This window comes from Phyllobacterium endophyticum (assembly GCF_003010935.1).
In the GTDB taxonomy this organism is placed as follows: Bacteria; Pseudomonadota; Alphaproteobacteria; order Rhizobiales; family Rhizobiaceae; genus Phyllobacterium; species Phyllobacterium endophyticum.
On the sequence record NZ_PGGN01000007.1, the window covers coordinates 170,389 to 228,059 of the forward strand.

Consider the following 57,671-nt stretch of genomic DNA (forward strand, 5'->3'; position numbering starts at 1 on the left):
GATAGTGAGATTCCATGAACCCTTCCCAAAAGCGTGCCATCAAGAATTATCGTGACCGGTTGAGTGAACGGGGCCTTTCGCGCTTCGAAGTGCTGGGCCGGGATGCCGACCGCGACCTCATTCGATCCTTGGCCCGGAAATTGGCTGACGAGGGTCCTGATGCCGTTCGAATTCGAGCGGCCTTGAGCGAAACTGCCGCTGACGATCTGCCCAAGCGAGGAAATATTCTGGCGGCTCTACGCCGTTCGCCGCTTGTCGACGCGGAACTGGATCTGGTTCGGATAAAGGAAGCCGGTCGAAAGCTGGATCTGTGGCGCGCTATCTATTGGACACGAATATCATCAGCAATGCTACGAGGCCAGTTCCGTCGGAGTCATTCATGGTCTGGATGGCCGATCAGCTCGATGAGAACTTGTTTATATCCTCTTTGACAATCGCCGAGCTTCAGCGCGGGATACTTGAAAAACCAGCCGGCCGAAAGCGTGATGAACTTGAAGCCTGGTTCCACGGATTAGATGGGCCCTCCGCCCTTTTTGCTGGAAGAGTTCTTCCTTTCGACGAGACAGCGGCATTGGCTTGGGCACAGCTGATGGCAGACGGGACACGCAAAGGGAAACCCCGCAGTGCTCTGGATACAATCATCGCAGCGACTGCCTTAGTCCATAATTGTATTGTCGCTACCGACAACGAAAAAGATTTCGACGATGTAGCTATCATCAACCCGCTTTAACGCGGGTCGATACCATCTTGGCTTAAGACCCGTGCGTCGGATTGAACTTTGCGATCTGCAGGAACGTCACTGCCTTGCCGGTGAACTTGTTGGCGTTGGCGACTGGCAGGCTCTGCTGGAAACCAGCCGTGTAGACTGTGGTCGGTGCGGTGCGCATTTCTGCGTTGCGCAGGACTGCCGGCGTCACGGCTGGTGCGGTCTGCGCGACCTGCTCGGTCGAAAGCGCGCGATCGGGCACGTCCGAGGAGACCTGGATCGCCTTCGGAGCCTGGTCCTGCGCCGCCTGTTTGCGCGGCTTGGAGCCTTTGGCCGTCGTAATCACGCCACTGTTGAGCGCTGCAACAGGATCACCCGTAGCCTGGGCATCAAGCATGGTCCGGCGCAGTGAAGGCTGCTTTTCGATTGATGCGACCTGCGTGTTCTGCTGCGCAGCGGGTTTGACACGCCCGCCGGTCGTCGCCGGCAATGTCGGCATATCCGGTGTGGGCTGCGGGTCGGACAGGGCAGTTTCGTTCTCTCCGTCCGCCTGCTTGATAATGGCCCGCAGATCATCATCCGGAACAGGAATGACCTCTTCTTCGGCAGCGGCAGCCGCCGTGGAAGCCGTTATTGCTTCTGCAATCGGACGTTGGTCCGGCACCAGGGACGCAACCATCATGTCGTTGCGCTTTGGCTTGTCGAATGGAACAGGCACCAGCGCATTGACCATTTCCGGCGAGGGCGTGTCGGTGCCCGCGTCACTCGGATTGGCAGCGATCATTTCGCGGATCGCACTGGCGCTGTCGGTCGGACGCGGCGTCGGCAAGGCAGCTATCAGAGTCGACTTGTCCTCGGCCAGCGCATTGAGCGTCGATGCATCAGCCGGCGCCGGCGTCGGCGAATAGTCCGGACGGCGCAGCGGCACGGGGACGGCGAAGGCCAAGGCCTGGTTGTCCTCCGGTGAAGCTTCAAGTGGCGCATCGGGGCGCGGCGCTGTCAAAGGCGCAGGCGCATCCCGCACCGGCAGTTCGGGCGCGATCGGCTGCTGGGGTTGAGGCTGGGCACGCGTTGCGACAGCAGGAGCGGCATTCTCCCCGCCGTCCGCGTCCTCGGCTATGGCGGCCGGCCTGGACGATAGCGTCTTCGAAGGCTTCGAAGCGGAAGCAACGGCAACCGCGCTTTCGCCGGTATCCTCTTCCTCGTCGGCGCCTCCGCCAAAAATCATGCCAAATAGCGTCTTGCCGCGGCCGGTCCTCGAAGAAGAGCTTGCCACCTGGATCGAACCGCCACCACGCTTGCGGGATTCATAGGCGGCGACTGCCTGGTCGTAGCCAGGTAACGGCTTGCCGTCCGATGGAATGTGCATCGTCTTGCCGTCGGGGAACACGGCCAGCAGTTCCCTGCGGCTCATGCGCGGCCAGTGACGGACATTGCCGACGTCCGTGTGAATGAACGGAGAACCGGAGGTCGGATAATAGCCGACGCCGCCGACCTGGTATTTCATCGCCGTAACGCGAAGTGTGGAAAGCTTCACGCCCGGCAGATACCAGTCCATGGCTTTCCCCAGCATATGCTGGCTTGTTTTCGCCACGCCGCGCGAACGGGAGCGAAGCATCGAATTCGTGGTCGGGGAGCGATAGGCGGATACGACGTTGATATAGTCCCTGCCGCCGACGTTCTGATAAATCTGCCAAACCAGGTCGAAGAGACGGGGATCCATCTTCGTTGGCTCGTTGCGGCGCCAGTCACGCAGGAACTTGTTCAGCTTGTTCAGGCCATCCTGCTGGTAACGGCCATTTTTCTTGAATGTGATCTCGGCACGTTCTTTAGTGTGGATGAAATAGAGCTTGAGAGTTCTCGTTTCGGCGGAAGCCTGCGCGGACGCGAACAACATCGGCGCGAAGACCATGAGGAACAAAAACCAGCTGGCACGCAACATGGAGCGAGCCGCAGGTCTGTTGTTCTTTGCATGAATCATATTTGACAAACTCGTCCCCAACCTTGACCGTTTTTCCAGCCCCCGAATAGCTGGAGTATCCGATTTAATGGTTAATGGTCGCTTTACTGACGAACAATTACGTTGAGAGCATGGCGAAAACGCATTTCGAATCCAGTGTTTTGTGCCATGGTCAACGGGTTGTTAACAGCAGGATTAAGGCTTTTTATCAAATGAATCCACCCCTCAAAAGTCTAAAAGTCACTGCATAGTTCAATAAGCAAGACGGAACTGGAACAATTGCCAACCGACTCTTAAGGTTTAGCTCCCCTGTTTGCTGCCTGTGATTCGCCTCTCGAACCTTGATATTGTGGTGCTGAAATGAGTTTTGAAATCGTTAGATACGCCCTTGCTACTGTTGCCAGGATTGCGCCCAAAACCGGCGGCGCGACCGCCCTGAAGGGCGAGCAGGTAGCGCTTGGCCTGTTGCCGGAATGGAATCTCGGAGACCTTTATCCGTCGGTTGAAAGCAGTGAGCTCAAGGCAGATGTAAAGTTGGCCGAAGAACTTGCCGTCAAATTCGAGCAGCGCTGGAAGGGAAATCTGGCTGCTGAAGCCGGCAGGCCGAAGGGCGGCAGCTTCGCGGAGTCCATCCGGGAATTCGAGGCGCTCGAGGAACTGATGGGGAGGATCGTATCCTTCGCCGGTCTTGTCTACGCCGGCGATACGTCAGATCCCAAGCGCGCCAAGTTTTACGGCGATATCCAGCAAAAGATTACCGATGCCAGCACCCGTCTGATCTTCTACGGCCTTGAGCTCAACCGGATCGATGATGCTGTCATCGAACAGGCGATGGCTGAAAACCCGGCAATCGCTCATTACCGTCCGTGGCTCGTCGATCTGCGCAAGGACAGGCCTTATCAGCTTGATGACAGGATAGAACAGCTTTTCCATGAAAAGTCGCTCACGGGACGCGGCGCCTGGAACCGTCTGTTCGATGAGACCGTGACGGCGCTGCGCTTTGAAGTAAATGGCGAAGAACTGCCGCTTGAGCCGACGCTCAATCTGCTGCAGGACGCGGATCCGTCTTTGCGCAAGGCAGGTTTCGAGGCTTTGGCCAAGACCTTCAAGGAAAACCTGCGCGTTTTCACGCTCATCACCAATACGCTGGCGAAGGACAAGGAAATCTCCGATCGCTGGCGCGGCTTCGAGGATATAGCGGATAGCCGACACTTGGCCAATCGCGTGGAGCGCGAGGTGGTCGATGCGCTTTCCGAAGCTGTGCAGGCGGCCTATCCGCGCCTCTCGCATCGTTATTATGCGCTCAAGGCGAAATGGCTCGGCCTTGATTATCTGAACAATTGGGACCGCAACGCGCCGCTTCCGGAAACACCGCAGGCGATCATCCCATGGCCGGACGCGCGGGAAACCGTCCTTGCAGCCTATGATGGTTTTGCGCCGGAGATGGCGGATATCGCCCGCCAGTTCTTCGACAAGAACTGGATCGATGCACCGACGCGTCCGGGCAAATCGCCAGGCGCGTTCGCTCATCCGACGGTACCCTCGGCCCATCCTTACGTGCTTCTCAACTACATGGGCAAACCGCGGGATGTGATGACGCTGGCGCACGAACTCGGTCACGGTGTCCATCAGGTTCTTGCCGGCGCGCAAGGCGCTCTCATGGCGTCGACGCCGCTCACCCTTGCCGAAACTGCCTCGGTGTTCGGCGAAATGCTGACATTCCGCTCATTGCTGGAGAAGACTCGCGACCGGCGTGAGCGCAAGGCGATGCTGGCGCAAAAGGCCGAGGACATGATCAATACCGTTGTCAGGCAGATCGCTTTCTACCAATTCGAGCGGCGGGTTCACACCGAGCGCAACAATGGCGAGCTGACCTCCGACCGGATCGGCGAGATCTGGCTGGATGTGCAAAAGGAAAGTCTCGGCCCCGCAGTCCACTTTGGTGCTGGATATGAAACGTTCTGGACATATATTCCCCACTTCATCCACTCGCCCTTCTATGTCTACGCCTACGCCTTCGGCGATTGCCTGGTGAATTCTCTTTATGCGGTTTATCAGAACGCCGAGGCCGGGTTTCAGCAGAAATATTTCGACATGCTCAAGGCCGGCGGCACCAAGCATCATTCCGAATTGCTTGCGCCATTCGGTCTTGATGCGACGGACCCCGCCTTCTGGCAGAAAGGTCTGTCTGTCATCGAAGGCATTATCGATGAGCTGGAGGCGATGGACGCCGCAGAATGACCACCCGTATGCCCGTACACACGCCCTACGATGGGTCGGCGCAACCCTTCACCATAGGGTTGCTTCAACTCGACCTGAAGGACTGGATCGAAATCGACGGCAATCTGCTCGCCTATCTCGCCGAGAAGCAGCGGCTATTCGCCCTCTATGGCGACAAGATTTTCGTCGAGGAGCCGGGCACGGAGGGTGCGCAAAAGGAAGTACTCGATCTTCTCGCCGCCCATTTGATTGAACGCTATCCTGAAACCTATGGCCGCGAAGGCGATCTAATCACTATCGCCGGGTGGGGCGAGCCCGTGCCACTTGGCGCTGCGGACACTCCATTCCTGCATCGCGCCGCCAGCCTCGTCCAGGAAGATCTCGTCCTGATGCGCAAGGATGAACGCCGCGGCTGGCATCTTGCCGCCGCCTCGCTCTCCTTTCCCTCGTCATGGACATTGCTGGAAAAGTTTGGCCGCTCCATGGACGACATCCATGCGCCGGTGCCGGATTTCGGCGCAGGCACCCGCAATGCCGGGCTGATCACCCGCATGTTCGACAATCTGCGGCTGGATCGCCCGGTTCAGCGCATGAACTGGTCGCTGCAGCCCGATGGCGATCTCTATCACCCGCTCGCAAGCCACCAGAAAGGCGCCCGCTACACTGAAGAGGATATTGCCGCGCAGAGTTATGTTCGCGTCGAGCGGCAGACATTGCGCAAATTGCCCGCCTCCGGCGATATTCTTTTCACCATCCGCATATATCTCGATCCGATAAGTGCCTTGAAGAAACACCCTGAGTGCAGCGCCGTGGCGGAAGCTTTTGCGCGCCAGCTCGAAGCGCTAAATCCTGCCCAGCTGCATTATAAAGGTATTATGACCATCCGCGACCGGCTTATCGAGGCGCTAAAACGGCTATGAACGCACTTTGATTAAAAGTAGACCGAAATTTCGCCAGAAAAGCGCAATGGGTTGTTTGCGCTTTGTCAACTCTATGCTCTATGGTTTCTTTGAAGCGGACGTTTAGTCCGTCGCCCTCATTGATGGAGATCAAAATTAGGAGCAACAAAAAAATGGCGAAGGCTAAATGGCCTGTACATGGAGAAATCGCCGGTCCGATCGTGATGATCGGTTTCGGGTCCATCGGACGGGGTACCCTGCCCCTCATCGAACGCCACTTCAAATACGACAAATCCCGTTTCATCGTTGTCGATCCCAGCGACGCCAACAAGAAACTCCTCGATGAACGGGGCATTCGCTTCATCCAGGAAGCGGTCACAAAAGAAAATTACAAGACGCTGCTCAAGCCGCTTTTGACCGAAGGCGGCGGACAAGGCTTCTGCGTCAATCTCTCAGTCGATACGTCGTCGGTCGATATTTTGCGCCTGTGCCGCAAGGTCGGCGCGCTCTACATCGATACGGTGATCGAGCCGTGGCCGGGCTTCTACTACGCCAGCAACCTCGATAATGCCGACCGCACCAATTATGCGCTGCGCCAGACCCTCCTTGCCGAAAAGAAGAAGAATCCCGGCGGGCCCACCGCGGTTTCCTGTTGCGGCGCCAATCCGGGCATGGTCTCCTGGTTCGTCAAGCAGGCCGTTCTCGACCTGGCGCGCGATCTTGGCGTCGAACATACGGAGCCCGCCCGCACGGATCGCGACAGCTGGGCCCGGCTGATGGACAAGGTCGGCGTCAAGGGCATCCATATTGCCGAGCGCGATACGCAGCGCGCCCACGAGCCAAAACCCTTCGGCGCCTTCTGGAATACGTGGTCTGTGGAAGGCTTTATTTCCGAGGGGCTTCAACCCGCCGAACTCGGCTGGGGAACGCACGAAAAGTGGATGCCCAAGAATGCCCGCAAGCAGAAGAAGGGCAACAAGGCGGCGATCTTTCTCGAACAGCCCGGTGCCGACACCCGCATCCGCACCTGGTGCCCGACGGAGGGCGCACAGTTCGGTCTGCTGGTCACGCATAATGAGGCGATCTCGATCGCGGATTTCTTCACCGTGCTCGACAAGAAGGGCAAGGTCGCCTACCGGCCCACGTGCCACTACGCCTACCACCCCGCCAATGTCGCCACGCTTTCGCTCGACGAGATGTTCGGTGCAGCAGGCAAGCCCCAGTCGATCCAGCACGTGCTCGACGAATCGGAGATCGTCGATGGCGCCGATGAGTTGGGCGTGTTGCTCTATGGCCACGGCAAGAATGCCTATTGGTATGGCTCGCAGTTGACCATCGAGGAAGCCCGCAAGCTTGCTCCCTACCAAAACGCGACGGGACTGCAGGTTTCGTCGGCGGTCATGTCTGGCATGGTATGGGCGTTGGAGAATCCCGACGCCGGCATCGTCGAAACCGACGAGATGGATTTCCGCCGGTGCCTTGAGGTTCAAAAACCCTATCTGGGCCCGCTCAAGGGTCACTACACCGACTGGACGCCTCTCGAAAACCGCCCGGGCCTATTCAAGGAGAACCTCGACCTTGATGATCCCTGGCAGTTCCGCAACATCCTGGTGCGGTAAATCGATCAAGTCCCTCCTTCTCATCGTGGGAGGGACTTCAGCCAAGACAGGATATGTTTGGAGGGCTATTCCGCAGGCGTAAGACGTGCGGTACGCCGTTTTTCCAGTTCCGCCTGCAGGAACTTCAACCTGGCACGGCGTGGCAATGATCTTCTATAATCCCACTCACTGTAAGCCCATGATCCAACGCCGACAGTTAGGCATATGACAAAGGAGAAAATGGCGTAGGTCAGCATTACTCCAGTTCCTTTCTCAATATCAATCTGCCCAGATTATGGAGTGCCGAAAATAGCACGAACCAAATGCACGTTGCAAATATCAGCAACAGGCTGCGACCAACGTCGATATTTATCATTATATCCGGGTTGAGGACTATCGCGGCACTCGGACCAAAAAAACCGACAGCGATTGCCGCCGTGGACATACGGTCGGCGGCGGCAGCTTTATACTTGGCCAGTTCGTTGGCATGCGTCTTTTCCCGCTTGATCTCTTCTTTGATACGCTCTTCTGACATTTTCCGCAGTTGCTCGACAAGTTCATCGTCATTGAACTCATCACTCATGCCCTCTCTCCCGCGTAGCTTGACCGTAATCACACGACAAACCACTGATCCTTCGAATTTACAATTAAACTTAGGTCTTGTTTTTGCTTGATTTTCGCGGCATTTAAGAACCATGTTCCATTGGGAGATTGTCTGGATGAAACGCTTTTCGGTTGCCACCGGCACAGCCACACTGGCCCTGATCCTCTCCGGCTGCATGAGCGGCGGTGTCCAGGAGGGCGGACCTGTACAGACGACGCGTCCAACCGACGCCGTGCAGGGCCAATGGTTCGATACGTCGGGAGTTGCTTTCTCCAATTTCAACGCTGGCGTCTTTGAAACGCGTGCGAATGACACCAAGGAGAAGTTGGCCGAGGGGAACTATCGTTTTGCCTCTGCCAATCTGATCGAGATCAACCTGCGCTCGCTCGCGCGCGGCACCCAGTCCAAGGTCAATTGTGCCCTCGTCAACGCCGCTCAGCTCAATTGCACCTCGTCATCCGGTCAGCAATTCTCACTCACACGCCGCTCCCCGCAAGTGGGCTAATCCAAGACTGAACAAAACTGTCTTAAGAATGACAAGGTAATGCGGCAGATGGTGTCCGAAACAGGATCGTAGCCATGAGACCATCCATCGCTCTTGCCTTAAAGCGAACTGCAGTCCGTGAAACTGCCGGGCGATTTGATAAGCTTGCCAATCTTCGCGTCTTCGGTTCGGTCTTGCACGGCACTGACAAGGACGGCAGCGATCTCGATCTGTTGGTAGATACTTTGCCTGGAACAACATTGTTTGATCTTGGTGGATTACAGGACGAACTCGAGGAATTGCTTGGCGTACCCGTCGACCTCCTGACGCCAGGCGATCTACCACCAAAATTCCGCATCCAGGTCCTGTCCGAGGCGCAGCTTATATGAAAACCAAACGCCTTGCGGAGTATCTTGATCACATCAGGCAGGCAGCCATCGACGCAGAAGCATTTGTTGAGGGCATGAGCAAGTCTGACTTCCTTGCGGATAGACGCACTCAGCAAGCAGTCGTTATGAGCATCATCATTGTGGGCGAAGCCGCGACGAAAGTTCTCGAGCGGCATGGCGACTTCGCGAAGCACCAACACCGTGCAGTCGGCGTTTCCACTCCTGATCGCTCGATTGCAACAGATCCACGTCCATGACAAAGGCAATGATCATCCGGCGTCGCAGACATAAGGAGCGCGTAATGCGCAAAATCTTGAGAACGCTCATAGTTGCCACCTCAGCCCTCGGTATGGCCGCAAGCGCCGCCATGGCCGACTACACGCTCAATATCCTGCATATCAACGACCAGCATTCCCGCATCGAGCCAATCAACAAATATGATTCCACGTGCTCGGCTGAAGAAGAGAGCAAGAACGAATGTTTCGGCGGCATCGCCCGCGTCAAGGCCAAGATAGATGAACGCCGCAACGCCCTGTCCAGGGATGGCGGCAATGTCATCGTTCTCGATGCGGGCGACGAATTTCAGGGCTCGCTGTTCTACACGACGTACAAGGGCGAGGACACGGCCGAATTCATGAACGGCATCGGCTTCGATGTCATGGCGCTCGGCAACCACGAATTCGATGACACGCCCGTCACGCTCGCGAAATTCCTCGACAAGATGAAGGTGCCGGTCATTTCCTCCAATACGGAGGCGGCAGCAGGCTCGCTCATCGCCGGCAAGATCAAGCCCTATGTCATCGAGGAGATCGGCGGCCAGAAGATCGGCGTCATCTCCGCCCTCACCACCGACACGGCAGAAATCTCCAGCCCCGGCCCGAGCGTCAAATTCGCCGATGAGATCGAAGCGTTGAAGCGGCAGGTCGATGCGCTGAAGGCAGAGGGCGTCAACAAGATCATTGCCCTCAACCATGCCGGCTATTCCAAGGACAAGGAGATCGCCGCCAATGTCGATGGCATCGATGTGATCGTTGGCGGCCACAGCCACACGCTTCTTTCCAATACCGACCCCGAAGCGGCGGGGCCTTACCCGACCCTCGTCAAGAATCCTTCGGGCCGCGACGTGCCGATCGTCCAGGCGAAGTCCTACTCGAAATATCTTGGCGAGTTGAAGGTCACGTTCGACGACGAGGGCAATGTGACGAAAAGCGAGGGCGCCCCCATCCTGCTCGATTCCTCCGTCACGCCAGACCCGGCTTTCGTCGCCCGCGTCCAGGAACTGGCCAAGCCCTTGGAAGAGCTGAAGGCACGCAAGGTCGGCGAATCCACCGGCGTCATCGAGGCGGCGCGTGAAGTATGCCGCTTCAAGGAGTGCAGCATGGGCGATCTCGTTGCCGATGCCATGCTCGACCGCGTCAAGGGACAGGGCGTCACCATCGCCATCATCAATGGCGGCGGCCTGCGCGCTTCCATAGATGCGGGTGACGTCACCATGGGCGAAGTGCTGACCGTGCTGCCCTTCCAGAACACCCTGGCGACATTCCAGCTGCGAGGCTCAGACGTCGTCGCAGCGCTCGAGAATGGCGTCAGTCAGATCGACCAGGGCGCCGGACGCTTTCCGCAGGTCGCCGGGTTGAAATATGCCTTCGACGTGACGAAGCCGGCAGGAAGCCGCATATCGGATGTTCAGGTGATGCAGGGAGAAAGCTGGCGGCCGATCGATATCGCAGCAACTTATGGCGTGGTCTCCAACAACTACATGCGGGCGGGCGGCGATGGTTACAAGATCTTTTCGACGAATGCCGTGAACGCCTACGACTATGGTCCGGGACTGGAGCTGGTTCTGGCCGATTATCTTGCCAAACATACACCATACAAGCCCTATACGGACGGGCGCATCACCGCAACATTGGCCGGAGCGCCTGCCCAAGCCCCGACGCCTCCCGCACCGGAAGCCCCCAAGACTGCCACAACGTCAACCACCGCAAACCATCATCCGAAAACATACACGATCAAGCGCGGTGATAATTTCTGGGACATTGCACAAGAGGTCTACGGCAAGGGCGCCGAATGGAGAAAACTTGCCGGAGCAAATCCGGACATGAAGGTCATGAAACTGCCCGTCGGCGCCGAGATGAAAGTCCCGGCGATCTAGTACTTTTTCGCGTCGCAACAACGCGAATTTCATCCCGGCGTTGAATATCTTGCATAAGGATCGCAGTTCTTTTGGTTCAGGACTTCTTCCCGCAGAATTGTTCTGATGGTTTGAATTACCCTCGTATTCACCTCACCCGCAGCTCCGCAGCGACCTCCCCTGTCCAGGGGGAGGTGGGAGCCCCACCCTCCCGCAGCGGGGAGGGTGAAGAAAATCAGGCGATTTGTATCAGGCCCGCATGGTCATGCGAATTGAGAGGCCGCCGCGAGGGTAAGATCCACTCCCCCGAACTTGTCGGCGGTCTGGGTAAACCTTCCCGATGGATCATTTGTCATGGCCAAATGATAGGAACTCGACTTATCGCCAAAGGTTAGAAGCTTTCCGAGATCGGCGAAATGGAATGACGACGGGGCAGCATCGGTAAAGTGAATTTTGTCGCCGATGTTCAAATCCGCGATGGTCGATCCGTCAAATCCCTTGAGCGTGCTTTCAAACGTATCGTTACCGCCACCGCCCTTCATCACGGTCTTCAGATCGACATTCTTTATGATCGTATCGTTACCCTGCGTGCCGACGACATGATCGATCTTGGTGCCGAAGGCAATACCGATATTATCGATCATATTACCTTTCGGACTGGCACTGATGAAGGTTCCAGGGGTGAGATCGATTTTCGCTCCGTGCGTGTAGCCTGAAAGATCAACCGTATTGTCAGTACCGGAATCATAAATTGTCACCCGTGGATCGTGATTGATCTTGAAGTCCAGAACATCGCTTTCCGGACCCTTTACATTGCTGTTGAAACCGAACGTCTGCCCGCCGGTCAGCGCGCCACCAACGGGCTTGCCATAAAGCCGTTGCACCGCGGCAACATCCGCGATCATCGGCGTGTAAGGGGTCCAGGCATTTCTCTCTGACATGGCCGGATCACCATAATATCGGGCTTTTGGGTCGTCCGCATTCAAGTAAGACATGATCGACCACTGGTGGGAATCATAGGGGCCATTTTGTGCAGTCATACCATCTGCGGTGCCATTATATTTCCCGCTATGTGATAGGCCTATGGCATGACCGATCTCGTGTGCTATGACACCTATTGCATAATGATTGCTGGTATCGATGGGGCCTACGGCTTTATCCTTGATGGTGATTTCAGCATCAGTGATAGTCGAAGCAATGGAACCGTCGCCTGCAATATCGGCGTTACCAATCGTAGACCAGTGCGTGTTACCTGGATGAGCATTCTTATCCACAGGGCGGATAAACGTGATACCCTTACCCTGCAACGCCGCTGTTTCCTTGAACTGGATGTTGGCCACGTTCGACCAATCTGCCAAGGCAACCCTGAAGGCAGCCTTTTCGGTTTCCGTGTAGTGAGATGCCTTGTCAAAATTATAGTTGACGACGCCTCCTTTTGTACCGATCTTTGGAGACCCGAATTTTCGGGTTTCGGCCTCCGTCGGATATTCGGTTGGATGGTAGTCCGCGGGAACCGCGTGATGGTTGACGGCGTCTGTGATTCTGACATCGGCTTTGCCGGATCTATCGACGTGTGACACATAGGTGATGACATCATCCAATGTCGGGGTATGCGTTTGTGGCGATTTTACAGGTGAGATCGCCGCAAGAGCGTTGGTGCGTGTGTATTGATTGACGAACTCATCGAAATCCTTGGCTGAAAAATCCAATTGGTCCAAAATGACCTCCAGAAGTAAGCCGGAACTGAGCCAGCTAATGCATTGGCATTAATACCAACGGCTTATCTTGGATCGCCGATTGTGGCGAAACAGCGAATAATAATATTTAGCCGGTTCACGTTTATTTGACGTACTCGGTAAGCGTTCACCAATGGCTGCGGCCTTTCGCACCCTTGCTTTCACGCCGGCGCCCACTACGTTCCCAGCACAGAAGTGGAGCAGCAAATGGCAATCTCGGGAGGTGATCTGTCCGCGGTGAAAAAGCCGGGAGATCATCCGCGCATCGAAACATCGAAAGTCGGTGTGCTTCTTGTCAATCTTGGCACGCCGGATGGCACCGACAAGACGTCGATGCGGCGCTATCTCAGGGAATTCCTCTCGGACAAACGGGTTATAGAATGGCCGCGCGCCATATGGCTGCCCGTCCTTTACGGCATTGTCCTCAATACGCGGCCGAAAAAATCCGGCGCCTTGTATGACAAGATCTGGAATCGCGAGCTTAACGAATCCCCCTTGCGCACTTACACCCGTTCGCAGGGCGACAAGCTGGGCGCGGCACTCGCCTCGCATCCGCAGATCGTGGTCGACTGGGCGATGCGCTATGGCAGGCCTTCGATCGAGGAGGCGCTGGATCGGCTGGACAAACAGGGCTGCAAGCGCATCCTCATGTTCCCGCTCTACCCGCAATATTCGGCAACGACGACAGCGACCGTAAACGACAAGTTCTTCGAAGCGCTCATCAAGATGCGCTTCATGCCGGCAACGCGCACGGTGCCATCTTACCAGGACGAGGCGGTCTATATCGACGCGTTGGCGACCTCTATCGAAAAGCATTATGCGACGCTCGATTTTGAGCCGGAAGTCCTCATCGCTTCCTATCACGGCATTCCGCAGAGTTACTTCAAGCGCGGCGATCCCTATCCCTGCCATTGCTGGAAGACGACGCGCTTGCTGCGCGAGCGCCTCGGCTGGGGTGAGGACAGGCTGGTCACCTGCTTCCAGTCCCGTTTTGGCCCGGAAGAGTGGATGCAGCCCTATACGGACAAGACATTGGAAAAACTCGCCCGCGAAGGCGTGAAATCCGTCGCCGTGTTCAATCCGGGGTTCGTCTCCGATTGCCTCGAAACCCTCGAGGAGATCGCCGGCGAAGGTGCGGAGATTTTCCGGCACAATGGCGGCGTCAACTTCACCCATGTTCCCTGTCTTAACGATAGCGACGAAGGCATGAAAGTCATCGAGACGCTCGTCCGCCGCGAATTGCAGGGCTGGGTCTGATACGAGACCGAACCTGCCAAGCAATGAGTCCGTCAACAGCTAGATCAACTTTACGCAAGGCATCGACCTCTCAAAAAAACCCGATGCATTTGGCGACATCGCTGATATGCGTGATGGCGGTTGCAGTGCAACGCCGGCCAAAACCGACCTCCTAAAACAATGCGTTCGCGAGAATCACAACTATCGTCTATCGTGCACCCGCCGGCGAGTTGTGATTATTGACGCTGCCCATAAGGTCAGCCAGGGGAGGCCATGAATGAGCGGTTTTGACTTCACGATACCAGTACTTGTCGTTCTCGTGCTTGTGGTTCTGTTTGCGGGGGTCAAGACCGTGCCGCAGGGCTACAATTATACGATCGAACGCTTCGGCAGATATACCCGCACCCTTGCGCCCGGCCTCAATCTCATCGTGCCGTTCTTTGACCGCATTGGCGCCAAGCTGAACATGATGGAGCAGGTGCTGAACGTTCCGACGCAGGAAGTCATCACCAAGGACAATGCCAACATCGCCGTCGATGGCATCGCTTTCTATCAGATCCTCAATGCGCCGCAGGCAGCCTATCAGGTCAGCGGCCTGCAAAACGCTATTCTCAACCTGACCATGACCAATATCCGTACCGTCATGGGTTCGATGGTTCTCGATGAACTCCTGTCCAATCGCGATACGATAAACGACCGGCTGCTCAGGGTCGTCGACGAAGCGGCGCACTCATGGGGCATCAAGATGACCCGCGTCGAGATCAAGGATATCAATCCGCCACAAGACCTCCTCGACTCCATGGGCCGCCAGATGAAGGCGGAGCGCGACAAACGTGCTGTCGTTCTTGAAGCCGAAGGCACGAGGGCGGCGCAGATCCTGCGTGCCGAAGGTCTCAAGCAGGCTCAGATCCTCGAGGCCGAAGGCAAGCGCGAAGCGTCCTATCGCGAAGCAGAAGGCCGCGAGCGCCTGGCGGAGGCTGAAGCCAAGGCAACCGAGCTCGTTTCAGCCGCCATCACGGCAGGCAACGTGCAGGCGCTCAACTATTTCGTTGCGCAGAAATATACGGAAGCATTTGGCAAGTTCGCGACCAGCCCCAATCAGAAGGTCATACTCATGCCGATGGAAGCGTCCTCTCTCATCGGTTCGCTCGGCGGTATCGGCGCGATTGCCCGCGAAGTTTTTGGTGACAACGCACCCGCCAGCCCCACTGCCCCGACAACGCCGCCTACCCGCGGCCGCACGGTTCCGGGCACTGGCTCGACAAATTCGTGATCGTTAAAGGTCTGGTCCTGCTGAGATTCAGGTCAGGGCGAGCCGAGAATGGCGGTATTCGAGAACCGAAGCGCAGTGTACATTTGGGTACATGAGCATCGGAAGCGCAGAAGACAGCCATTTGCAGGCCGCGATGGCGTGAATATCAACAGGACCAAACATGCTTGAACGTCTCTTCGCTGAGCTCGGACCATGGAACTGGATAGTGCTCGGTTTAATCCTGATGATTTTCGAAGTGGCGGCGCCGGGGATATTCTTTCTCTGGTTCGGCATTGCCGCGCTCATCGTCGGGAGCCTCGCCATTCTTTTTGGCGAATTTTCGTGGATGAACTGGCAAATCCAGGTCATTCTGTTCCTTGTCCTCTCCGTCATAGCTGTGTTCATCGGCCGCAGGCTGATCGGCGCAACGGATGTGGAATCGGACGAACCCTTGCTCAACCGGCGCGGCGAACAATTGATCGGTCAGGTCGTGACCCTTGAGGAGGCGACGATCAACGGCCGTGGCCGTGCCCGCATCGGCGATAGCCTGTGGCGCGTCACGGGTCCCGACCTTGCCGCGGGAACGCGCGTGCGCATCACCGGTATCGATCGTGGAACGCTCGTGGTTGAGGCGGCTTAGGGTCGCTGTAAGACTATTGTCGTGTTTGCGATGCTGATCGCGCCTGTGATATGATTTAAGAATGAAGAAACATACGCCCAGCTTTGTTGTCTCTGTTTTCGAGGAAGACGGCCAATGGATTGCCGTCAACGATGATTTGCCCATTGCTACAGAAGCGCCAAGCTATAGCGAGTTGCTTGAAAGAGTTTGGGAGATTGCGCCGGAGATGGCGGTTCTGAATGGCTGGGTAAGCGATCCAAAGAAGCTTCGTCTCCGCTTCTACATAGAAACAGATAATTCCACAGCAAAAGCACTCTAATACGTGGTTGCCGTTCTCTATCGGGAACTCACCGATCTTCTAAGCAAAGCCGGATGCAAATTCGTGCGCCAAGCTAAGGGTAGCCACGAATATTGGAGCAGTCCGATCACCAACCGGTTCTTTGTCGTTCCCTCAAACATCGAAAAACGCCACACCGCCAACGCTGTTCTAAAACAAGCTGGCCTGCCTAAAGCATTCTGACACGAGAAACTGCCGAGTCCCGCAAATATGTCAGAGCCCGATCGAAAATTCGTCGGGGGGTGGCGAAAAGGCGGTGTTCGAGCACGGAAGCGCAGCGTACATCTTTCGTACGTGAGCATCAAAAACGCCATTTGCAGCCCGCCTTGGCGAATTTGCGTTCGGGCTTCTAGGCTGCCCCTATCCGCAGCAAATCATGGAAATGCACGATCCCGACCGGGACATTCTCTTCGGTCACGATCAGCGCGCCGATATTGTGATCGTTGAGCAGCGCCAGCGCCGCGCTCGCCAGCATCGTCGGCGGCACGGTCTTTGGGTTGCGCGTCATGATCTCATCGACCGTCATCGTAACGAGGTTGCGATGAAGATTGCGTGACAGGTCGCCGTCGGTGATGATCCCCGCCAGCGTCCCCTCCTCGTCGAGCACAGCCACGCAGCCGAAGCGCTTGTCTGCCAGCACCTTCATCGCCTCGGGCACCGGCATTCCGAGCGGCACCAGCGGCAGCTGTTCGCCGCGATGCATGATTTCGTGCAGATGGGTAAGGCTCGACCCAAGCGAACCACCCGGGTGGAATGTCTTGAAATCGCCTGCAGTAAAGCCCCGCGCTTCCAAAAGCGCCACGGCGACCGCGTCACCCATGGCGAGTTGCATCAGCGTCGATGTCGTCGGGGCAAGGCCGTGCGGACAGGCTTCCGTCACCCTCGGCATCAGCAGCACCACGTCGGCCGCCGTCGCCAGCGCCGAATTCTCCCCCGCCGTCACCGCGATCAGCGGGATACGGAAGCGCCGGGAATAGCTGACGATACCCTTGAGCTCCGCCGTATCGCCCGACCACGAAATGGCGAGGATCGCGTCGTCGACAGCGATCATGCCGAGATCGCCGTGATTGGCCTCGGAAGGATGCACGAAAAACGCTGGCGTGCCGGTCGAGGCGAAGGTCGCTGCGATCTTGGAGCCGATATGGCCGCTCTTGCCGACCCCGGTGACGATGATCCGGCCTCGCACGGCCGCGATCAGTTCTATCGCCTTGCAGAAGGGCCCGGCCAGCGGACCCTCGAGGGCGGCGCCCAGCGCGGCGAGGCCGTCCTTCTCGGTTGAAATCGTCCGCCTGGCCGAATCGACCGCAGCGGTTCTATCCAGTTTTGTGTCGTTGATTGCCTGCATGGTCGCAACCGTTAGCGCTTCCGCTCTCCGCTGTCCATTTTTTGTTCGTCGCAGCAGTTTTACGACGGGTCAGGATCTGTCGCGTGGTTCATGCCACCGGAGACCAGGCACATGCGCGAACAATTTGCCCGGACGACCGCCGCAGCAGAGTTTCGGGGCGCGCTCTTAGCCACTCGTTAACCATGGCTCTTTACCATCCTTAACGTTCGAACATTGGCATCCTGATTGATGAATCGTCTGCACAAACGCTTGGAAGCGCCGCCACCGGACGGCAGCTTCAGGACCGCAATCAATGTCTGCCTGATGGCAGCATTGCTGTGCAGCACCATGTTTGCGACCGGCGATCATGCCTATGCGCAACAGGCGCTGCCACTGCGCGGGACCCTGCAGGAGAACGCATTGCCGGCACAAAACAATGGTGCACCTGCCGCCGGCCCCCCGAATGCACCTGCTCCAGCAACGCAAAATGGCATACCATCGCGTCGCTACGAGCCCGTCAGTCCGGGTGCCTTGCCTGATGACGACAATGGCAATCTCGGCCTGCTCGGGGTACCGCTGGACGATGGTACGCCGCCTTCCGGACCCGCGGACGATAGCGGCGGTCTCAGGCCGAACGATGCCGCCCTGCCCGGCAGCGAGACTGCGCCCGTCCCCGCTGCGCGGCCCCTGCGCCTTCGTCCGGGTGAACGGTCATTGCTCGACGAAGAACGTGCCGACACGTTCGACAATGGTCCGATTGAGCAAAACGGCGAGGCCAACCCGCCGGCGGGCCGTACCGATCGCGACAATCTGCCGGAACCGGCGCTTGAACGGCGCATCGTCCGGCCCGATCCGGAGCCCTTCGCGCCCCTCGGCATCAGGGCGGGTCTCGTAACCCTTCGCCCGTCCATCAGCACCGGACTGCGTGCCACGACCAACGCGGATGGCAGCTCGGATGGCAGCAGTGCGCTTCTGTCGGAAACCCGTCTACGCGCCCGTGCCACCACCGATTGGGCGCGCCACTCGGCCTGGCTCGATTTCGACGGCACTTATGACAGGACGATATCCGGTGAGGATTATTCGGAGCCGAATATCGGCCTGCGCGGCGGCATTCAGCTGGACCTTGGCGAACACACCACGGTCAAGGGCGAGGTAGGCTACCGCTATCGTCAGGAAGACCCGAGCGCACCGACAACCATCCTCGGAACCTCGAACCGGCCAGCGGTGCAGGAACTGGACGGCAGCCTGGGCTTGCGCAAGGAATTCGGCAGGTTTTTCGCGGACGTGAAGGGCAATGTCGATCGCACCGTCTACGGCAATGCCGAATTTTCCGATGGTTCGGTGGTCAGCCAGAAGGATCGCAACAATACTTTTGCCAGTATCGCACTGCGCGGCGGCTTCGAAATGTCCCCCGCCATAAAGCCTTTCGCAGAGGTTGAAATCGGCAAGCTGATCTATGACGAGAAGGAAGACGTCAACGGTTTCCAGCGTTCCGGCGTTCGTACTGCGCTGCGCGGCGGTGTCGAGATTGATTTCGCCGAAAAGCTGGCGGGGGAGTTCGCGCTCGGCTATCTGCGCCAGGGCATCGATGACGACCGGCTTTCTCCAGTGGATGGTCTCAGCGTGGACGGCGCCATTAAATGGTCTCCCCAGCGCGGAACCGATGTCGATATCGGCCTCCTCACCCGTGTCGAGGGAGCGACGGCGCCTGGCGACAGCGGCTCGATTTTTTACGAAGGCACGCTGGGCATCAAGCGGCAGGCTCGCGCCAATCTCGATCTCAAGGCAACCCTGATCGCCTCTCTACGCGACAACAAGGATGGCACCGGCTGGGACAAGGGCTTCGGCGCTGAAATCGGCGCTACCTATTGGTTCAATCGCTTCTTCGGCTTCGATATCAGTGCGCGGCATGAATTCACCCGCAGCGAAGTCGAATCGCGCCAGACCGACGAAACCAGCATCTTCATGGGCGTGACGCTGCAGCGGTAGGAAGCGCAGCACTCCAGGTTTACACCCTGGATCACTTACGCCTCGTTTCCCTCTGCTTCCATGCCCATTTCGTCTGAAACCTCTTTCGGCGCATAGGAATCGCCCTGCCTCGAATGTCGTATCGCCACAATTTCCAGCACCTCGTCCTTCAATGGGTAGTTAGGACATATGGTTTCATGACAACACGCCGGGTCCCGGATATCGCTCCCTGTACACCCAAATCAGGAAAGTTCGACAATCGAGTTTGCAGATTGCGCATTCTCTCAGCATATTTGCCGCTGCGGATGGGCTATGTTCAGCGATATAGGCGACCTCGTCCAAAAACCAGCGCTCGGCTTTGGGGGGAAAGCTGGGTGCTATCGGGCTTCATCAGCCCAGCCTGTAAATTTCCCGTTTCCTTGCTGATGAGACTATCGCCTTGCCCATGCCGGGAACTTCATTGAAATCTGTGCCCTCGCCACGGTCAAGCGATATGAGTCCTTCCGCTTCCTGGAGGATATCGGCGCCTTCTGCGTCGAGCTATTGACGAAATGCGCGGAGCATCACCCATGTTCGGTCGCGGCCTAAAGCCCGAGCAGCCAACTCGAGCTCTTCCAGCATCTCGTTGGGAACGAGAAGTGAAATCTGAGTTTTATCCTGGGTCGACGTCGCTTGTCCTTCCGGTACCTTGACACAGTGTATCCCATCGCAAATGGGCGTTCAACCGAGACAGAAGTCGATGGGTTCACTCTCCCTTGGAAGGGAGAGTGATAAGCAGGCCGTGGACGAAGGGTTCCTTCACCCCCGGGGCTGGATCGTCTTCAGCAAATTGCCGATAGTGTCGATCACGCCGTTGCGGATGTCCTCCCGCCACAGTGCGAATGCCACGTTGGCTTCGACGAACCCTTCCTTGGAGCCGGTATCATAGGTCCGGCCCTTGAAATGGTAGCCGAAGAAATCCTGTTCTTTGGTCAGCTTCAACATCGCGTCGGTCAGCTGGATTTCATTGCCGGCGCCGCGCTCCTGGTTTTCAAGGATGCCGAAAATCTCCGGCTGCAGGATATAGCGGCCGTTGATATAGAGGTTGGACGGCGCCGTTCCCTTGGCCGGCTTCTCGACCATCTGCGTCAGTTCAAACCCGTTGCCGACAGGCCTGCCCTGCCCGACGATGCCGTATTTATGCGTCTCGGCCGGATCGCATTCCTGCACGGCGACGATGTTGCCGCCAGACTGGTTGTAGAGTTCCACCATATCGGCGAGGCAGCCATTCTTTTCCGGCTGCATGATCATGTCAGGCAAAAGCAGCGCGAAAGGTTCGTCACCGACAATGTCGCGTGCGCACCAGACCGCATGGCCAAGTCCCATCGGAACCTGCTGGCGTGTGAAACTCGTCGTTCCGGGGCCGGGTTGAATTCCTTGCAGTTCGTCGAGAAGGCTGGTCTTGCCGCGTTCCGACAGGGTTTGATAGAGCTCGTACTGGACGTCGAAATAATCTTCGATCACCGCCTTGTTGCGGCCCGTCACGAAGATGAAATGTTCGATACCGGCCTCGCGTGCCTCGTCCACCACATATTGAATGACCGGCTTGTCGACTACAGTCAGCATTTCTTTTGGAATGGATTTCGTGGCGGGAAGAACACGGGTGCCAAAGCCCGCAACTGGAAAGACGGCCTTGCGTATCTTCTTGGGTTCGGACATCACTACCTCATTACTGATTACAATTTGGAATGCGGGAATTTCCTCGATAGACTTTTTTGGCTCAAAGACCCAAAATGCACATCTGTGTAAAATAAATAATCGTTGCCGGTGTTAATGTAGCGGTTGCCGGCTTGTTTGCCCACGCATGGTAAACCAATTCCTAACTTTGACCTGCTTAATTTATCCTTTGACCCAAACTACGGAAACGAGGACGAGACATGATCGGGGGTTTAGAGCGGATTGCATCCATATCGAATCTTTCTGCCACAGGAGGCGCCCTGGCAGCTCTTTCCAGGCGCGCGCTGATCGTTGCCGCCGCAGCGGGCCTTGCTTTTGCAGGGGCGATCAACAATGCGGCTGCCGATGCAAAGTTCCAGAGTTGGATCGCGGATTTCCGCAGCACGGCGCTCAGCAGCGGCGTATCGGCGTCTACGTTCAACCGTGCCTTCGCCGGCGTAACGGAGATCGATCCGGAAGTTCTTGAGAAGGCCCGGTTCCAGCCGGAGTTCACTGCACCCGTCTGGGACTATCTGGATAATCGCGTCAACGAACAATCGATCGCAACCGGCCGGGAGATGGCACACAAATACAGCCGCTGGCTCGGTGCGATCGAAAAATCCTTTGGCGTGGACCGCAATATCCTCCTTGCCATCTGGTCGATGGAGACCAATTTCGGTGAGATAATGAAGCGCGACGATGTCATGCGCGATGCGGTGCGCTCGCTCGCAACCCTCGCCTATGCCGATCCGCGCCGCGCCAAATTTGCGCGAACCCAGCTCATCGCCGCCATGAAAATTCTGCAGAAGGGCGAGATCGACCGCAGCCATCTGACCGGTTCCTGGGCTGGCGCTCTCGGCCATACCCAGTTCATCCCCACAAGCTATCTTGCCTATGCGGTCGACATGGATGGCAATGGCAAGCGTGACATCTGGAATTCAGTGCCCGATGCCCTGGCGACGGCAGCCAATCTTCTCGCCAAGAATGGTTGGCAGACCGGGCGCACATGGGGTTACGAGGTCGTGCTTCCTGCCGGGCGCAAATTCCCTTCCGGGTCCCGCACGATTTCCGAATGGCAGAAACTCGGCGTTGTTCGTGCCAATGGCAAGGCATTTCCAGGTGGTGGCGAGAAGGCAACCCTGAAGGTGCCGGACGGCCGCGGTGGTCCGGCCTTCCTGATGACGCGCAACTTCTTCGTCCTCAAGGCCTACAACAATGCCGACAAATACGCCCTTGGCGTTGGTCTTCTCGCCGACCAGATCGGCGGTTCAATGGGGCTGCGCCAGGACTGGAACCGCCCTTTCACGCCGATTACGATGAAGGAACGACAGGAACTGCAAAATCATTTGCGCGAACTCGGCTATTATGACGGAAAGGTCGATGGCAAGATCGGCGATGGCTCGAGAAATGCCATACAGGCATTCCAGAAGCAGATGGGGCTGGATCCTGACGGACATCCGAGCAAGGAAGTGCTCACGGTAATAAGGAAGAAGTAGCAATAGCGCCTGCCGATTATCTCTCCCCTTTGTGGGAGAGAAAGCGATTTCAGCATCTTGGCCCTTGCTAAGTGCTGAAAATCGCCAGTGAGGGAAATAGTGTTGATCCTTGAAAAATTCCCTCTCCTGAATTTTCCAAGTCTTTGGCAACGAGGCTAATCCAAGAAAATCCTTTCTCCCCCGCTACGAGGGAGATAAGCTCCGACGTGGTCGGTGCAAATCTCGGGGTCGCAGGGACAGACTTATGGATTGCAATCAAATCGGTGTCCGGCAGGACAGAGGGGAGCGTTTTAGGCCGATCAGCCGCGCACCCCTGTTGCTTTCATTGGTTCTCGCTCTTGCGGCCATGCTCGTCATCACCGAAACCGCCTCCGCACGTACACTCCTCGACATGCTGTTCGGCCAGCGCCCCGTCTATCGTGAAAGAACGGACCGCCTCATAGAGGATGGCAATGGTAGAAGGGTCCGGCAGCCAAACCGCAACCGGCCGATCAAGCGCGTACGGCCACGCTCCGTTGCTCCCCAGACTTCCACAGCTGCAATCCCCGGTGTCGAGATCAAGGAACTTGCCATTCCGCCAAAACTGCCGGATGCCAAGGCTGTGCTCGTGGTGGGGGACTTCATGGCGAAGGGCCTCGCCGAGGGGCTTGATGAAGCCTTCATCGATGCGCCGGGTGTGCGTGTCGTCGACAAGAGCGACGGGTCCTCAGGCTTCGTCCGCGATGATCACCTTAACTGGCCGGCAACCATTGGCAGCCTCGTCGAAGCCGAGAAGCCTGCTGTCGTCGTGATCATGGCGGGGGCGAATGATCGGCAGCAGTTCGCCAGTGGCCAAGCCCTGTTGAGCGATGACTGGAACAGGGAGTATCAGGCGCGGATCAACGCTTTTCTCGAAGCCGTCAAGAAAACCGGCCTTCCTGTCGTCTGGGTAGGCCAGCTCTCCTATAAGACGAGGAGCATGACGAACGATGTGCTCGCCTTCAACGAGCTCTATCGGAACGCGACGGAAAAGGCCGGGGGTACATTCGTCGACGTCTGGGACGGGTTCGTTGACCAGAGCGGCAGCTTCACCCTGTCGGGTTTCGACATGTCCGGTCAGACCGCGCGGCTGCGCAACAATGACGGTATCGGCCTGACCGCCGCCGGCAAGCGCAAGCTGGCTTTCTACGTGGAGAAGCCGCTGCGCCAGATGTTGGGCAATGCGACGTCGCCCGATATCGCCGCAATCAAGCCAGGCGCGCCGGTGCAGGCGCTTCCGGGAACGCCGCAGGCTCCCGTCACAGTCGATCGCGTTGCCCCGATCAGTCTCAACGATCCCGAACTCGATGGAGGCAGCGCCCTTCTCGGCGCGGTCCCGCGCGGTGCACCCGCGCCGGCAAAATCCGCGCGCGACCGGCTCGTCATCGATGGCGTCGCTCCCGACGGTCAACCTGGGCGCGTCAATGATTTCTCATGGCCGAAACCGCAGCAGTGAGCGGAAAGATACTTTCGAATCAAAAATGCGCGGTTCTGATCCGAATCGCGGGACTTTGAACCACGCTCAAACGGGAATTCACCGGGTTCGCACCAAAACGGGCAATTCCGGCGGCAGAAATTCCACTTCCGCGGGAAGTTTAGTTGTCTCTGGTTGAATTACCTATCTCGGCAGCACCGAAGCGCCCATGAGCGCGGCATCGATGGCTTGTGCCGCCTGGCGGCCCTCGCGAATGGCCCAGACTACCAGCGATTGCCCGCGGCGGACGTCGCCAGCCGTATAGAGTTTGTCAACGCTGGTGCGGTAATTCCTGTCATCCGCTGCAACCGAACGGTTACCCCGGCGATCGGCGCGCATATCGAGCGAAGCTGCCAGTTCCTTGACAATCCCATCTTCGAACGGGCCGGAAAAACCGATCGCGATGAATGCGAGGTCTGCCTTGATGAAAAACTCCGTCCCGGCGATGGGCTTGCGGGATTCGTCGACTTCACAGCATTTGACGTGGGTCAGCGTCCCGTTTTCCCCAATGAATTCAAGCGTTGCCACTTGAAATTCCCGGTCGGCGCCTTCGGCCTGCGAGGAGGATGTGCGCATTTTCGTTGCCCAGTAGGGCCAGACGCTGAGCTTGTCTTCCTTCTCCGGGGGCTGCGGACGGATGTCGAGTTGCGTGACCTTCACTGCGCCCTGGCGGAATGCCGTACCGACGCAATCCGATGCGGTATCGCCACCGCCCACAACTACCACGTGTTTTCCCGAGGCAAGAATCGGATCGCTTGGCCAAGCCACGGATTCGATGTTCTCGCGTCCAATGCGGCGGTTTTGCTGAACGAGATAGTGCATTGCATCATGCACGCCTTCGAACTCGCTGCCGGGGATACCCGCCGGACGCGGGGTTTCCGCTCCGCCGCAGTAGAGGACCGCGTCGTAACTATCAATAAGTTCTTGAACTGGCTTGTCAATTCCGACATTGACCCCACAGAAGAACGTAACGCCTTCGCCCTCCATCTGGGTGACGCGGCGGTCGATGAAGTGCTTTTCCATCTTGAAATCCGGGATTCCATAGCGAAGCAAACCGCCCGGACGACTTTCGCGTTCGTAGACATGAACCTCATGTCCGGCGCGCCCAAGTTGCTGCGCGGCCGCAAGTCCCGCCGGACCGGAGCCAATGACCGCAACATTCTTTCCGGTCTTGGAAACGGCAGGCTGCGGAATGATGAAGCCCTTCTCATAGGCTTTGTCGGCAATCGCCTGTTCCACTGTCTTGATCGAAACCGGCACGTCTTCAAGGTTCAGCGTGCAGGCTTCCTCGCAGGGCGCCGGACAGATTCTGCCCGTAAATTCGGGAAAATTGTTGGTGGAATGCAGGTTCCTGATCGCTTCATCCCAATTATCGTTGTAAACGAGGTCGTTCCAGTCCGGAATCTGATTATGGACCGGGCAGCCCGTCGGGCCATGGCAGAACGGAATACCGCAATCCATGCAGCGCGCAGCCTGCTTCTTCACCTCTCCGTCCGACATGGGAATCGTGAATTCCCTGAAATGCCGTATGCGATCCGACGCCGGCTGATACTTGCCGACCTGCCGGTCTATTTCGAGAAATCCTGTGACCTTACCCATCAAACTCTTCCCATGCTGAGCTCCGCCGCAGCGGCGCTCCAAGCGTAAACCATTGATCTTATTCGGCTGCGACACCCATCCGCATGCGCTCCATGTCTTCGAGCGCGCGGCGGTATTCGACCGGCATCACCTTTACGAATTTCGGCCGGAAGGTCTCCCAGTTGTCGAGAATTTCCTTGGCGCGGCCAGAACCCGTATAGTGCATGTGGTTCGAGATCAGCTGGACCAGGCGCTCCTCGTCATGTCTCGTCATATTGGCCGAAACATCGACGCGGCCCTTGTGCATAAGGTCGCCGCCATGATGATGCAGCTTTTCAAGGATGTCGTCCTCTTCGGGAACCGGTTCGAGCTCGACCATCGCCATATTGCACCGCTGGGCAAAATCGCCTGCCTCATCAAGCACATAGGCGACACCGCCAGACATGCCTGCCGCGAAGTTGCGCCCCGTTTGGCCGATAACGACGACGACGCCGCCGGTCATGTACTCGCAGCCGTGATCACCCGTGCCTTCGACAACAGCGATGGCCCCGGAATTGCGGACAGCGAAACGCTCCCCGGCCACGCCGCGGAAATAGGCTTCGCCCTCGATTGCGCCATAAAGCACGGTGTTGCCGACAATGATCGACTCTTCCGGCACGATTTGTGTGTTTTCAGGCGGACGAATGACGATGCGTCCACCGCAAAGGCCCTTGCCCACATAGTCGTTGCCGTCGCCGATCAGTTCAAACGAGATGCCGCGCGCGAGAAACGCTCCGAAGGATTGTCCCGCAGTTCCTGTGAACTTGACGGAGATCGTATCTTCCTTGAGGCCCTTGTGGCGGTAGCGCTTGGCAACCTCACCCGACAGCATTGCACCGGCCGAACGATCGACGTTCTTGATCTCCGTCTCGATCCGGACTGGAATCTTGTTCTCCAGCGCCGTTTTTGCCTGCTCGATCAGCTTGCGATCAAGGATATCCACAATCGGGTGGTTTTGCCGTTCCGTCCAGCGGCTCTTCTCCTCCGCCGCTTCCGGCTTATGGAAAATTCGTGTGAAATCAAGGCCTTTGGCTTTCCAGTGATCGATCATATCGCGCTTTTCGAGAAGCTCGGCCTTGCCGATGATCTGTTCGACCTTCGTGTAGCCCATGTCCGCAAGGAACTGGCGCACTTCTTCGGCCATGTAGAAGAAGAAGTTGATGACATGTTCCGGCGTGCCCTTGAAGCGCTTGCGCAGAACCGGGTCCTGCGTCGCGACACCGACCGGGCAAGTATTGAGATGGCACTTGCGCATCAGGATACAGCCAGCGGCAATCAAAGGAGCGGTGGAAAAGCCGAACTCATCGGCCCCCAGCAATGCACCGATAATGACATCGCGGCCGGTCCTCAGGCCCCCATCCACCTGGAGGGCGATGCGCGAGCGAAGCCCATTGAGCACCAGCGTCTGCTGTGTTTCGGCCAGACCCATTTCCCAGGGACTGCCCGCATGCTTGAGCGACGTCAAAGGCGAAGCGCCAGTGCCGCCATCATAGCCGGATATCGTGATGTGATCGGCACGCGCCTTCGCCACACCCGCCGCGACCGTACCGACGCCAACTTCGGACACGAGCTTGACCGACACGTCGGCCTCGGGATTGACGTTCTTCAGATCGTAGATGAGCTGCGCCAGATCCTCGATTGAATAGATGTCATGGTGCGGCGGCGGCGAAATCAAACCGACACCGGGGGTTGAATGCCGGGTCTTGGCGACAGTCGCATCGACCTTGTGACCGGGCAATTGGCCGCCCTCGCCCGGCTTGGCGCCCTGCGCTACCTTGATCTGCATCATGTCGGAATTGACAAGGTATTCCGTCGTCACGCCGAACCGGCCCGACGCCACCTGCTTGATCGCGGAACGTTCGGGATTCGGTTTGCCATCCGGAAGGGGATAGAAGCGATCCGGTTCCTCGCCGCCTTCCCCGGTGTTGGACTTTCCGCCGATGCGGTTCATTGCAATGGCCAAAGTCGTATGCGCCTCGCGGCTGATCGAGCCGAAGGACATGGCGCCGGTCGAGAATCGCTTGACGATTTCCTTCGCGGGCTCGACCTCTTCGATAGGAACAGGCTTGCGGCCGGTGTCCGAGGCCATCCTGATCTTGAACAGGCCACGTATGGTCTGCGCCTGCGCCGACTGGCTGTTCACCATGTCGGAATATTCCTTGAATGTCGCCGGCGATTCCGTCCGCACGGCGTGCTGCAGCTTGGCAACCGAATCCGGTGACCAAAGATGCGCCTCGCCGCGCATGCGATAGGCATATTCGCCGCCGACTTCCAGCGTGCTCATCAACACCGGATCGTTGCCGAACGCGTCGCGGTGACGGCGAACGGTTTCCTCCGCCACCTCTTCAAGGCCCACACCTTCGATCATCGTGGCGGTCCCGAAGAAATAACGGTCCACAAATTCCGACTTCAGGCCGACCGCGTCAAATATCTGAGCGCCGCAATAGGACTGGTATGTGGAAATGCCCATCTTGGACATGACCTTCAGAATGCCCTTCCCGATGGACTTGATATAACGCGAAACGATTTCACGCGAATCGACTTCCGGCGGAAACTCGCCGCGCTTGTGCATGTCGAGCAGTGTATCAAATGCCAGGTACGGGTTGATCGCTTCCGCGCCATAGCCGGCCAGGCAGCAAAAATGATGCACTTCGCGCGGCTCGCCTGATTCGACCACGAGGCCGACGGAGGTGCGTAGACCTTTCCGGATCAGGTGATGGTGAACAGCTGCCGTCGCCAGCAGCGCTGGAATCGGAATGCGATCCGGCCCTACCTGACGATCCGACAGGATAATGATGTTATAACCGCCATGCACCGCTGCTTCGGCACGGTCGCAAAGCCTCTCGACTGCACCAGCCATGCCTGCCGCGCCTTCTTCGACATTGTAGGCGGTGTCCAACGTCTTCGTATCGAAACGGTCCTCAGTGTGACCGATCGAACGGATCTTTTCGAGATCTCCGTTTGTCAGAATCGGTTGGCGTACCTCGAGCCGCTTGCGGCGTGATGTACCCACCAGATCGAAGATGTTGGGACGCGGACCGATAAAGGACACGAGACTCATAACCAGCTCTTCGCGGATCGGATCGATCGGCGGGTTGGTGACCTGTGCGAAGTTTTGCTTGAAATAGGTGTAAAGCATCTTCGACTTGTCGGACATTGCCGAAATCGGCGTGTCCGTACCCATCGACCCAATAGCTTCCTGCCCGGTTGTCGCCATCGGCGCCATCAGAATGCGTGTGTCTTCCTGTGTGTAGCCGAAGGCTTGCTGGCGATCGAGAAGGCTCACATCCTTGCGCAGCGCCCGCGGTTCCACCGGGCTCAATTCTTCCAGGATAAGCTGCGTGTTTTTCAACCACTGCTTGTAGGGGTGGCGATTCGCTATCTCGGACTTGATCGTGTCGTCGGAAACGATCTGGCCCTTTTCCATATCGATCAGCAGCATGCGGCCTGGCTGCAGCCGCCACTTCTTGACGATCTTTTCTTCCGGCACGGGCAGAACCCCGGCTTCCGATGCCATGATGACAAAATCATCGTCGGTGACGAGATAACGCGCCGGGCGCAGTCCGTTGCGATCGAGGGTTGCGCCAATCTGGCGACCGTCGGTGAACGCAACTGCTGCCGGACCATCCCATGGCTCCATGAGTGCCGCGTGATACTCGTAGAACGCCTTGCGGTCATCGGCCATGAGCTTGTTGCCGGACCATGCTTCCGGGATCAGCATCATCATCGAATGGGCAAGCGAGTACCCGCCCTGGAACAGGAACTCCAATGCGTTATCGAAACATGCCGTGTCCGACTGGCCTTCATACGAGATGGGCCAGAGCTTGGAAATATCGTTGCCGAAGTACTCGCTGTCGACCGAAGCCTGCCGCGCCGCCATCCAGTTGACGTTGCCGCGCAAAGTGTTGATCTCGCCGTTATGTGCCACCATACGATAGGGGTGCGCGAGCTTCCACGAAGGGAACGTGTTCGTGGAGAACCGCTGATGCACGAGCGCAACCGCACTTTCGAAGCGCGGATCCTTCAAATCCTTGTAGTAAGCCCCCACCTGGTAGGCGAGAAACATGCCCTTGTAGACAATTGTTCGCGAAGACATGGAAACGACGTAGAAGTCGCTCTCGCTGCCGCCGTTCTCTTGATAGATGCGGTTAGAAATCACCTTGCGCAGGACATAGAGCCTGCCTTCGAAATCCTCATTGGTTTCGATGTTGGGATTGCGCCCGATGAAGACCTGCCGGTGGAATGGCTCCGTTGCGGCGATGTGAGGCGCCTTGGACAAGGACGAATTGTCGACGGGAACATCCCGAAAGCCAATAAGCGACTGGCCTTCGGACGCGATGACTTCGGTGATCACCGCCTCGATATGGGCGCGTTCCTCGGGCTCCTGCGGCATGAACAGATAGCCGACTGCGTAGTGATTGACAGGAGGAAGCTCGACACCTTTGTCAGCCCAGTCGGCGCGAAAGAAGGCATCGGGTATCTGCACGAGGAGCCCGGCACCATCGCCCATCAACGGATCAGCGCCCACCGCGCCGCGATGAGTGAGGTTTTCGAGCATAAACAGCCCGTCTTGGATCACCTTGTGCGACTTGACGCCCTTCATATGCGCGATAAAACCGACACCGCAGGCATCGTGTTCGTTGCGCGGGTCATAGAGGCCCTGTCGAGCAGGGAAGCCCGACGTTTTATTGGTTTTGACCGCACGATTCTGTACGGGCTGAGCGAGTTCAGTCGTTACAGATGGCGTCAAATCCGACATCGTCATTCCTCCGTTAAAACCCAAAGCTGGGCAGTCGTTTCTTTCCTGTCGCGCCAGCGCGTCCTCGACCCGCTAAGAGACGCAACAGCATCTTGAATCGGCGCATAATTCCCTTCAAAAACCGAACCGGCTTTCAGGGATTACCCGCTGGGGACCGAATATCACAAATCGAGTCCCCCTTCATGCGGCATATGTTCCGCTGCGGATTGCGGTCACCATTATAAGGACGGAAGCACCAGCTCACCATCCTCGATTTTGGTTTACACAAATAGGACAGCAATACTGTCTTATTATCGTATGCCAGAATTATTCCAAACACACAAGATGGAAAAGCAAAAAATATCAGCGTCCTACGCAACATCATTACGCAAATTGCGCGAAATGTATTCTGATTGTTTCACGTAATGCGCTTTCCTCCAAAAGCCAAAGGAGAAACAGTCCCTTCCACATGGTAGGTATTTTACCGGTCCCTTTGCACGCGTAGGCGAAAAGCGTATGCGTTGGCGCGTCAGTGAAACTTCTTAAGGTTCAATCATGAATTTCGCTTCCGATAATTGGGCCGGAGCCCACCCGTCAATCGCCGAGAGTCTCAGCAGACACGCCGGCGGATTTGCCGCGGCCTATGGCACAAGCGCCCTCGACAAAGAGGTCGCACAAACATTCAATGCAATTTTCGAGCGAGAAGTCGTCGTCTTCTTCGTGGGAACAGGGACAGCAGCAAATTCGCTGGCGCAGGCTGCCATCGCCAGGCCTGGCGGCGTCACCTTCGCCCATCGAGAAGCTCATCTCATCGAGGATGAGGGAGGTGCGCCGGGTTTCCTCGCTGGCGGCGCGCGTTTCCAGGCGATCGACGGCGCTGTGGGTCTCATTGAGATCGACAATCTGAGACAAGCGATAAAGGGCTTTGCGCCGGGCAACGTGCATGCCGGCCAGCCAATGGGCGTATCGATCACCCAGTCGAGCGAGATTGGTACACTTTATGAACTGAGCGATATCGCAGCCATCTCGGCCCTTTGCCGCGAGAACGGATTGCCGTTGCACATGGACGGGGCGCGCTTCGCCAACGCACTCGTGTCGCTCGGCTGTACCCCGGCGGACATGACCTGGCGTCAGGGCGTCGATATTCTCTCCTTCGGCGGCACCAAGAACGGCTGCTGGTGCGCCGAAGCGCTCGTGTTCATGGATCCTGCCCATGCACGTGAGATGCCCTACATTCGCAAACGGTCTGCGCAACTATTTTCCAAGTCGCGCTTCTTAGCCGCCCAATTCGACGCATATTTTGCCGGCGGCCTCTGGCTGGAACTTGCCTCCCATGCCAATGCAATGGCAGCCCGTCTCGCCGATCATATCAAAGCGTCGGATAAGTTGCGGCTCGCCTGGCAACCTGGCGCAAACGAAGTCTTCGCAATCATGACAAAGGATGATTCGAGGAAACTGCATGAGGCAGGCGTTGTCTTTTATGATTGGAAGCCGCCATATTCCGAAAGGAACTTGGTCGGGGAAAACGAAACGCTGGCGCGTCTTGTCACCAGCTTTGCCACGACATCGGAAGAGATAGACCGGTTCGGCGACCTGATCGTATAAAAAAAGCGGCGCATTGCTGCGCCGCCCTTTTCATCCGTCCACCGATCCGTCAGTTCGTGGCTTTCGCCTCGATCTGCTTGGCTTCCTTGTCAGACAAGGAAGTAACGGCAATCTTGCGCGGCTTCATCTCTTCCGGAATTTCGCGCTTGAGCTCAATGTTCAACAGGCCGTTTTTCAGGCTTGCTCCACTGACCTCGACGAAATCGGCAAGATGGAAGCGGCGCTCGAACGCACGCGAAGCGATCCCGCGGTAAAGCGTTTCGGCCTTTTCATCAGCCTTGTCGGCAGCCTTTTCGCCAGTCACCTTGAGCTGATTGCGATGAGCCTCGATCTGGATTTCGTCCTCCGAGAACCCGGCAACTGCGATGGTGATGAGATAGGTGTTGTCACCTGTCCGCTCGATATTATAGGGCGGGTAGGTCTGGGCACCTTCTGGCTGGGCCAGCGAATCGAGTATGGTAAAAAGCCGGTCGAAACCAACGGTCGAACGGTAGAGTGGTGAAAAATCAACGTGACGCATGTTTAAGCCCTCCTTCAGAGCGACAATGTTTGCGTGTTTTGGCCCTCGGTAGAACTCCCTTGTTGGCAAGTTCCGTCGAACCAGTGACCCCGAAATGGCGGTCACGGAAACTATCTGGTTAGCCCAGCAGCAGATTTCAAGAGGTTACAAACTGTGGCTGCGGATGAACGCAAAATGAACATCATCTTCGGAATACGTTCACGTGGACGTGCCTATAAATGTACCCAAGGTTGGAAACGAACCGACATTACAAAGGAAATGATAATGAAGAAAACCGTGCTCGCAATTACCGCCACAGCGCTTTTGATTACGGGCTTTGCTTCTTCTGCGGTTGCTCAGGAACGCTACTACCGGGAAAAAGCACCGGCCATCTATTTCGACGACGGCGAATTGGACGGGTATGCTGTTCAGGAGCGCCGCTACTATGATGGAGAGAGTCGCCGCTATTATCGCGATGAACGCCGCGAGCGGTTCGGTCCCCGCGACGTAGCTCGCATGCTTGAACGTCGTGGTTATCGGGTTCGTGACGTGGATTACGAGCGTGGACGCTATTTTGTTCGCGCTTCGCGCCGCGGCAACCCTGTTCTCGTCGTGGTCTCCCGTGACGGTGAGATTCTCGAAACCCGCCGTGCCGGTGGCGATCGTTACCGCGACCGCCAAGAGAGTGGCTTTCGTATAGAGATAAACCCGGCTTACTAGATAAAAGGCCGAATTCGTTCCGGGTGTAACGTCCCTTCCATCCGGAATGAACTGACCGGAAACTCTTCAGGCAGAGTTTCCGGTCATTCTTTTTTCCAAGCACCAGTTTGACCTTTGCCACACTGCATCTTATCACGATCGGTATGATCGCCGGTGAACGTAGGACAGTGACCGACCAGATGATCCGACCTCTTGTCGAGACGCCCGCCAATCCTGCTCCGCCAGGCACACGCGTTCATTCCCTTGGACTTCGTGACGGCAAGGAACTCCGTTACGCCATCACGCCCGCAAGTGCCCAGCCCCAACAGGGCACGGTCATCATTTTGCACGGGCGCAATGAGTGTATCGAGAAATATTTCGAGACGATGCGGGACATCGCAGCGCGCGGATTTACGGCGGCAACCTTTGATTGGCGCGGTCAGGGCGCATCCAGCCGACTGTTGCGAAACGCCGCCAAAGGCCATGTTCGGAGCTTCGACGACTACGCCGCAGACTTCGAGCAATTGTTCGAAAGCGTTCTTCTCCCCGATTGCCGTGCGCCGTTCTACATACTAGCCCACTCGACCGGCGCGCTGGCGGCCCTGCTGGCAGCGCCGGCCCTCTCCAATCGTATCCGCCGTATGGTCCTGATTGCACCGCTCCTGGATATCAACGGCAGCCGAATGAGGAAAACAACGGTCCGTTTGGCTGCAAGTACCCTCCGCTATACTGGTTTGGGCCCAGCTTACATGCTTGGTGGCCCACACAGGATAAGGTCCTTCAATCTCAACGAAGTCACGACTGACGCAACGCGATATGCACGCAATTGCGAGATTCTGGAGCAGGCGACAGACCTTGCAATCGGTGGCCCCACCGCCAGCTGGATTTTCGCGGCAGCGAAAGCGGTAAAACAGATCAGCAAGCCGGAATTCATCGAGAAAATCCGAATTCCGCTTCTGATAATAGCCGCAGGAGCCGACACCGTGGTGTCCACGCGAGCGATAGAGTGGTACACGCTCCAATTGCGTAATGCGACGTTGCTGACGATCGATGGTGCCAGACACGAAATTCTTCAGGAGAAGGATTTCTACCGCAAGCAGTTTTTTGCGGCGTTCGACGCTTTCATTCCCGGGACCGGCAGTGAAACGCTATAGCGCTCGCTTCAATGATTGAGCAGTTCCAAGGCCTTGGCGTGGAGCTCCGGCGTCGCAGCAGCAACAATGTCGCCGGCTTTCTCAGCCGGACCTCCATCCCAGGTGCTGACCACACCGCCGGCCTTTTCGATGATCGGAACAAGGGCGACGATGTCATAGGGATGTAATCCCGTTTCAATGACCAGATCGACGAACCCGGCTGCAAGCATCGCATAGGCGTAGCAATCGGTCCCGTAGCGCGCGAGCCGGACATGCTGTTCCACGCGATCGTAGGCATTACGTTTATTGTCCTTGAACATTGCCGGTGTTGTCGTAAACAATGTTGCGTCGGCGAGTTCCTTCGTTTTCCGCGTCGCAAGGCGCCTGTTGCCACCCGGCCCCTCGTACCAGGAGGCTTCGCCGTCAGACATGAACAGTTCCTTGGTAAAGGGCTGGGACATGAGCCCCGCGACGGCATCGCCCTCGATAGTCAGACCGGCTAGCGTGCCCCAGACCGGAATGCCGGAAATAAACGCCCTCGTGCCGTCGATCGGGTCGATTACCCAAACGTGGGAATGATCGAGATTTTCGCCGCCGAATTCTTCACCGAGGATTCCATGATCGGGCAAGCGTGTATTTATCAGCTTGCGAATCGCTTTTTCTGCCTCTCTGTCCGCCTCCGTTACGGGATCAAATCCCGTAGAAAACTTGTTGTCGATGAGCGACATCGTCCGGAATCGCGGCAAGGTCTGCTCCGCGGCAACATTGGCAATTTGCCTCAATAAAGAAAGTTCGATGACCAAAACGGCCTCCTGGGTGCTAAATTATTCTCATTTTCCTGCCTTAGAGGCAAATTCTTGCATTTTTTTTAGGCAACTAACAGTAGTGCACAAAAAACCGCACAAAACGCTTGACATTTGTGCGATGCAGCATAGATTGATACATGGACGGGGCGACCTGTCTATGCCCTCCTTGGGCGTTTCCTCCCTAGACTTGGGCCGCGCTTTATGCGCGGTCTTTTTTTGCCCTCAATTTTGAACCTGGTCTGCTTTCTATTCGGCAGCAAGCGGCGAATCCAGAAAATGAAAGTCTGGCAGCGACACAAGATCCCGCAGAAAAAGTGCGATATCCCGTTGCAGCTGGTCGAAGCCCGCCTTCTTTTCATAATTATGTTCGTTGAGATAGAGGCCTCGATTGACTTCAATCTGCAGCGCATGAAACTGCTTGAGTGGTCGCCCATAATGCTCGGTGATATAGCCGCCTGCGTAGGGTTTGTTATGGACTACCACGTAGCCTAGTTCCCTAAGCAGATGAATCGCGGCAGCTGCCAGTTCCGGCGCGCAGCTGGTGCCGAAACGATCCCCGATGATGAAGTCGGGCCGCATGCCGCTCTCGGGAAAACGGATGCCCGTCGGCATCGAATGACAATCGACGAGCACACCATAGCCAAAGCGCTCGCGCGTGCTGACCAGAATGTCTCCCAAAAGCGCGTGATAAGGTTTGTAGATGGTGTCGATGCGTTTCAACGCTTCTTCGATGTGGAGCTTGTGCGCGTATATCTCCTGTCCTTCGCCTACGAGCCGCGGAACGGTACCAAGACCGCCCGCTACCCTGGCTGAATGCCCGTTGGCATAGGGTGGCAGCGGTTCGAGAAACATCTTGGCGTCGAGTTCGTATGGCTCGCGGTTTACGTCCAGATAGGCACGCGGAAAATGCGCTACCATCAAAGGGGCGCCAAGCATGACCGCCGAGGAAAACAGCTGGTCGACGAAACAGTCTTCCGAACGCCGGATCGTCCTCGAGTCTAGTTGCGCCTGCTGGAGGAACGCCTCAGGATATGATCTGCCGCTATGGGGTGAATTGAAAACAAATGGAATGCGCTGGTCGGAGGGTTGCCGCAATTCATAGGGCGGGCTATCGGGGAAATCACGTTCAGCCGTCATTCGCTCACTTCGAAGTTTTCTTGCCTTGTTGAAGCATCTCCTTGGTACAATAGCTCAGTTTTCGCTCCGATGGAATTGAACGGCCATCCTGGCGAGCAACTTTCTGGCGTATCTCGATTACCCTCTGTGCGTAGTCGGTTCATACGTTCGGCACCTCGACTTTTGCCACGTTCACGCCTATTTCTAGCAAATCATTCACGCGATCTTTACCAAAAAAGCGTTTCTTGAATCGTGACGGACGCTGATCTGGGGATGATCGGGTGCTCAACCAATTCGGACGGACTGATGAAGAGAATCCTTCTTGCAGAAGATGACAATGATATGCGGCGCTTCTTGGTCAAGGCGCTGGAGAAGGCGGGATATCACGTCACGCATTTCGACAATGGCGCCAGTGCCTATGATCGATTGCGCGAAGAGCCGTTTTCACTGCTTTTGACCGATATCGTCATGCCGGAGATGGATGGTATCGAGCTGGCACGACGGGCCTCGGAGATCGATCCGGATTTGAAGATCATGTTCATTACGGGCTTTGCTGCCGTGGCGCTCAATGCCGATTCGAAAGCTCCGAAGGATGCCAAAGTGCTGTCCAAGCCTTTTCACCTGCGTGACCTCGTCAATGAAATCGAGAAAATGCTCGTCGCAGCCTGAGAGGCTGCGGCATTCCATCCCTCTGCCAAAGAAAGCCTGACAAGTTCTCGCCATTGCTATTGACGGAGTCAATTCAATATGGTGTATGCGCCCGTCAGATGGGCGTGTAGCTCAGCGGGAGAGCACTACGTTGACATCGTAGGGGTCACAGGTTCAATCCCTGTCACGCCCACCATCTGAACCCTCCGAACCAGGTAATTTAGTTTTGGCCAGCGATGGTGCGTCCGGCATATCAGCCGCACCTTGCTGCAACGACGCGGCCGGATGAAGCATCTGTCTCGATCGTCACCCGTTCTACTCTGTAATCCTGCGTTACCATCTGGCCGGGCTCTATCTGACGCACAATTTTTGCCTTTGTGAGGCGCATCGCTTCCGCGTCGGTCGGCTTGGGCTTTCCTACCAATGCTTGGGCCGCATCGGCGTTGCAAGGCTGGGACAGGTGCGTAGACGCAACCTCGTGGTTGCAAGACACAAGGGCGGGAACCAGCGCGGCAAGCAGGATGGGTAAAAAAAGAGGCGATCTAGGCATGAGAAACATCCTTGGTGTGGGATTCGCTATACTGTAAAATCTGCGACCAACGCTTCATGGGCTTTCATCTCAGAAGCGCCAGATCAGGGGCACGATGAAAACGGAAACTACGAAAAACCAAATCAGCAGTGGCAAACCGAGCTTCCAATAGTCACTGAAAGCATAGCCGCCCGGCCCCATGACCATCAAGTTCGTGGGCGTGGCAATCGGCGTCAGAAACGCTGCTGCTGCTGCCACCGCCGTGCTCATGAGCACTGGACGGGGTGAGATGCCCATCGCCATGGCAGCGGCCACACCGATCGGAATGACGATAAGGGCCGTTGCTGTGTTGCTGATGAGCTGCCCCATCACCGCAGTCAGAATGAAAAGGCCCGCGAGCAGCGCTACAGGTCCGGCATCTCCGACGAGATTGACGAGATGCTCGGCCATCAGCTTTGCCGCGCCCGTTTCCACCATGGCCGTCGAAAGCGGCATCATGGCGCCGACAAGGATGACGGTCGTCCAGCCGATCGCGCGATACGCTTGCTCGACGCTCATGATCCCCGACAGGACGATCGCACCGGCAGCAAGCAGTCCGGATACCACCGGCGGAACAATACCGGTCGCGAGAAGCAAAACCATACCAATCAAGATGATAACGGCCTGCCGCGCGCCCGGCCCCATGGGAACTGCCTGGCGACGAACCAGCTCTGGTGAATTGACCACCAGAACGTCCGGATCGTCGAGATGAACGTCAAGGGCTCTCCACGTGCCCTGCAGCAGCATGGTGTCACCAGCCTGCAGTTTGATTCCACCTGCGCCCTTGACCGCCGCGGTCTCCAAGCCGGGTCGCTGCACCGCCAGAATGATCAGGTCGCCACTCTGGGTGACCATGCCAGGGAATACGCTTTGCCCGATAAGGCCCGAACGTGGTGGGATAACGACTTCCGCAAGCCCGGAACTGCGATTGAACAGCGTATCCTCGCCTTGACCAGCCGCCTTCGCGTCCCGAAAGGCAAGATGCATCTGTGCGGCGAATGCCGCCGCCGCTTCGCTCTCACCGCGTATAAGCAGATGATCGCCTTCGGCCACGAGGGGCCGCCGCAGCGGTCCCGCCGTTTCGCCCTCTTGTATGGCGACAAGCTGCAGCTCCGGATGTGCGGACAGGTCAATTCCCGACGATGGCACGCCCACGATAGGTGAGCTTGCACGGACCCGCAGTTGATAGATTCCGCTGGCGAGCCCGTATTGCTCGACCAGCGTCTTGGCATGGCGGCTGAAATCCGCCGGCATGGTGGCGCCGTTGCGCTCGGGAAGCAGTTGCTTACCGAACAGCACGATGATCGCCATGGTTCCGGCCAGAAGCGGCACACCGACAAGCGCAAATTCGAAAAAGCCGAAGCCGCCGACCCCCGCGTCAAGCCCTGCTTCCGACACCAGCACGTTCACCGGCGTTCCCGTCAACGCCAGCATTGAGCCCGCATGAGCGGCAAAAACAAGTGGCATGAGCAATTGCGACGAATTGCGCTTGAGACGCACCGCGATCACAACGACCACGGGCAGCAGTGCTGCGACAGCGCCGTTGACGCTGATCAAAGCTGTCAGCAGGGAAACCAGCCCCATCATCAGAAGCAGCAGGCGCGTCCGGCTTTCTTCACCAGCGCCGCGGATGAGCAACTGACCGGCCCAGGCGGTGACCCCGGTGACTTCGAGCCCCGAGCTGACAACGAATAGCGACGCGATAAATATGACTGCCGGATCGCCAAAGCCGCCAAGCGCCTGGCCAATCGTCAGCACTCCCGTTGCCCAAAGCGCCAATGCGGTGAGCATGGCCACGATGACGACCGGCAGCTTGTTCCAGACGAACAGAACGACGGCAATGGCGATGATGGTGCCTGTGTATGCTATCGGACTCAATCGCTCAGCTCCTCGTTTGGCCCTGTTCGGGCCGTGCAAACCAGCGGCACGCCACCTTTGCCGGCAAGACTTGGTACGGCGAGATAGCCAGAGGTTGACGACTGGCCGGCAAATTGTCCGCCATTCCGTTCAGCCGTCGAGCGTTGCCATAAGGACGCCGATACGGCAGCCCTTTTCAAACTCCAAAAGGTTCACATATTCCTTGATAGTATGAATCTCGGCTTGGCCGGAACCGATCGTGACGGTGGGGACGCCGTGTTTGTCGAGCCAATTGGCATCCAGACCGCCGTTGGAAAATACATAGACCGGCTCGATGCCAAGCGCCTGAAGCGCTTTGGTCGCACGCCTCACGATTGCAGTGTCCTTACCGAGCTCGAACGGTGGATAGGCTGCCACATGGCTGAATTTCACCCCGGCCGTATCACCCGCGTCATCCGTGACCTCAATCTGGGCTTTGGCGAATGCCTCTTCGTAACCTTTGGCGATCTTCGTCGCGAAGGCGGATTCGGGGCTGCGCGCCTCGCCCTTGATAAAAGCATAATCGGTCACGACGTTGGTCGCGTCGCCGGCCGGTTTGTTGTCCTTGCCGCCAAAGATGCCAACGTTGCTGGTGCCCCGGCCATCTGATTTGACGACCTTGCCGAACCAGCCGGCCCGGCGTGCTTCGGCAAGGCCCATCGCTCCGACCATCGTTGCCGATATTCCCTTTTCAGGAGCAACGCCAGCATGCGAGGCGCGGCCGGTGATCTCGACTTCCCAATTCTCCTGGCCGACAGCGCCGATGATCAGGTCTGAAGCCATTTGGCCATCGACATTGATGCACATGACCGCTCCGCCGAGATCCTCGGGATTGAGTTCCCGAGCACCATGCAAGCCGCTTTCCTCGCGTACGGTGAACAACAGCGTTATCGGCGGATGCAGCAGGCTATTCTTGATAAGAGTTTCGGCCACTACGACGAGGACCGCCACGCCTGTGCGGGCATCACCGCCAAGCGCCGTAGTTCCATCCGAGACGATGCGGTCGCCCTCGCGGCGCGGCTTTGCGCCTGCACACAGCGGAACTGTGTCGAGATGCGTAGAAAAGAGGAGCCGTGGCCCCGGTCGTGTCCCGGGCAGGGTAACGATCAGATTGCCTGTTTCGGTCGGTAGCGGAATCCGCTCGTTGGCGTCGTCGAAACGAATGGCAGACTCCGGCACACCGATCTTCTTCAGAGCATCGCAGACGGCAGCGGCAATGTTGGCTTCCTGTCCAGTTACGCCTTCGACCGATAAAAATCGCATCAGGTGATCTTCTGCCGCCGCGACGTCGAGGGGGATAGAATTCTTGCTCATGATGTCCATCCGATCACTTTAGTTCCAATTCGATGATATCCGCAGTCTAACTACAGGCCCCACGGCAACCCCAGGGCTTTCCAGACTGCGAAGAGCGCTGTCCAAAGCACGAACATCAAAACGACGTAGGGCAGCATCAGCGAGACGATGGTCCCAACGCCCGCGGACTTGTCGTATTTCTGGGCGAAGCCGACGACGAGCGCAAAATATGCATTGAGCGGGGTGATGGCATTCATCGGCGAGTCGCCAACGCGGTAAGCCGCAAGCACTGCTTCTGGCTCCACACCGAGCTTCATCAGCAACGGGACGAAAACTGGAGCGAAGATCGCCCACTTTGCGATTGCGCCGGTCAGCAGCAGGTCGATGATGGCGACGACGACAATGAAGCCTATCAGCAGTGGCAGGGCACCGATATTTGCCGCCTGCAGCGCACCGGAAAGGCTGAGTGCCATAACCGTGCCTATATTGGTGTAGGTAAAGCAGGCGACGAACTGGCTGAGGACGAAGAACAGGAAGATCGTACCGCCCATGTTCTTGATGGACTTCTCGATCGCGGCGATCACCTCCGTCAGCGTCCTCAATGTGCCGGCGCCAATGCCGTAGGTCCACCCCGTTACCAGAAAGATGAGCATGATGAGCGCGATCAGGCCGTTCATGAATGGAGAATTGCCGATCAATTCGCCGGTTTCGGGATTGCGCAAGGGCGCGCCACTCGGAATGGTCAAAAGCAGGAATACAAGCACAAGACCTGCAAGCCCGTAGAATGCGAACCTCAGGCCGCGTGATTCCTGCTCGGATAGCGTCGCCCCTTGATCTGGATCGCTTCCGGCAGACGATGCCTCCGGCTTGTAGTCTCCAAGTCGCGGCGAAATCATGCGGTCCGTTATGAAAGCGATGATGAAAGTCAGGAAGATCACCGATGCGATGGAGAACCAGACATTCGACGCCAGCCCGATCGATCGTTCGGGATCGACCAGCCGCGCTGCATCGTTGGTGAATTCCACGAGGACCGCGTCGAGAGGTTTGATGAGCATGTTGACGGTAAAAGCGCCGGCTACCGCAGCAAAGCCGAGCGCCAGACCCGCCAGCGGATGACGTCCGACTGCGAGATAGGCGACCCCTGCAAGCGGTATCAGGACCAGATAACCCGCATCCGCAGCAATACTTGCAAGAATGCCCACAAAAGCGAGAATGTAGGTCAGCGCCCAGCGCGGTGAAACAATGACCAGCTTCCGGATGAGCGCGGTGACCAGACCGGATTCTTCGGCTACGCCTGCACCGATCATGGCGGCTATCATAAGACCCACTGCCGTGAAACTCATGAAATTGGGAATGAGCGACGAGTAGAGAAATCGAATGCCTTCCACGTTCAGGAGGCTGCGTATCGCCGTCGAGGCGGTTTCAATCTCGTGAGTATCCGGATTGATGCGCTCGTAGCTGACCGCCGCCCCGAAAGCACTTAGCACAGCCGATAAAACAATCACGATACCGATCAGGATCAGGAAGATGATCACCGGATGGGGAACCATGTTTCCCACCTTCTCGACACCATCGAGCAATCTTTGCATCACGGTCTTTGGTGCAGTAGTGGCAGTGGTCATTTCAGGGTCTCCCGGTTTACGTCAACCGTTTGCGCCAATAGGACGCAAATTATTCAGGTGCTGATTTACTCGGCTTCCCGCCTTGCTCAATCTGAGTCGCCGAGGAATGGCCGCCAACGATCCGATCATGCGACGGTGCTGGCTCCCTTTCGGATATCGCGCTTTGCAAGCGACGGCCAAACGATGAAAACCTCCTGTCCCGCGTGAAGGTGACCCGGTTTCGAGGCGTGCAACAAACGCCGCGAGCGCAATGTTCTGTGAATATAGTGGGGGTCCAATTATCTGTGATAGGCATGGAATCCCAAAACCAAGCTCTCAGTTCAAATATGCCGGGTTTCATGCAGCGATCCGCCGAATGTGGGCTGTGTCGTCCATGGCTTTGTCAACGAACAAACTATCGCCGTGACAACGCCTGGAATTGTCAGCACTATTCGACAGGCATCGAATCGATGCGTGGCCGCCCGGCGGTTACTTCAAACGCCGTTGGTCGTCGAAAGCGGCCCATTTGCCTTCGATTGGGGGGATCGGATGTGAAAGCTTATATATCAGGTTTGGCAAAGTCGTTTTCCGCCGTTGGTCTTCTCGCCGGTATTCTCTTCTTTGCGGCCTCCCTCACGCCAAGCTTGATGCCGCGCTCCTATCTGGTTCAGGGCGCGCTTTCCGGGTTTAGCGCAGCGCTTGGCTATGGCGTGGGCGTGGCGGCTGTTTGGCTCTGGCGCTATCTGGAGATTCCAGTTCCGCACGCCAGGGCCCACACAACCGTCAGATGGATTGCCATCACTTTGAGTGTCGGAACTGCTGGCGTCTTCCTGTGGAAGGCCGCCGAATGGCAAAACACGGTGCGCAGCCTCATGGGGCTTGGCCCGGTCGATAGCGTGGAGCCAATCGAGCTTGCAGCCATCGCCTTGGTGATTTTTCTGGTGGTCATCGTGCTCGCCCGCCTCTTCCGGCAAACGGTCCGGCTGTTCTCGCGCGTGGTCAACCGCATCGTGCCGCGCCGCGTCTCAAAGGTTGTTGGCGGTGTTCTGGCCTTGGTTCTCTTCTGGTCGGTCGCACAGGGTGTTCTGTTCAAGGTTGTCCTGCGCATGGTCGACACATCCTTTCGCGAGCTCGACGCAAGGATCGATGACGGTTTAACACGCCCATCGAACCCTGCAAAACCTGGTGGCCCGGGCTCGGTCCTCGACTGGCAGGATTTGGGAAGGCAGGGACGAGCCTTCATTGCGTCTGCCCCCACCGGCGCGCAGATCGGCGCGTTTTTCAACGCCAAGGCGCTTGATCCCATAAGGGTCTATGTCGGATTGAACTCCGCGGAAACGGTCGATGAACGAGCACGCCTCGCGCTTGAAGAATTGAAGCGTGACGGCGGCTTCCAAAGATCGGCCTTGATTGTTGTCGTTCCAACGGGAACAGGATGGGTCGACCCAGAGGGTATCGACACCGTCGAGTATCTCCATCACGGCGACGTTGCCAGCGTCGCCATGCAATATTCCTATCTCAGCAGTTGGCTGTCATTGCTTGTGGAGCCGGGCTACGGCGCCGAGGCGGGTCAAGCGCTCTTTCGTGAAGTGTACCGCTACTGGAGTACGCTTCCGCGCGGCAGCAGGCCCAAGCTCTACCTGCATGGCTTGAGCCTCGGCGCGATGAACTCTGAACTATCGACACATCTCTACGACATCATCGGCGATCCCTTTCAGGGTGCGCTTTGGAGCGGCCCGCCCTTTCAAAGCCGTATCTGGAACTCCGTAACTGCCGATCGCAATCCAGGCTCGCCAGCATGGCTGCCGCGCTTCCGTGACGGTGCGATCATAAGGTTTACCAACCAGAACAACTCACTGAATATTCCAGGCGCCGATTGGGGGCCCATTCGCATCGTCTATCTTCAATATGCGAGCGACCCCGTTACATTCTTCGATTTCCACGCGCTCTATCGGGAGCCGGAATGGATGAAAAATCCACGCGGCCCGGACGTGTCGCCGAGCTTGCGATGGATGCCGGGCGTGACAATGCTGCAGCTTCTCTTCGATATGGCAATCGCCACCACCTCACCGATGGGATATGGCCATGTCTATGCGCCTGAGCACTACATCGACGGCTGGATTGCCGTTACCGATCCGCAAGGAATCGAACCAGCCGATATTTCGCGCCTCAAGGCTTTTTTCTTCGAACGGTCGCGGAGCATCGGCTATCCGCCTCCGAGTGACTGAATAACCGGGCTTCCAGACGAGTCCACCAACGGAAAAAGAAACGCAATGCATGGCTCTGGGATTCATGACCAATATCATCGGCTGGTTGGACACGGTATAGTTTTCGCAGCGTCCCCGCATTCGTCACGTGAAAATTGGAGGCAACATGTCTGATCTGATTGTGATCGTATATCCGACCGAACCGAAAGCCGAGGAGGTGCGCAATCGCCTGCTCGAACTCCAGAAAGAGTATCTGATCACGCTCGGCGACGCTGTCATCGCCACGAAGACGGAAGCAGGCAAGATCAAGCTCAACCAGATGGTGAGCACGACGGCAGCCGGTGCGATTTCCGGCAGCTTTTGGGGCTTGCTGATTGGCGTCCTGTTTCTCAATCCGCTGATTGGCGCCGCCGTGGGTGCTGCCTCGGGTGCCGTCGGCGGGGCATTGACCGACGTCGGCATCGACGACAACTTCATGAAGGACCTGGCAGCCAATATCCAGCCAGGAAACGCCGCACTGTTCGTCCTCGTGCAATCTATGACAGCCGACAAAGTGCTGAAGGATATCTCGCATTACGGCGGTGTCGTTCTCAAGACCTCGCTGGATGAAACCAAAGAACAGGTCCTGCGCGACGCTCTGCAAAAGGCCACATCCTGACTTGGAGCCCATCTTCGGCGACATGGCGTAAGCCGCTTCGCCAGTATGTGTGACGTGCTGCGACCGCCACGATGGACGCAGCCGCCGGTTACTTCACGAGTTTGGTTGGGGCGAAGCGGATGAGCAAGGCATGGCGATTCAATATGCACGACCGATGATCGGCTATCTTGCCACTGGCATTCTTGTGCTTGCGCTGCTTCGTTTCGGCCAGACAATCTTCGTCCCGCTCGCCTTTGCCCTGTTCGTCATCGCACTTGTAGCGCCACTCCAGATAAAATTGCAGCGCTGGATGCCTCAACTGCTATCCCTGCTAATGACGCTCTCTGCAACAATCTTCATTATCATCGCCGTCGGATCCTCGGTGACCTGGGGCCTGAGCAGGCTTGGCCAATGGCTGTTTGTCAATGCCCGCAAATTCCAGGAAGTCTATGTCCGCTGGACTGACTGGCTGGAAGAACACGGCTTTGCTATCGCTGGCCCGCTCGCCGACCGCTTCGATGTGACATGGCTCGTCGGCTTTACCCATGGGCTAGCCGGTCGCCTCAATAGTTTCGCGGGATTTGCGTTACTGGTCTTTGTCTTCGTCATGCTGGGCCTCCTCGAAACAGAGGATTTCGGCAAGCGATTGCAATCCCCCGCTGTTCAACCCCTTGGCATGAAAATGCTTCACGCCAATCGCGAGATTTCAAAGAAACTGCGCCGTTTCATGCTTGTGCGCACGTTTGCGAGCATCCTCACCGGCTTGATCGTCTGGGCATTCGCCTACTTCGCCGGTCTCGAACTGGCGGCCGCCTGGGGCGCGATTGCCTTCACCCTTAATTACATCCCGTTCCTCGGCCCGTTCGTGGCGACTGTCCTGCCAACGCTTTTTGCCATAGGGCAGTTTGACTCCTGGCAGATGGCTTTGGCAGTATTTGTCGGACTCAACCTGATCCAGTTCCTGATTGGGAGCTATCTTGAACCCTTGTTGATCGGCACATCCTTGGCGATCTCGCCTTTCGCCGTCATTTTTTCGGTGTTTTTCTGGAGCTTCATGTGGGGAGTGCCAGGGGCGTTCATTGGCGTTCCTATTCTCATTGCGTTCATTGTCTACTGCGAAAGCTCACCCGGTGCGGCATGGATTGCCGTTTTGCTGTCGGCGAAGTCTTTCAGCAGTTCCCGCGGAGCTTCGATCTAATATCCAGCGCGCGCATTTAGAACAACAGTCAGTTGCGCAACTCGTTTCGTAACAGTTACGTACTGAACAAACTTCAGTAGTCATGCCATGCTGTCCAATACAACCATCCGTAATTGTGTGGTTTCCAAATTGGGCGCCTTTTTTGGAGCGGCAATGTCTGTACTTCCCCCAACAAAGGACCGAAGTAACGTTCGCTCGGCAAAACTTATGAGGCAACGTCGCCCTTTTTCCTCGTACCGGTACGATGGTGAAATTATGAACGCTCATGATCACATCGTGCCGTCGGATGCCTCGCTCGATCGAAACTTCGCGCATGTCGCAGCGGCGTCTCCCGTGGGCTGTCCGCCACTCCCATCGAAACGCTCATCTCAAGCCGTATTTGCTATTCCTGCATTCAGTTTTGATACCAGAAGCTTGCCGGTTGAAGTCCAATACCAGTCGTGGCGCAAAAGCTTCTCGTCGATGCTCGAGTTTGGCGAATGCAGGGACACGTCTCGTGGGTTTGAAGGAAAGCAAACGGTCTGGGATCTCGGCAGCCTGGCGTTCTCCCGGATCAGAACCAGTGCACTCGAATTTGCAAGTATCCCTGGTCACACGCGCAGGGAAACGCTCGATCATTGGACGTTGACTGTTCCACTCAACGGATCGATCAGCACCGTTGGTCCGGCAGGAAGCTTTCAAGGCGGCGCCGGTATCGTACAGGTCCATGCGCTGGGGCGTGGGTTTGAGGGAAATGTAACAGATAGCGAAATGCTGATGCTTTTCGTTCCCCGGGACTTCGACCCGGAAGTGGCATATGTCCTCAGCGCTTCGGAGTTCTCCGCAGTCGACACGACGATGGGCCGGCTATTGTCCGATTACTTCATCGGACTGGCGAAACGGTTGCCAGCGGTCGATCTGGAAAATTTGCCTGAACTTGTGGGCGCGACGCGGGCGATGATCCGGGCGTGCCTGCTGCCCTCTCAAGGCAACATCGAGGAGGCTCGAGCACCTATCGCCCGCGTGTTGCTCGAAAAGGCGCGTCGTATAGTACAATCCAGATTGTTCGACCCATCGTTCAATGCAAATGTCCTGTGCCGCGACCTCGCGATTTCACGCACAGGTCTTTATCGGATGTTCGAGCCGTTCGGCGGCGTCATGCATTACCTGCAGCACCAGCGTCTGCTCGATGCACACGCGGTGTTGGCCGATCCAAACGACAAACGTCGTATCGTCGAAATTGCTGAACAACGGTGTTTCAGTGACGGCGCAGAGTTCAGCCGGGCATTCAAAAGGGAGTTCGGCTATACGCCAAGCGAAGTGAGAGCCGGCCGCAAGAGCGGTGTGCCGAGCAGGCCAACCGCCGAGATGACCACGGCAGCTCCTGAAGAGCGCCTTGGATTGCTATTGCGCAAGCTTCACGGTTGACCTGCAACAACGATGAGGTTTTCGATGTGTCAGGGTTGGGCTGGGAATTTGTGACCTGATGGTTCTTGCATGGTCGTCCCGGCATGTTTCAGGCTTCGAACTCCGGGCATCATCTCCTGCGATAGGTGCCAGAGCGGCGCTAGCTTCGCGCCTACACTGCACGTGCATCAGTCACGTTCAATTCTCACCGCGACGGAACCGGGACGATCAAAGACTGCAACATTGCCGGGGACCTTCCCCAGCACAATGATGCCTGGCAAAGGGACACGACCACTCCGATAGTAGATTACGAAGTGATCGGAACTCCACAGCCCGAGCGTGCCGATCGAGAAGTCGCGCTGGCGCGTCTGCTCCGGCAATGCGGCCGGCAACTTGCCAGTCTTCTCCTGGCGAAGATGGTCACTCATCTCGATGGTGCGCGGCAACATCTGAGCCAACGACTTCGCGGCTTCATTACCAGCGAGATCGGCCGTGACCTCGCCCCAGTTTGACGAAAGGCGAATACGTTCTTGCGCCATCGTGGGTCCAATCATTCCGAATGCGATAACAGCGGTGCTCAGCAACGATTTCAGCACGGTTCATTCCTCCGTTTCCTGATAGTGCGATGGAGCCTGCGTTTGCGGTGCGGGCTCCATGTAGCCGGCGAGGTGCTGGCCGAAGAAGTTCGTCGGGAAGCGCTACGCCATCGGGATTGAAGCGAGATCGGGGCCCGACGAGCGGCACCATCCTCAGCGAAACCGGTCTGACCACTCCTCCAACAAAAGTGTGATTTCGTCTTATGGGGATCAGCATATAAACTGGGCGGCGCATCACGAAGTTAGGAGTTGGACGATGAGAACAATCCTTGTACTTGCCGCTGCCTTTGGTTTCACCATGTCCGCCGCGTCGGCCGATTGCGCCGGACATACCGCATCCGTCGACAAACAGACGAAGACAGCGAGTATTTCGACAGACCAGACCCCCATCCCTTCCAGTTCTGAATCAGTCAAGGAGGAACGGCCACAGCAGGAAGCCGATTAACGCGGCTCACCGGGAGATCGTTTCTATCGCAAGGCACCCGCGTGCTGGACATTCGTTCGCGCGGGGCTTCACTATCGGATCAGTTGATCGGCCTGTTTGGAATTCAGCTATATTGAGGAGCACCGGGCGGTGACATGGCACCGCCCTTGCGCTGGTGGGACGCTCGCGTCAAGCAACCAAAGCGACGCTCTCCGAGCACCTCGCAAGGGAGCAAGCTCGCGTCAATGCCTTGCCTTTCCAGACTCTGGCTTGTCTCCAGACGCGCTGACTTGCGGTGCGCGGCATTGCCCTGCCGCCAATTAGGTGTAGCTTCCTCAACATTCTAATTTTTGGCGGAGATTCGACATGCAGTTGGGTATGATTGGACTGGGGCGTATGGGCAGCAACATGGCACAGCGCTTGATGAAGCATGGACATGACTGTGTCGTACACGATACCCGTGCCGAGAGTATGATAGAACTGCAAAGTCTTGGCGCTAAAGGCAGCACCTCCCTGCAGGAATTTGTCTCGATGCTGGCAAAGCCGCGTGCCGTTTGGCTTATGTTGCCGGCCGCCGTAGTCGACAAGGTCCTGGCCCAATTGGTACCTTTGCTGGACAAGGACGATATCGTCATCGATGGTGGAAATTCTTACTACCATGATGATATTCGCCGCAGCGGCGAACTTAAATCCAGCGGCGTTCACTATGTCGACGTGGGGACGAGTGGCGGAATTTTTGGCTTCGAGCGCGGCTACTGCCTGATGATTGGCGGCGAGAACGATATTGTTCAACACCTGGCCCCCATCTTTGCTGCTCTTGCTCCCGGCAAGGGCAATGTATCTGAAACACCGAGCCGTCTGGAGAACCCCGTGGTGGGCAGTACGGCTGATCAAGGTTATCTGCATTGCGGGCCACATGGCGCCGGGCATTTTGTCAAAATGGTGCATAATGGCATCGAGTACGGTTTGATGGCTGCCTATGCGGAAGGCCTCAACATTCTGCGCAACGCCGATATCGGTTTGCGAGCACATGAGGTCGACGCGGAAACGACGCCGCTTCAGCACCCCGAACACTATCAGTACGAGTTCAACCTGCCCGACGTTGCGGAAGTATGGCGGCGCGGCAGCGTCATCAGTTCCTGGCTTCTCGATCTCACGGCCGATGCCTTGCATGGCGATCCGGCGCTGGCGGGCTATGAGGGGCGTGTTTCGGATTCCGGCGAAGGCCGCTGGACTGTTATGGCGGCTATCGACGAGGCCGTACCGACGCCCGTACTCAGCGCCGCCTTGCAGGAGCGCTTCTCCTCGCGCGGCAACGCCGATTTCGCCAACAAGATCTTGTCCGCCATGCGACGCGAATTTGGAGGACACATGGAAAAGCAGGCGCCAAAATCGGCAGGGTAGCCCCACCCGGGACGCCGCCTGCATCGGATGAAACTAACGCGCACAACCCGGAAACACCGCTGTTTGGGGTCGTGGCAAGCCTCAATGGCGGGAACCAGCCTCACTGTCGAGATGCGCCATCTGCGCCTCGGAATAGCGTGTTCCGGCGGCTGCGCCCTTGGGCACAGCCCTTTCGATGGCGCTGAGGTCTTCGCTTGTAAGCTCGACATCGAGCGCGCCAAGAGCCTCGTTCAACCGGTCAAGCCGCCGCGCCCCGATTACCGGTATGACGTCTTTACCCTGCGTGGCGACCCAGGCGATGGCAATCTGTGCGACCGTAACTCCTTTGCTAGTTGCGATCTCTTGCAAGGCATCGACCAGCGCGAGGTTCTTGTCGACGTTCTCGCCTTGAAAACGTGGGCTATGCGTCCGGAAGTCGCCCGGGCCTGCATTGTCTTTTTTCCAGTGACCGCTGATGAGGCCTCGAGAAAGCACCCCGTAGGCAGTGACTGCGATCCCCAGTTCGCGGCAGGTCTGCAGGATGTTATCTTCGATACCGCGAGATATCAGCGAATACTCGATCTGCAGGTCCACGATTGGATGAACGGCTGCGGCTTTCCGGATCGTTGCCGAACCAACCTCTGACAAGCCAATGTGCTTGACATAACCCGCTTTGACCATGTCGGAGATCGCCCCAATCGTGTCTTCAATGGGTACGTTTGGATCAAGTCTCGCCGGGCGATATATGTCGATATAGTCGACCCCAAGGCGCTGCAACGAACAGGCGAGGAAGTTTTTTGTAGCTTCCGGCCGCGCGTCAAAGCCGGACCAACCGCCGGCTGGATCGCGTAGCGCTCCATATTTGACGCTGAGGATCACATCTTCACGCCTCTTGCCATTCAGGGCCTCTGCGATAAGCATCTCATTGTGGCCCTGACCATAGAAATCGCCCGTGTCGAGAAGATTGATCCCCGCATCCAGCGAAGCATGAATGGTTGCAATGCTTTCAGCCCGATCCGAGGGGCCATACATGCCAGACATGCCCATGCAGCCAAGTCCAATCCCGGAAACTTTCGGCCCGGTTCTTCCAAGGTGAAGATATCTCATATGTCTCAACTCCGTAGTTCAACCTTCGCCAATCAATATAAAAGAGCCTTGCGTGTGCGATAATCCGGTATATTCTGCACGGGTCGTACGGAAAAATGCACAATGCCCAATCTATTTGACCTCGATGCTTTCGTTGCCGTCGCACAGGCCCGCAGTTTTCGCGCTGCCGCGACGCTCCGCGGTGTCTCGGCGTCTTCGCTGAGCGAGGCGATACGCCGGCTGGAGGCGCGTGTCGGCGTCAGACTTCTCAACCGAACCACACGCAGCGTAACGCCAACCGAGGCGGGAACACAGCTGCTCGAGCGACTCAATCCAGCCCTGAGCGAGATTGCGAGTGCACTCGATGCTTTGAACAATTTCCGCGACAGTCCCTCCGGTACCCTCAAGCTCAACGTACCGGTCATCGTAGCGCAGAAGATTCTGCCGCCTATCGTGAATCGGTTTCTCGCTGCACATCCCGGAATCACGCTGGAGGTTTCAGCCTCTGACACATTCATCGATGTCTTGGCCGCAGGCTTCGACGCGGGCATTCGTTATGACGAGAGCATCGAGCGCGACATGATTGCGATCCCGATAGGGCCGCGCAGCCAGCGGTTTGTTGTCGCTGCGGCTCCAGCCTATATCGCAAAGAAAGGCAAGCCTGAGCATCCGCGTGAACTTATCCACCACGCATGCATACGCCACCGTTTTGCCAGCGGCGTTATCCCAGGTTGGGAATTCGAACGGGGCGGCAAACTGATAAAAGTCACCCCTAAGGGTCCGCTCATTGCCTCGACGGCGGCAGTCAGCGTTGGTGCCGCCGTCGCGGGTATCGGGCTGATCTATACGTTTGAGGAATACGTGAGTTCAGCCATCGCGAGCGGCGAGCTTGTCCCAGTGCTTGGCGCCTGGTGGCAAAGCTTTACCGGACCGCGGTTGTACTATCCGAGCCGCACGCACATGCCCGTCCCGCTGCGGGCTTTCGTTGATTTCATCCAAAGCGCCGGAGAGCGGGCCCGGGTTGAAGCCTAGCCCACTTGCATCCATTGCTCTGCCATGCAATGACGCGCGTTCCCAATCGGTGAGGCGCTTGGCCTCCCCTCCACATGTTCACGGCCCATCAATTTTTGGCATCAAGGAGCGCGGCCATGGCTCAGGCGCTGGGTTTCGACTTTGGCACAACCAACACTGTCATGGCCCTTGCCAACGGGGCATCGACCCGCTCGCTGTCGTTCACCAGCACCGCCGGAACGGCTGACAGCATGCGCACCGCCTTGTCATTCATGAAAGATCCATTGGCTGGCGCATCGGCACTGAAGGTAGAAGCCGGCCATGCGGCAATTCGCCAGTTCATTGATCATCCTGGCGAATGCCGCTTCCTGCAATCGATCAAGACCTTTGCCGCCAGTGCTCTCTTTCAGGGTACATTGATATTTGCCAAGCGGCAGACGTTTGAAGATCTGATGGAAATTTTTCTGCGCCGTCTCAAAACCTATGCCGGCGACAACTGGCCTGCCGACATCACGCGCATTGTCACCGGACGTCCTGTGCATTTTGCCGGCGCCAATCCAGACGCGGTTCTGGCAACCGAGCGCTATAACGCGGCGCTCACACGATTCGGCTTTCCGGAAATCCACTTCGTTTATGAGCCGGTAGCGGCAGCCTTTTATTTCGCCCAGCATCTACAATCCGATGCTACCGTGCTGGTAGCCGATTTCGGCGGCGGCACGACAGACTATTCGATCATCCGCTTCGAAACATCAGGGGGCAAACTTAGCGCGACGCCCGTCGGGCATTCCGGCGTCGGCGTCGCGGGCGATCATTTCGATTATCGCATGATCGATCAAATCGTATCACCGCAAATCGGCAAAGGCAGCCTGTTCAAGAGCTTCAACAAAACCTTGGAAGTTCCATCTTCCTGGTACGCGAATTTCGGCCGCTGGAATCAGCTGTCGATCTTCAAGACTTCAAAGGAGTTCGTCGCCCTCAAGAAATTGGTTCGTGACAGCCTGGAGCCGGAAAAACTCGAAACATTCGTAGATCTGGTGGATCATGACGAGGGCTATCCGCTCTATCAGGCCGTGTCCGCAACCAAAATTGCGCTCTCCTCGGCAGATGAAGCGGAATTCAATTTCGCCCCGCTTGGCGATGGAGGGCGCAAACTGATACGCCGTTCTGATTTTGAAAACTGGATTTCCGGTGATCTGGAGCGAATAGAAGGGGCCTTGGACGATGTGCTTGAGAAGACAAATACGTCACCTTCCAGCATCGACAAGATATTCCTGACCGGCGGAACATCATTCGTTCCCGCGGTTCGCCGCATTTTCACCGAGCGCTTCGATCACGGCCGGATCGAGAGTGGGGGCGAACTGCTCTCTATTGCCCACGGCCTCGCGCTTATCGGGGAGCGCGACGACATCCAGCAGTGGACCGCTTAGGATACGCTGGTCGGGGATGACAAATGGCGCGCTAGAGACTATCGAAAGCCAGTATCCCGAATGAACGCGCGCAGAAAGTCGAGACTATGAAAGCAGCGATGACGCTCAAGCAACTGAAAGCAGCTATCGGAACTGAAATTGGCTGCTCGGAGTGGCGCACGATTACCCAGGAAATGATCAATCAGTTTGCCGACGCAACCGATGATCACCAGTTCATCCATGTAGATCCCGAGCGCGCAGCAAAAGAGGCCCCCTTTGGTGGCACTATCGCGCATGGGTTTCTGACAATCTCGCTGCTGTCGACATTGGCCTATGAGGCCTTACCGATGATCGAAGGCGCAACAATGGGTATCAATTACGGTTTCGACAAGGTCCGCTTTATGTCGCCCGTTGTTACCGGCAAGCGCGTACGGGCTCGTTTCAAACTCGCTGATGCGGATATTCGCCCCTCGGGCCGTGTCCTCAACAATTACGAGGTCACGTTGGAGATTGAAAACACGCTCAAGCCCGCCCTCGTCGCAAACTGGTTGACCCTTGCCATACTTGCACAACCTCCGGAAATGGACTGAGCCAACGTCAAGCCAGTCGCCCTTCGGCATCCAGTGGTGCAGGGCTGTCCCGATAGGTCGTCATGAGTTCTTTGAATTCGAACGGCCCCTGAACAAACATGCCAATATCGTACGGGTTGCGGATCTGCGCTCCCTTAAGAAACAGAAGGTGCATCTTGAAGAAGTTCGCCTTCGCCCTGGCATAACGATTGGCACTGTGGATATTTTTGAAGCGGATCTGACGGACAATAGGGTGGTTGAGCGGCTTTATGCCGAGAGCGGCGGCAGGATCCGACTTATAAAAGTGGATGATGTCGGAGATCGTCTGGAATTCCGTCCATAGAACCGGCGCTTCCTGGAATACGATTCTGGCATCTTCACGCAGGCTTGCAGCGCGAGGATGAAATGCAATCATCAGCAGGCACGAGCCTGCCGCAAGCAAGGATACTGGTCTCTGCCGTAGCAGTGCGGGATCACTGCGCCAAACATCGGCTATGGCCTCCACGGCTGGAACAGTGCCGAGGCTGTGACCTATAATGACCACCTCGTCGGCATTGCTCGCACGCAATTTATCGCAAAGGTGCCTGGCGAATTCGCGCCGCCGTTCCACAAGACCGGCGTTACGCAGATGGATACGATCTGCTGCTGCTGTCCAATCGTCGAGCAGGTAGGAGAAGAACAATTTGTCGCCCGGCCAGCGGACGAGCAATCGGCCCACCAACAACGCGAACGGTATCGTCCAGACCATGTGAAGTGCATGGAATCCTGCAAGCAGCGGCAATGCCCCTAGAAAGATCGTCACCAGAGTTACGAAACAGGCAAAGGCAAACGGCCACAGGAAGAATATACAAAAGCGCCAGCTCGTCCGAAGATAGCGAAAAAATGTGCCGCTCAGTAGGATATCGAAAAACGCGATCAGGCCGGTGAGGAACCGCGTCGCGACATTCCGGGCGGCATAGGCGTCGAAAATATCGGCACTGCCAAACTGGCAGAATTCCGTTTCCGTCTGCCAGTCCGCGCCGGTTGTTTCGATACGCATCGAACCTATATCGCGCCCCTCCATCGTCATGGATGATGCCTGCGTCCTGGCGTGCCATAGCCGGCTGAAATCAGCGCAGCTATTCAGATACCGGCCACGCACCTTGTCAGGGTGTAATCCCTCATAGCCGGTAAAATTGATAACCAGACGCTTTCTTACAGCCATCACGATTTCTCTATGCAAAGAGACCACGCGAACTGGCAGTCACCGGCATTTCACTTGGGGAAAACAGTGGCGCAATTGAGATAGCGCCCAACTCCTGCGCCCCTAACATAAAATTCCGCGTATGGTACTATGAAAAACCCGTCAAACGTTTTTCACAGCGTTCTTTTCCTCGGTAATTCCAATCAAAACGCACTAGAGGTGCGCGGGCTCACGCAGCCGACGCTAAGGCCATTGTTCCTTTGGTGCTAAACGGCCACGTCGCGCGCAGACTCCCGCAGAAATGCATAGGCATAGTTCGCGAATGACCGCCAGCATTCCACGCGGAACCTGTTTTCAGCATTGCGCCACAGGACAATCTCGATCTTGCCAAGAACAGTTCTGGACGCCGCCCCCACCGGGAAAGCCTTCAACGACAAATCCTGCGGGCAGCCACCATTGACCACAGCGGCAGCTCCCCTGCCGTCCACGATTATTCCCACGTTGCGGTGAGAAATATCGACCGCCGAATGCAGCACTTTCGCTTCGGCAAGATCGGCCGCAACGCTGCTGTCGACGTCATCTATGATCAGCCACTCGTCGGGGCCAAGCCACAGCGCCGCTCGGCTTCCGCTGGTAGCGGTCGTCTTCGGTTTCGTCGGCAACGCCAAACCGAGCGTCCCTGACAGAGCCGCTACTGCATCGGCCCTGCTTCGAAGCGAAACACGCGTCGCATTGTCAGCAAGGGTAACTGATGCGGACGCAACATCCGGGTTGCCCGCTTGCAGCGGATGCAATCGCGTTGCATGGGCCAACTCAACCATTCAAACGCTCTCCCTTTTCATCGAAAAACACCATTCCCGTGACCTCTACTTCGATCACTCCATTGGGCATCGGTACGTAAAGCGTTTCGCCGAGCCGCTTCGTCCCGTCGATCACCAGGGCCAAAGCGATGGAGCGACCGCAATTTTCCGACCAGTAGGACGAGGTCACATGGCCGATCATGGTCATTGGTACGGGCTGGTTGGGGTTAGCCACGATCTGCGCACCCTCTTCCAGCACAATCGTCGGGTCAACAGTCTTCAATCCCACGAGCTGTTTACGGCCATTGGCCACCAGATCCCGGCGCAACAAACCGCGGATGCCGACATAATCCGTTTTGTTCTTGCCGATAGCCCAGGTCAGCCCTGCATCATGCGGTGTGACGGTCCCGTCCGTATCCTGACCAACGATGATATAACCCTTCTCGGCGCGCAGGACATGCATCGCTTCCGTGCCATAGGGCGTGAGCCCGAGCGGCTTGCCTCGGCCGTAAACTGCTTCCCAGACTGCCCTGCCGTAATCCGCAGGCACGTTGATTTCATAGCCGGACTCACCGGTGAACGACATACGGAACAGCCGTGTCGGCACTCCGCAAATCTTGCCTTCGCGCACGCTCATATGCGGCATGGCCTCATTGGACATATCGATGCCTTCAACCAGCGGCGCTATGATCTCGCGGGCCTTTGGGCCTTGTACGGCAATGACCGCCCATTGCTCCGTTGTGGAGGTGAGCCAGACATTGAGATGCGGGAATTCTGTCTGGAGATAGTCTTCCATATGATGCATGACCCGCGGCGCGCCGCCAGTCGTTGTGGTCACGTGAAAGCGGTCCTCCGCCAGCCGTCCAACGACGCCGTCGTCATAAATAAAACCATCCTCGCGCAGCATGATGCCGTAACGGCAGCGTCCCACGCCAAGTTTCTCCCACGGATTGGTATAGAGAAGCTCGAGGAACTTAGCGGCATCCGGACCAACGACTTCGATTTTGCCGAGCGTAGATGCGTCGAAAATGCCGGCTTGGTTACGCACGGCGACACACTCGCGGTTGACTGCGCTGTGCATGTCTTCGCCGGCCTGGGGATAGTACCAGGCCCGTTTCCATTGACCGACATCTTCGAAAGCCGCGCCCTGAGCTGCGTGCCAATCATGCATCGGCGTCTCGCGTGTGGGATCGAACAGATCATGCCGCGCGTGATTGACGATCGCACCAAATGTGACCGGCGTAAACGGCGCGCGGAATGTAGTCAGTCCAACCGCCGGGATCGGCCGGTCAAGGGCCTCAGCGGCAATCGCAAGGCCGTGGAGATTTGAAGTCTTGCCCTGGTCCGTCGCCATTCCATTGGTGGTGAAGCGCTTGACATGCTCGATCGAGTGCATGCCCTCACGCACGGCAAGTCG

At 57.2% G+C, this 57,671-nt stretch carries 49 protein-coding genes, 1 tRNA gene and 1 pseudogene (1 of these 51 running past the window's edge); 31 read left to right on the forward strand and 20 right to left on the reverse strand.

What is annotated here, in order from left to right:
- Positions 1-14: 14 nt before the first annotated feature.
- Together CU100_RS27400 and CU100_RS25220 are read left to right on the forward strand one after the other, a co-directional pair.
- Positions 15-311: pseudogene (locus CU100_RS27400) on the forward strand (hypothetical protein); the annotation flags it as partial.
- Complete coding sequence (locus CU100_RS25220) at positions 311-730, forward strand: type II toxin-antitoxin system VapC family toxin (RefSeq protein WP_106719395.1); 420 nt, start codon at positions 311-313, stop codon at positions 728-730. The pseudogene CU100_RS27400 and the gene CU100_RS25220, both read left to right, overlap by 1 nt.
- 22 nt (positions 731-752) lie before the next feature.
- Here the strand turns inward: CU100_RS25220 and CU100_RS25225 are convergent, their stop codons facing one another.
- Positions 753-2,603: a DUF882 domain-containing protein gene (locus tag CU100_RS25225; RefSeq protein WP_407070380.1), complete on the reverse strand. Its 1,851-nt coding sequence runs from the start codon at positions 2,601-2,603 to the stop codon at positions 753-755.
- A 423-nt stretch (positions 2,604-3,026) separates the two neighbouring features.
- Here CU100_RS25225 and CU100_RS25230 point away from each other — a divergent pair, with 423 nt between their 5' ends.
- The 3 genes from CU100_RS25230 (at position 3,027) to CU100_RS25240 (ending at position 7,404) form a co-directional block, all read left to right on the forward strand.
- Positions 3,027-4,907: a M3 family oligoendopeptidase gene (locus CU100_RS25230; RefSeq protein ID WP_106719397.1), complete on the forward strand. Its 1,881-nt coding sequence runs from the start codon at positions 3,027-3,029 to the stop codon at positions 4,905-4,907.
- Positions 4,904-5,806, forward strand: a complete 903-nt coding sequence (locus CU100_RS25235) for a heme-dependent oxidative N-demethylase family protein (protein WP_106719398.1) — start codon at positions 4,904-4,906, stop codon at positions 5,804-5,806. The genes CU100_RS25230 and CU100_RS25235 overlap by 4 nt, the downstream gene beginning before the upstream one ends.
- Before the next feature lie 152 nt (positions 5,807-5,958).
- Positions 5,959-7,404, forward strand: coding sequence for a homospermidine synthase (locus tag CU100_RS25240; RefSeq protein ID WP_106719399.1), 1,446 nt, complete (start codon positions 5,959-5,961; stop codon positions 7,402-7,404).
- A gap of 235 nt (positions 7,405-7,639) precedes the next feature.
- On the opposite strand, the gene CU100_RS25245 is transcribed toward CU100_RS25240, so the two are convergent.
- Positions 7,640-7,966 carry a hypothetical protein gene (locus CU100_RS25245; RefSeq protein WP_106719400.1) on the reverse strand — a complete coding sequence of 109 codons (327 nt, stop codon included), beginning with the start codon at positions 7,964-7,966 and terminating at the stop codon, positions 7,640-7,642.
- A gap of 136 nt (positions 7,967-8,102) precedes the next feature.
- On the opposite strand from CU100_RS25245, the gene CU100_RS25250 reads away from it, so the two are divergent.
- The 4 genes from CU100_RS25250 (at position 8,103) to CU100_RS25265 (ending at position 11,015) form a co-directional block, all read left to right on the forward strand.
- Positions 8,103-8,492: a hypothetical protein gene (locus tag CU100_RS25250; RefSeq protein WP_106719401.1), complete on the forward strand. Its 390-nt coding sequence runs from the start codon at positions 8,103-8,105 to the stop codon at positions 8,490-8,492.
- Positions 8,493-8,566: 74 nt separating this feature from the next.
- Positions 8,567-8,860 (forward strand): nucleotidyltransferase family protein, encoded by a 294-nt coding sequence (locus CU100_RS25255; protein WP_106719402.1) that lies wholly within the window; start codon positions 8,567-8,569, stop codon positions 8,858-8,860.
- On the forward strand, positions 8,857-9,117 hold the full coding sequence (locus tag CU100_RS25260) for a HepT-like ribonuclease domain-containing protein (RefSeq protein WP_106719403.1): 261 nt from the start codon (positions 8,857-8,859) through the stop codon (positions 9,115-9,117). The genes CU100_RS25255 and CU100_RS25260 overlap by 4 nt, the downstream gene beginning before the upstream one ends.
- A gap of 44 nt (positions 9,118-9,161) precedes the next feature.
- On the forward strand, positions 9,162-11,015 hold the full coding sequence (locus tag CU100_RS25265) for a bifunctional metallophosphatase/5'-nucleotidase (RefSeq protein ID WP_106719475.1): 1,854 nt from the start codon (positions 9,162-9,164) through the stop codon (positions 11,013-11,015).
- 242 nt (positions 11,016-11,257) lie between these two features.
- On the opposite strand, the gene CU100_RS25270 is transcribed toward CU100_RS25265, so the two are convergent.
- Positions 11,258-12,712 carry a M10 family metallopeptidase C-terminal domain-containing protein gene (locus CU100_RS25270; protein WP_106719404.1) on the reverse strand — a complete coding sequence of 485 codons (1,455 nt, stop codon included), beginning with the start codon at positions 12,710-12,712 and terminating at the stop codon, positions 11,258-11,260.
- 225 nt (positions 12,713-12,937) lie between these two features.
- Between CU100_RS25270 and hemH the strand changes: the two genes are divergently transcribed.
- The 5 genes from hemH to CU100_RS25295 all read left to right on the forward strand — a co-directional run bounded on the left by hemH (position 12,938) and on the right by CU100_RS25295 (position 16,357).
- Positions 12,938-13,987: a ferrochelatase gene (hemH, locus tag CU100_RS25275; RefSeq protein ID WP_106719405.1), complete on the forward strand. Its 1,050-nt coding sequence runs from the start codon at positions 12,938-12,940 to the stop codon at positions 13,985-13,987.
- A 256-nt stretch (positions 13,988-14,243) separates the two neighbouring features.
- Positions 14,244-15,239, forward strand: a complete 996-nt coding sequence (locus CU100_RS25280) for an SPFH domain-containing protein (RefSeq protein ID WP_106719406.1) — start codon at positions 14,244-14,246, stop codon at positions 15,237-15,239.
- A gap of 160 nt (positions 15,240-15,399) precedes the next feature.
- Positions 15,400-15,858 carry an NfeD family protein gene (locus CU100_RS25285; protein ID WP_106719407.1) on the forward strand — a complete coding sequence of 153 codons (459 nt, stop codon included), beginning with the start codon at positions 15,400-15,402 and terminating at the stop codon, positions 15,856-15,858.
- 61 nt (positions 15,859-15,919) lie between these two features.
- The gene (locus tag CU100_RS25290) at positions 15,920-16,156 is read left to right on the forward strand and encodes a DUF1902 domain-containing protein (RefSeq protein WP_106719408.1); all 237 of its coding nucleotides are present in this window, start codon (positions 15,920-15,922) and stop codon (positions 16,154-16,156) included.
- Positions 16,157-16,159: 3 nt separating this feature from the next.
- Positions 16,160-16,357 (forward strand): type II toxin-antitoxin system HicA family toxin, encoded by a 198-nt coding sequence (locus CU100_RS25295; RefSeq protein ID WP_106719409.1) that lies wholly within the window; start codon positions 16,160-16,162, stop codon positions 16,355-16,357.
- A gap of 166 nt (positions 16,358-16,523) precedes the next feature.
- On the opposite strand, the gene CU100_RS25300 is transcribed toward CU100_RS25295, so the two are convergent.
- Entirely contained in the window at positions 16,524-17,519 is a 996-nt protein-coding gene (locus CU100_RS25300) for a KpsF/GutQ family sugar-phosphate isomerase (RefSeq protein WP_106719410.1), read from the reverse strand.
- Between the two features lie 228 nt (positions 17,520-17,747).
- On the opposite strand from CU100_RS25300, the gene CU100_RS25305 reads away from it, so the two are divergent.
- A complete protein-coding gene (locus tag CU100_RS25305; RefSeq protein WP_106719411.1) occupies positions 17,748-19,487 on the forward strand; it encodes an outer membrane beta-barrel protein in 1,740 nt (579 codons plus the stop codon).
- Positions 19,488-20,006: 519 nt separating this feature from the next.
- Here CU100_RS25305 and CU100_RS27760 read toward each other — a convergent pair.
- Positions 20,007-20,180 (reverse strand): ribbon-helix-helix protein, CopG family, encoded by a 174-nt coding sequence (locus CU100_RS27760; protein WP_407070381.1) that lies wholly within the window; start codon positions 20,178-20,180, stop codon positions 20,007-20,009.
- 84 nt (positions 20,181-20,264) lie between these two features.
- On the reverse strand, positions 20,265-21,164 hold the full coding sequence (gene galU, locus CU100_RS25315) for a UTP--glucose-1-phosphate uridylyltransferase GalU (RefSeq protein ID WP_106719413.1): 900 nt from the start codon (positions 21,162-21,164) through the stop codon (positions 20,265-20,267).
- 218 nt (positions 21,165-21,382) lie between these two features.
- Here galU and CU100_RS25320 point away from each other — a divergent pair, with 218 nt between their 5' ends.
- Together CU100_RS25320 and CU100_RS25325 are read left to right on the forward strand one after the other, a co-directional pair.
- Positions 21,383-22,657: a lytic murein transglycosylase gene (locus CU100_RS25320; protein ID WP_106719414.1), complete on the forward strand. Its 1,275-nt coding sequence runs from the start codon at positions 21,383-21,385 to the stop codon at positions 22,655-22,657.
- Between the two features lie 244 nt (positions 22,658-22,901).
- A complete protein-coding gene (locus CU100_RS25325) occupies positions 22,902-24,131 on the forward strand; it encodes an SGNH/GDSL hydrolase family protein (RefSeq protein ID WP_106719415.1) in 1,230 nt (409 codons plus the stop codon).
- Between the two features lie 162 nt (positions 24,132-24,293).
- On the opposite strand, the gene CU100_RS25330 is transcribed toward CU100_RS25325, so the two are convergent.
- Together CU100_RS25330 and gltB are read right to left on the reverse strand one after the other, a co-directional pair.
- Complete coding sequence (locus CU100_RS25330) at positions 24,294-25,748, reverse strand: glutamate synthase subunit beta (protein WP_106719416.1); 1,455 nt, start codon at positions 25,746-25,748, stop codon at positions 24,294-24,296.
- A gap of 58 nt (positions 25,749-25,806) precedes the next feature.
- Positions 25,807-30,525, reverse strand: a complete 4,719-nt coding sequence (gltB, locus tag CU100_RS25335; protein WP_106719417.1) for a glutamate synthase large subunit — start codon at positions 30,523-30,525, stop codon at positions 25,807-25,809.
- A 534-nt stretch (positions 30,526-31,059) separates the two neighbouring features.
- Here gltB and CU100_RS25340 point away from each other — a divergent pair.
- Positions 31,060-32,109: a threonine aldolase family protein gene (locus CU100_RS25340; protein WP_106719418.1), complete on the forward strand. Its 1,050-nt coding sequence runs from the start codon at positions 31,060-31,062 to the stop codon at positions 32,107-32,109.
- 49 nt (positions 32,110-32,158) lie between these two features.
- Here the strand turns inward: CU100_RS25340 and CU100_RS25345 are convergent, their stop codons facing one another.
- On the reverse strand, positions 32,159-32,629 hold the full coding sequence (locus tag CU100_RS25345) for an Hsp20 family protein (protein ID WP_106719419.1): 471 nt from the start codon (positions 32,627-32,629) through the stop codon (positions 32,159-32,161).
- 264 nt (positions 32,630-32,893) lie between these two features.
- On the opposite strand from CU100_RS25345, the gene CU100_RS25350 reads away from it, so the two are divergent.
- Positions 32,894-33,328: an antifreeze protein gene (locus CU100_RS25350; RefSeq protein ID WP_106719420.1), complete on the forward strand. Its 435-nt coding sequence runs from the start codon at positions 32,894-32,896 to the stop codon at positions 33,326-33,328.
- Positions 33,329-33,507: 179 nt separating this feature from the next.
- Positions 33,508-34,461 (forward strand): alpha/beta fold hydrolase, encoded by a 954-nt coding sequence (locus CU100_RS25355; RefSeq protein ID WP_106719476.1) that lies wholly within the window; start codon positions 33,508-33,510, stop codon positions 34,459-34,461.
- A gap of 8 nt (positions 34,462-34,469) precedes the next feature.
- Here the strand turns inward: CU100_RS25355 and hisN are convergent, their stop codons facing one another.
- Together hisN and CU100_RS25365 are read right to left on the reverse strand one after the other, a co-directional pair.
- Positions 34,470-35,243: a histidinol-phosphatase gene (gene hisN, locus CU100_RS25360; RefSeq protein ID WP_106719421.1), complete on the reverse strand. Its 774-nt coding sequence runs from the start codon at positions 35,241-35,243 to the stop codon at positions 34,470-34,472.
- 249 nt (positions 35,244-35,492) lie between these two features.
- Positions 35,493-36,383, reverse strand: coding sequence for an N-formylglutamate amidohydrolase (locus tag CU100_RS25365; protein ID WP_106719422.1), 891 nt, complete (start codon positions 36,381-36,383; stop codon positions 35,493-35,495).
- 285 nt (positions 36,384-36,668) lie between these two features.
- Between CU100_RS25365 and cpdR the strand changes: the two genes are divergently transcribed.
- On the forward strand, positions 36,669-37,031 hold the full coding sequence (cpdR, locus tag CU100_RS25370) for a cell cycle two-component system response regulator CpdR (protein WP_008124673.1): 363 nt from the start codon (positions 36,669-36,671) through the stop codon (positions 37,029-37,031).
- Positions 37,032-37,131: 100 nt separating this feature from the next.
- A tRNA-Val gene (locus CU100_RS25375) sits at positions 37,132-37,206 on the forward strand.
- Between the two features lie 57 nt (positions 37,207-37,263).
- Here CU100_RS25375 and CU100_RS25380 read toward each other — a convergent pair.
- The 4 genes from CU100_RS25380 to CU100_RS25395 form a co-directional block, all read right to left on the reverse strand.
- Positions 37,264-37,560: an I78 family peptidase inhibitor gene (locus CU100_RS25380; RefSeq protein ID WP_106719477.1), complete on the reverse strand. Its 297-nt coding sequence runs from the start codon at positions 37,558-37,560 to the stop codon at positions 37,264-37,266.
- 69 nt (positions 37,561-37,629) lie between these two features.
- On the reverse strand, positions 37,630-39,456 hold the full coding sequence (locus CU100_RS25385; RefSeq protein WP_106719423.1) for an SLC13 family permease: 1,827 nt from the start codon (positions 39,454-39,456) through the stop codon (positions 37,630-37,632).
- 129 nt (positions 39,457-39,585) lie between these two features.
- Positions 39,586-40,788 carry a M20/M25/M40 family metallo-hydrolase gene (locus CU100_RS25390; RefSeq protein ID WP_407070377.1) on the reverse strand — a complete coding sequence of 401 codons (1,203 nt, stop codon included), beginning with the start codon at positions 40,786-40,788 and terminating at the stop codon, positions 39,586-39,588.
- A 50-nt stretch (positions 40,789-40,838) separates the two neighbouring features.
- A complete protein-coding gene (locus tag CU100_RS25395; RefSeq protein WP_106719425.1) occupies positions 40,839-42,389 on the reverse strand; it encodes an AbgT family transporter in 1,551 nt (516 codons plus the stop codon).
- A gap of 530 nt (positions 42,390-42,919) precedes the next feature.
- Between CU100_RS25395 and CU100_RS25400 the strand changes: the two genes are divergently transcribed.
- The 4 genes from CU100_RS25400 to CU100_RS25415 all read left to right on the forward strand — a co-directional run bounded on the left by CU100_RS25400 (position 42,920) and on the right by CU100_RS25415 (position 47,817).
- On the forward strand, positions 42,920-44,596 hold the full coding sequence (locus tag CU100_RS25400) for an alpha/beta hydrolase (protein ID WP_245419234.1): 1,677 nt from the start codon (positions 42,920-42,922) through the stop codon (positions 44,594-44,596).
- A 145-nt stretch (positions 44,597-44,741) separates the two neighbouring features.
- Entirely contained in the window at positions 44,742-45,233 is a 492-nt protein-coding gene (locus CU100_RS25405) for a DUF1269 domain-containing protein (protein ID WP_106719427.1), read from the forward strand.
- A gap of 130 nt (positions 45,234-45,363) precedes the next feature.
- Entirely contained in the window at positions 45,364-46,410 is a 1,047-nt protein-coding gene (locus CU100_RS25410; RefSeq protein WP_245419235.1) for an AI-2E family transporter, read from the forward strand.
- Between the two features lie 255 nt (positions 46,411-46,665).
- The gene (locus CU100_RS25415) at positions 46,666-47,817 is read left to right on the forward strand and encodes a helix-turn-helix domain-containing protein (RefSeq protein ID WP_106719428.1); all 1,152 of its coding nucleotides are present in this window, start codon (positions 46,666-46,668) and stop codon (positions 47,815-47,817) included.
- A 167-nt stretch (positions 47,818-47,984) separates the two neighbouring features.
- Here the strand turns inward: CU100_RS25415 and CU100_RS25420 are convergent, their stop codons facing one another.
- Positions 47,985-48,392, reverse strand: coding sequence for a cyclophilin-like fold protein (locus tag CU100_RS25420; protein WP_106719429.1), 408 nt, complete (start codon positions 48,390-48,392; stop codon positions 47,985-47,987).
- Between the two features lie 256 nt (positions 48,393-48,648).
- On the opposite strand from CU100_RS25420, the gene CU100_RS25425 reads away from it, so the two are divergent.
- On the forward strand, positions 48,649-48,837 hold the full coding sequence (locus CU100_RS25425; RefSeq protein WP_106719430.1) for a hypothetical protein: 189 nt from the start codon (positions 48,649-48,651) through the stop codon (positions 48,835-48,837).
- Positions 48,838-49,182: 345 nt separating this feature from the next.
- A complete protein-coding gene (gnd, locus tag CU100_RS25430; RefSeq protein WP_106719431.1) occupies positions 49,183-50,220 on the forward strand; it encodes a phosphogluconate dehydrogenase (NAD(+)-dependent, decarboxylating) in 1,038 nt (345 codons plus the stop codon).
- Positions 50,221-50,301: 81 nt separating this feature from the next.
- Here the strand turns inward: gnd and CU100_RS25435 are convergent, their stop codons facing one another.
- Positions 50,302-51,306 carry an aldo/keto reductase gene (locus tag CU100_RS25435; RefSeq protein ID WP_106719432.1) on the reverse strand — a complete coding sequence of 335 codons (1,005 nt, stop codon included), beginning with the start codon at positions 51,304-51,306 and terminating at the stop codon, positions 50,302-50,304.
- A 102-nt stretch (positions 51,307-51,408) separates the two neighbouring features.
- Here CU100_RS25435 and CU100_RS25440 point away from each other — a divergent pair, with 102 nt between their 5' ends.
- The 3 genes from CU100_RS25440 (at position 51,409) to CU100_RS25450 (ending at position 54,292) form a co-directional block, all read left to right on the forward strand.
- Complete coding sequence (locus tag CU100_RS25440) at positions 51,409-52,317, forward strand: LysR family transcriptional regulator (protein WP_106719433.1); 909 nt, start codon at positions 51,409-51,411, stop codon at positions 52,315-52,317.
- 116 nt (positions 52,318-52,433) lie between these two features.
- Complete coding sequence (locus tag CU100_RS25445; RefSeq protein WP_106719434.1) at positions 52,434-53,723, forward strand: Hsp70 family protein; 1,290 nt, start codon at positions 52,434-52,436, stop codon at positions 53,721-53,723.
- An 86-nt stretch (positions 53,724-53,809) separates the two neighbouring features.
- A complete protein-coding gene (locus CU100_RS25450; RefSeq protein ID WP_106719435.1) occupies positions 53,810-54,292 on the forward strand; it encodes a MaoC family dehydratase in 483 nt (160 codons plus the stop codon).
- A gap of 7 nt (positions 54,293-54,299) precedes the next feature.
- On the opposite strand, the gene CU100_RS25455 is transcribed toward CU100_RS25450, so the two are convergent.
- From CU100_RS25455 to CU100_RS25465, 3 genes are all read right to left on the reverse strand, one after another.
- Positions 54,300-55,475 carry an alpha/beta hydrolase gene (locus tag CU100_RS25455; RefSeq protein ID WP_106719436.1) on the reverse strand — a complete coding sequence of 392 codons (1,176 nt, stop codon included), beginning with the start codon at positions 55,473-55,475 and terminating at the stop codon, positions 54,300-54,302.
- Between the two features lie 245 nt (positions 55,476-55,720).
- A complete protein-coding gene (locus CU100_RS25460) occupies positions 55,721-56,275 on the reverse strand; it encodes a sarcosine oxidase subunit gamma (protein ID WP_106719437.1) in 555 nt (184 codons plus the stop codon).
- Positions 56,268-57,671 carry the 3' end of a sarcosine oxidase subunit alpha gene (locus CU100_RS25465; RefSeq protein WP_106719438.1) on the reverse strand. It continues 1,575 nt past the right edge of the window, so only the last 1,404 of its 2,979 coding nucleotides appear in the window; its start codon lies beyond the right edge, outside the window; the stop codon is at positions 56,268-56,270. Before CU100_RS25465 ends, CU100_RS25460 begins: the two co-directional genes overlap by 8 nt.

Coding starts and splice junctions, on each gene's coding strand:
- CU100_RS25225 (WP_407070380.1), bottom strand. CDS start 2,603: ATGTTGTTCGCGTCCGCGCAGGCTTCCGCCGAAACGAGAACTCTCAAG.
- CU100_RS25230 (WP_106719397.1), top strand. CDS start 3,027: ATGAGTTTTGAAATCGTTAGATACGCCCTTGCTACTGTTGCCAGGATT.
- CU100_RS25235 (WP_106719398.1), top strand. CDS start 4,904: ATGACCACCCGTATGCCCGTACACACGCCCTACGATGGGTCGGCGCAA.
- CU100_RS25240 (WP_106719399.1), top strand. CDS start 5,959: ATGGCGAAGGCTAAATGGCCTGTACATGGAGAAATCGCCGGTCCGATC.
- CU100_RS25245 (WP_106719400.1), bottom strand. CDS start 7,966: ATGAGTGATGAGTTCAATGACGATGAACTTGTCGAGCAACTGCGGAAA.
- CU100_RS25250 (WP_106719401.1), top strand. CDS start 8,103: ATGAAACGCTTTTCGGTTGCCACCGGCACAGCCACACTGGCCCTGATC.
- CU100_RS25255 (WP_106719402.1), top strand. CDS start 8,567: ATGAGACCATCCATCGCTCTTGCCTTAAAGCGAACTGCAGTCCGTGAA.
- CU100_RS25260 (WP_106719403.1), top strand. CDS start 8,857: ATGAAAACCAAACGCCTTGCGGAGTATCTTGATCACATCAGGCAGGCA.
- CU100_RS25265 (WP_106719475.1), top strand. CDS start 9,162: ATGCGCAAAATCTTGAGAACGCTCATAGTTGCCACCTCAGCCCTCGGT.
- hemH (WP_106719405.1), top strand. CDS start 12,938: ATGGCAATCTCGGGAGGTGATCTGTCCGCGGTGAAAAAGCCGGGAGAT.
- CU100_RS25280 (WP_106719406.1), top strand. CDS start 14,244: ATGAGCGGTTTTGACTTCACGATACCAGTACTTGTCGTTCTCGTGCTT.
- CU100_RS25285 (WP_106719407.1), top strand. CDS start 15,400: ATGCTTGAACGTCTCTTCGCTGAGCTCGGACCATGGAACTGGATAGTG.
- CU100_RS25290 (WP_106719408.1), top strand. CDS start 15,920: ATGAAGAAACATACGCCCAGCTTTGTTGTCTCTGTTTTCGAGGAAGAC.
- CU100_RS25300 (WP_106719410.1), bottom strand. CDS start 17,519: ATGCAGGCAATCAACGACACAAAACTGGATAGAACCGCTGCGGTCGAT.
- CU100_RS25305 (WP_106719411.1), top strand. CDS start 17,748: ATGAATCGTCTGCACAAACGCTTGGAAGCGCCGCCACCGGACGGCAGC.
- galU (WP_106719413.1), bottom strand. CDS start 21,164: ATGTCCGAACCCAAGAAGATACGCAAGGCCGTCTTTCCAGTTGCGGGC.
- CU100_RS25320 (WP_106719414.1), top strand. CDS start 21,383: ATGATCGGGGGTTTAGAGCGGATTGCATCCATATCGAATCTTTCTGCC.
- CU100_RS25325 (WP_106719415.1), top strand. CDS start 22,902: ATGGATTGCAATCAAATCGGTGTCCGGCAGGACAGAGGGGAGCGTTTT.
- CU100_RS25330 (WP_106719416.1), bottom strand. CDS start 25,748: ATGGGTAAGGTCACAGGATTTCTCGAAATAGACCGGCAGGTCGGCAAG.
- gltB (WP_106719417.1), bottom strand. CDS start 30,525: ATGTCGGATTTGACGCCATCTGTAACGACTGAACTCGCTCAGCCCGTA.
- CU100_RS25340 (WP_106719418.1), top strand. CDS start 31,060: ATGAATTTCGCTTCCGATAATTGGGCCGGAGCCCACCCGTCAATCGCC.
- CU100_RS25345 (WP_106719419.1), bottom strand. CDS start 32,629: ATGCGTCACGTTGATTTTTCACCACTCTACCGTTCGACCGTTGGTTTC.
- CU100_RS25350 (WP_106719420.1), top strand. CDS start 32,894: ATGAAGAAAACCGTGCTCGCAATTACCGCCACAGCGCTTTTGATTACG.
- CU100_RS25355 (WP_106719476.1), top strand. CDS start 33,508: ATGATCCGACCTCTTGTCGAGACGCCCGCCAATCCTGCTCCGCCAGGC.
- CU100_RS25365 (WP_106719422.1), bottom strand. CDS start 36,383: ATGACGGCTGAACGTGATTTCCCCGATAGCCCGCCCTATGAATTGCGG.
- cpdR (WP_008124673.1), top strand. CDS start 36,669: ATGAAGAGAATCCTTCTTGCAGAAGATGACAATGATATGCGGCGCTTC.
- CU100_RS25380 (WP_106719477.1), bottom strand. CDS start 37,560: ATGCCTAGATCGCCTCTTTTTTTACCCATCCTGCTTGCCGCGCTGGTT.
- CU100_RS25390 (WP_407070377.1), bottom strand. CDS start 40,788: ATGAGCAAGAATTCTATCCCCCTCGACGTCGCGGCGGCAGAAGATCAC.
- CU100_RS25395 (WP_106719425.1), bottom strand. CDS start 42,389: ATGACCACTGCCACTACTGCACCAAAGACCGTGATGCAAAGATTGCTC.
- CU100_RS25405 (WP_106719427.1), top strand. CDS start 44,742: ATGTCTGATCTGATTGTGATCGTATATCCGACCGAACCGAAAGCCGAG.
- CU100_RS25410 (WP_245419235.1), top strand. CDS start 45,364: ATGGCGATTCAATATGCACGACCGATGATCGGCTATCTTGCCACTGGC.
- CU100_RS25415 (WP_106719428.1), top strand. CDS start 46,666: ATGAACGCTCATGATCACATCGTGCCGTCGGATGCCTCGCTCGATCGA.
- CU100_RS25425 (WP_106719430.1), top strand. CDS start 48,649: ATGAGAACAATCCTTGTACTTGCCGCTGCCTTTGGTTTCACCATGTCC.
- gnd (WP_106719431.1), top strand. CDS start 49,183: ATGCAGTTGGGTATGATTGGACTGGGGCGTATGGGCAGCAACATGGCA.
- CU100_RS25435 (WP_106719432.1), bottom strand. CDS start 51,306: ATGAGATATCTTCACCTTGGAAGAACCGGGCCGAAAGTTTCCGGGATT.
- CU100_RS25440 (WP_106719433.1), top strand. CDS start 51,409: ATGCCCAATCTATTTGACCTCGATGCTTTCGTTGCCGTCGCACAGGCC.
- CU100_RS25445 (WP_106719434.1), top strand. CDS start 52,434: ATGGCTCAGGCGCTGGGTTTCGACTTTGGCACAACCAACACTGTCATG.
- CU100_RS25450 (WP_106719435.1), top strand. CDS start 53,810: ATGAAAGCAGCGATGACGCTCAAGCAACTGAAAGCAGCTATCGGAACT.
- CU100_RS25455 (WP_106719436.1), bottom strand. CDS start 55,475: ATGGCTGTAAGAAAGCGTCTGGTTATCAATTTTACCGGCTATGAGGGA.
- CU100_RS25460 (WP_106719437.1), bottom strand. CDS start 56,275: ATGGTTGAGTTGGCCCATGCAACGCGATTGCATCCGCTGCAAGCGGGC.